At 65.6% G+C, this 57,671-nt stretch carries 61 protein-coding genes; 26 read left to right on the top strand and 35 right to left on the bottom strand.

Annotated features, from left to right (window positions below; translation table 11 throughout):
- Positions 1-674 precede the first annotated feature (674 nt).
- Positions 675-1,790, top strand: coding sequence for a hypothetical protein (locus tag IBX18_RS39335; RefSeq protein WP_228542505.1), 1,116 nt, complete (start codon positions 675-677; stop codon positions 1,788-1,790).
- 164 nt (positions 1,791-1,954) lie between these two features.
- Here the strand turns inward: IBX18_RS39335 and IBX18_RS39330 are convergent, their stop codons facing one another.
- The 6 genes from IBX18_RS39330 to IBX18_RS39305 form a co-directional block, all read right to left on the bottom strand.
- Positions 1,955-2,278, bottom strand: coding sequence for a hypothetical protein (locus tag IBX18_RS39330; RefSeq protein ID WP_194838492.1), 324 nt, complete (start codon positions 2,276-2,278; stop codon positions 1,955-1,957).
- A gap of 140 nt (positions 2,279-2,418) precedes the next feature.
- Positions 2,419-3,903, bottom strand: coding sequence for a hypothetical protein (locus IBX18_RS39325; protein ID WP_194838491.1), 1,485 nt, complete (start codon positions 3,901-3,903; stop codon positions 2,419-2,421).
- Between the two features lie 81 nt (positions 3,904-3,984).
- A complete protein-coding gene (locus tag IBX18_RS39320; protein WP_194838490.1) occupies positions 3,985-4,962 on the bottom strand; it encodes a hypothetical protein in 978 nt (325 codons plus the stop codon).
- A gap of 23 nt (positions 4,963-4,985) precedes the next feature.
- Complete coding sequence (locus IBX18_RS39315) at positions 4,986-6,737, bottom strand: zeta toxin family protein (RefSeq protein WP_194838489.1); 1,752 nt, start codon at positions 6,735-6,737, stop codon at positions 4,986-4,988.
- Positions 6,734-6,973, bottom strand: coding sequence for a hypothetical protein (locus IBX18_RS39310; RefSeq protein WP_194838488.1), 240 nt, complete (start codon positions 6,971-6,973; stop codon positions 6,734-6,736). Before IBX18_RS39310 ends, IBX18_RS39315 begins: the two co-directional genes overlap by 4 nt.
- Positions 6,974-7,390: 417 nt before the next feature.
- Positions 7,391-8,251: a helix-turn-helix domain-containing protein gene (locus IBX18_RS39305; RefSeq protein ID WP_228542504.1), complete on the bottom strand. Its 861-nt coding sequence runs from the start codon at positions 8,249-8,251 to the stop codon at positions 7,391-7,393.
- 1,269 nt (positions 8,252-9,520) lie between these two features.
- Between IBX18_RS39305 and IBX18_RS39300 the strand changes: the two genes are divergently transcribed.
- From IBX18_RS39300 to IBX18_RS39205, 19 genes are all read left to right on the top strand, one after another.
- Complete coding sequence (locus tag IBX18_RS39300) at positions 9,521-9,805, top strand: hypothetical protein (protein ID WP_194838486.1); 285 nt, start codon at positions 9,521-9,523, stop codon at positions 9,803-9,805.
- Positions 9,806-9,891: 86 nt separating this feature from the next.
- Positions 9,892-11,061, top strand: a complete 1,170-nt coding sequence (locus tag IBX18_RS39295; protein ID WP_194838485.1) for a hypothetical protein — start codon at positions 9,892-9,894, stop codon at positions 11,059-11,061.
- 188 nt (positions 11,062-11,249) lie between these two features.
- Positions 11,250-11,939, top strand: coding sequence for a hypothetical protein (locus tag IBX18_RS39290; RefSeq protein WP_194838484.1), 690 nt, complete (start codon positions 11,250-11,252; stop codon positions 11,937-11,939).
- On the top strand, positions 11,936-13,441 hold the full coding sequence (locus IBX18_RS39285) for a cutinase family protein (protein ID WP_194838483.1): 1,506 nt from the start codon (positions 11,936-11,938) through the stop codon (positions 13,439-13,441). Before IBX18_RS39290 ends, IBX18_RS39285 begins: the two co-directional genes overlap by 4 nt.
- Positions 13,442-13,478: 37 nt before the next feature.
- Positions 13,479-14,099, top strand: coding sequence for a DUF6668 family protein (locus tag IBX18_RS39280; protein WP_194838482.1), 621 nt, complete (start codon positions 13,479-13,481; stop codon positions 14,097-14,099).
- 124 nt (positions 14,100-14,223) lie between these two features.
- Positions 14,224-14,418: a hypothetical protein gene (locus tag IBX18_RS39275; protein ID WP_194838481.1), complete on the top strand. Its 195-nt coding sequence runs from the start codon at positions 14,224-14,226 to the stop codon at positions 14,416-14,418.
- 50 nt (positions 14,419-14,468) lie between these two features.
- Complete coding sequence (locus tag IBX18_RS39270) at positions 14,469-14,684, top strand: hypothetical protein (RefSeq protein WP_228542503.1); 216 nt, start codon at positions 14,469-14,471, stop codon at positions 14,682-14,684.
- 26 nt (positions 14,685-14,710) lie between these two features.
- Entirely contained in the window at positions 14,711-15,340 is a 630-nt protein-coding gene (locus tag IBX18_RS39265) for a hypothetical protein (RefSeq protein WP_194838479.1), read from the top strand.
- Positions 15,337-16,143: a hypothetical protein gene (locus tag IBX18_RS39260; protein WP_194838478.1), complete on the top strand. Its 807-nt coding sequence runs from the start codon at positions 15,337-15,339 to the stop codon at positions 16,141-16,143. The genes IBX18_RS39265 and IBX18_RS39260 overlap by 4 nt, the downstream gene beginning before the upstream one ends.
- Complete coding sequence (locus IBX18_RS39255; RefSeq protein WP_194838477.1) at positions 16,131-17,732, top strand: hypothetical protein; 1,602 nt, start codon at positions 16,131-16,133, stop codon at positions 17,730-17,732. The genes IBX18_RS39260 and IBX18_RS39255 overlap by 13 nt, the downstream gene beginning before the upstream one ends.
- Positions 17,729-19,213 carry an SCO6880 family protein gene (locus IBX18_RS39250; RefSeq protein ID WP_194838476.1) on the top strand — a complete coding sequence of 495 codons (1,485 nt, stop codon included), beginning with the start codon at positions 17,729-17,731 and terminating at the stop codon, positions 19,211-19,213. The genes IBX18_RS39255 and IBX18_RS39250 overlap by 4 nt, the downstream gene beginning before the upstream one ends.
- A 12-nt stretch (positions 19,214-19,225) precedes the next feature.
- Positions 19,226-20,905, top strand: coding sequence for an ATP/GTP-binding protein (locus tag IBX18_RS39245; RefSeq protein WP_228542502.1), 1,680 nt, complete (start codon positions 19,226-19,228; stop codon positions 20,903-20,905).
- Positions 20,902-21,381: a hypothetical protein gene (locus IBX18_RS39240; protein ID WP_194838475.1), complete on the top strand. Its 480-nt coding sequence runs from the start codon at positions 20,902-20,904 to the stop codon at positions 21,379-21,381. The genes IBX18_RS39245 and IBX18_RS39240 overlap by 4 nt, the downstream gene beginning before the upstream one ends.
- Before the next feature lie 217 nt (positions 21,382-21,598).
- Positions 21,599-22,480, top strand: a complete 882-nt coding sequence (locus IBX18_RS39235) for a hypothetical protein (RefSeq protein ID WP_194838474.1) — start codon at positions 21,599-21,601, stop codon at positions 22,478-22,480.
- Between the two features lie 68 nt (positions 22,481-22,548).
- Positions 22,549-24,231 carry a M23 family metallopeptidase gene (locus IBX18_RS43315; protein WP_306796601.1) on the top strand — a complete coding sequence of 561 codons (1,683 nt, stop codon included), beginning with the start codon at positions 22,549-22,551 and terminating at the stop codon, positions 24,229-24,231.
- Positions 24,228-24,788 carry a hypothetical protein gene (locus tag IBX18_RS39225; RefSeq protein ID WP_194838473.1) on the top strand — a complete coding sequence of 187 codons (561 nt, stop codon included), beginning with the start codon at positions 24,228-24,230 and terminating at the stop codon, positions 24,786-24,788. The genes IBX18_RS43315 and IBX18_RS39225 overlap by 4 nt, the downstream gene beginning before the upstream one ends.
- Positions 24,785-26,626, top strand: coding sequence for a type IV secretory system conjugative DNA transfer family protein (locus tag IBX18_RS39220; RefSeq protein WP_194838472.1), 1,842 nt, complete (start codon positions 24,785-24,787; stop codon positions 26,624-26,626). Before IBX18_RS39225 ends, IBX18_RS39220 begins: the two co-directional genes overlap by 4 nt.
- Positions 26,623-27,459: a DUF4913 domain-containing protein gene (locus IBX18_RS42630; protein WP_306796600.1), complete on the top strand. Its 837-nt coding sequence runs from the start codon at positions 26,623-26,625 to the stop codon at positions 27,457-27,459. The genes IBX18_RS39220 and IBX18_RS42630 overlap by 4 nt, the downstream gene beginning before the upstream one ends.
- A gap of 504 nt (positions 27,460-27,963) precedes the next feature.
- Positions 27,964-28,812: a helix-turn-helix domain-containing protein gene (locus tag IBX18_RS39205; RefSeq protein WP_373889270.1), complete on the top strand. Its 849-nt coding sequence runs from the start codon at positions 27,964-27,966 to the stop codon at positions 28,810-28,812.
- Between the two features lie 71 nt (positions 28,813-28,883).
- Here the strand turns inward: IBX18_RS39205 and IBX18_RS39200 are convergent, their stop codons facing one another.
- From IBX18_RS39200 to IBX18_RS39150, 12 genes are all read right to left on the bottom strand, one after another.
- Positions 28,884-29,441 (bottom strand): hypothetical protein, encoded by a 558-nt coding sequence (locus IBX18_RS39200; protein WP_194838470.1) that lies wholly within the window; start codon positions 29,439-29,441, stop codon positions 28,884-28,886.
- 130 nt (positions 29,442-29,571) lie between these two features.
- A complete protein-coding gene (locus tag IBX18_RS39195; protein WP_194838469.1) occupies positions 29,572-30,510 on the bottom strand; it encodes a hypothetical protein in 939 nt (312 codons plus the stop codon).
- A 229-nt stretch (positions 30,511-30,739) separates the two neighbouring features.
- Positions 30,740-31,405, bottom strand: a complete 666-nt coding sequence (locus tag IBX18_RS39190; RefSeq protein ID WP_194838468.1) for a hypothetical protein — start codon at positions 31,403-31,405, stop codon at positions 30,740-30,742.
- Positions 31,406-31,830: 425 nt separating this feature from the next.
- Complete coding sequence (locus tag IBX18_RS39185) at positions 31,831-32,658, bottom strand: hypothetical protein (protein WP_194838467.1); 828 nt, start codon at positions 32,656-32,658, stop codon at positions 31,831-31,833.
- A gap of 261 nt (positions 32,659-32,919) precedes the next feature.
- Positions 32,920-33,270 (bottom strand): hypothetical protein, encoded by a 351-nt coding sequence (locus IBX18_RS39180; RefSeq protein ID WP_194838466.1) that lies wholly within the window; start codon positions 33,268-33,270, stop codon positions 32,920-32,922.
- 225 nt (positions 33,271-33,495) lie between these two features.
- On the bottom strand, positions 33,496-33,756 hold the full coding sequence (locus tag IBX18_RS39175; protein WP_194838465.1) for a hypothetical protein: 261 nt from the start codon (positions 33,754-33,756) through the stop codon (positions 33,496-33,498).
- Positions 33,749-34,066, bottom strand: coding sequence for a hypothetical protein (locus tag IBX18_RS39170; RefSeq protein ID WP_194838464.1), 318 nt, complete (start codon positions 34,064-34,066; stop codon positions 33,749-33,751). The genes IBX18_RS39175 and IBX18_RS39170 overlap by 8 nt, the downstream gene beginning before the upstream one ends.
- 163 nt (positions 34,067-34,229) lie before the next feature.
- Positions 34,230-35,060 carry a hypothetical protein gene (locus IBX18_RS39165; RefSeq protein WP_194838463.1) on the bottom strand — a complete coding sequence of 277 codons (831 nt, stop codon included), beginning with the start codon at positions 35,058-35,060 and terminating at the stop codon, positions 34,230-34,232.
- Between the two features lie 120 nt (positions 35,061-35,180).
- Positions 35,181-35,993, bottom strand: a complete 813-nt coding sequence (locus tag IBX18_RS39160; protein WP_194838462.1) for a hypothetical protein — start codon at positions 35,991-35,993, stop codon at positions 35,181-35,183.
- Between the two features lie 211 nt (positions 35,994-36,204).
- Entirely contained in the window at positions 36,205-36,603 is a 399-nt protein-coding gene (locus IBX18_RS39155; protein ID WP_194838461.1) for a hypothetical protein, read from the bottom strand.
- Positions 36,604-36,649: 46 nt separating this feature from the next.
- Positions 36,650-36,781: a hypothetical protein gene (locus tag IBX18_RS42945; protein ID WP_255528290.1), complete on the bottom strand. Its 132-nt coding sequence runs from the start codon at positions 36,779-36,781 to the stop codon at positions 36,650-36,652.
- A gap of 310 nt (positions 36,782-37,091) precedes the next feature.
- Entirely contained in the window at positions 37,092-37,346 is a 255-nt protein-coding gene (locus IBX18_RS39150; RefSeq protein ID WP_194838460.1) for a hypothetical protein, read from the bottom strand.
- Between the two features lie 368 nt (positions 37,347-37,714).
- On the opposite strand from IBX18_RS39150, the gene IBX18_RS39145 reads away from it, so the two are divergent.
- From IBX18_RS39145 to IBX18_RS39120, 6 genes are all read left to right on the top strand, one after another.
- A complete protein-coding gene (locus IBX18_RS39145) occupies positions 37,715-38,398 on the top strand; it encodes a hypothetical protein (RefSeq protein ID WP_194838459.1) in 684 nt (227 codons plus the stop codon).
- Between the two features lie 29 nt (positions 38,399-38,427).
- Positions 38,428-39,327, top strand: coding sequence for a PD-(D/E)XK nuclease family protein (locus IBX18_RS39140; RefSeq protein ID WP_194838458.1), 900 nt, complete (start codon positions 38,428-38,430; stop codon positions 39,325-39,327).
- A 42-nt stretch (positions 39,328-39,369) separates the two neighbouring features.
- Positions 39,370-41,115: a hypothetical protein gene (locus tag IBX18_RS39135; RefSeq protein ID WP_194838457.1), complete on the top strand. Its 1,746-nt coding sequence runs from the start codon at positions 39,370-39,372 to the stop codon at positions 41,113-41,115.
- 57 nt (positions 41,116-41,172) lie between these two features.
- Entirely contained in the window at positions 41,173-42,636 is a 1,464-nt protein-coding gene (locus IBX18_RS39130; protein ID WP_194838456.1) for a hypothetical protein, read from the top strand.
- A gap of 65 nt (positions 42,637-42,701) precedes the next feature.
- The gene (gene dnaB, locus IBX18_RS39125; RefSeq protein ID WP_373889272.1) at positions 42,702-44,486 is read left to right on the top strand and encodes a replicative DNA helicase; all 1,785 of its coding nucleotides are present in this window, start codon (positions 42,702-42,704) and stop codon (positions 44,484-44,486) included.
- A gap of 156 nt (positions 44,487-44,642) precedes the next feature.
- Positions 44,643-45,368: a hypothetical protein gene (locus IBX18_RS39120; RefSeq protein ID WP_194838454.1), complete on the top strand. Its 726-nt coding sequence runs from the start codon at positions 44,643-44,645 to the stop codon at positions 45,366-45,368.
- A 247-nt stretch (positions 45,369-45,615) separates the two neighbouring features.
- Here IBX18_RS39120 and IBX18_RS39115 read toward each other — a convergent pair whose 3' ends face one another.
- From IBX18_RS39115 to IBX18_RS39035, 17 genes are all read right to left on the bottom strand, one after another.
- Positions 45,616-47,061, bottom strand: a complete 1,446-nt coding sequence (locus IBX18_RS39115; RefSeq protein ID WP_194838453.1) for a DUF6301 family protein — start codon at positions 47,059-47,061, stop codon at positions 45,616-45,618.
- A gap of 26 nt (positions 47,062-47,087) precedes the next feature.
- The gene (locus tag IBX18_RS39110) at positions 47,088-48,551 is read right to left on the bottom strand and encodes an MFS transporter (RefSeq protein ID WP_194838452.1); all 1,464 of its coding nucleotides are present in this window, start codon (positions 48,549-48,551) and stop codon (positions 47,088-47,090) included.
- Between the two features lie 254 nt (positions 48,552-48,805).
- Positions 48,806-49,096, bottom strand: a complete 291-nt coding sequence (locus IBX18_RS39105) for a hypothetical protein (protein ID WP_194838451.1) — start codon at positions 49,094-49,096, stop codon at positions 48,806-48,808.
- A 503-nt stretch (positions 49,097-49,599) separates the two neighbouring features.
- On the bottom strand, positions 49,600-50,100 hold the full coding sequence (locus IBX18_RS39100) for a hypothetical protein (RefSeq protein WP_194838450.1): 501 nt from the start codon (positions 50,098-50,100) through the stop codon (positions 49,600-49,602).
- A 46-nt stretch (positions 50,101-50,146) separates the two neighbouring features.
- Positions 50,147-50,929, bottom strand: coding sequence for a hypothetical protein (locus IBX18_RS39095; RefSeq protein ID WP_228542500.1), 783 nt, complete (start codon positions 50,927-50,929; stop codon positions 50,147-50,149).
- 385 nt (positions 50,930-51,314) lie between these two features.
- A complete protein-coding gene (locus tag IBX18_RS39090) occupies positions 51,315-51,695 on the bottom strand; it encodes a hypothetical protein (protein ID WP_194838448.1) in 381 nt (126 codons plus the stop codon).
- Positions 51,696-51,734: 39 nt separating this feature from the next.
- The gene (locus IBX18_RS39085) at positions 51,735-52,265 is read right to left on the bottom strand and encodes an N-acetyltransferase (RefSeq protein ID WP_194838447.1); all 531 of its coding nucleotides are present in this window, start codon (positions 52,263-52,265) and stop codon (positions 51,735-51,737) included.
- Between the two features lie 89 nt (positions 52,266-52,354).
- Complete coding sequence (locus tag IBX18_RS39080) at positions 52,355-52,876, bottom strand: hypothetical protein (protein ID WP_194838446.1); 522 nt, start codon at positions 52,874-52,876, stop codon at positions 52,355-52,357.
- An 87-nt stretch (positions 52,877-52,963) separates the two neighbouring features.
- A complete protein-coding gene (locus tag IBX18_RS39075; RefSeq protein ID WP_194838445.1) occupies positions 52,964-53,581 on the bottom strand; it encodes a hypothetical protein in 618 nt (205 codons plus the stop codon).
- 85 nt (positions 53,582-53,666) lie between these two features.
- Positions 53,667-54,020: a hypothetical protein gene (locus tag IBX18_RS39070; protein WP_194838444.1), complete on the bottom strand. Its 354-nt coding sequence runs from the start codon at positions 54,018-54,020 to the stop codon at positions 53,667-53,669.
- Between the two features lie 95 nt (positions 54,021-54,115).
- A complete protein-coding gene (locus IBX18_RS39065) occupies positions 54,116-54,574 on the bottom strand; it encodes a hypothetical protein (RefSeq protein WP_194838443.1) in 459 nt (152 codons plus the stop codon).
- Positions 54,575-54,637: 63 nt separating this feature from the next.
- On the bottom strand, positions 54,638-54,874 hold the full coding sequence (locus IBX18_RS39060; protein WP_194838442.1) for a hypothetical protein: 237 nt from the start codon (positions 54,872-54,874) through the stop codon (positions 54,638-54,640).
- Between the two features lie 4 nt (positions 54,875-54,878).
- Positions 54,879-55,328, bottom strand: coding sequence for a hypothetical protein (locus IBX18_RS39055; protein WP_194838441.1), 450 nt, complete (start codon positions 55,326-55,328; stop codon positions 54,879-54,881).
- A gap of 86 nt (positions 55,329-55,414) precedes the next feature.
- The gene (locus IBX18_RS39050) at positions 55,415-55,741 is read right to left on the bottom strand and encodes a hypothetical protein (RefSeq protein WP_194838440.1); all 327 of its coding nucleotides are present in this window, start codon (positions 55,739-55,741) and stop codon (positions 55,415-55,417) included.
- A gap of 53 nt (positions 55,742-55,794) precedes the next feature.
- On the bottom strand, positions 55,795-56,283 hold the full coding sequence (locus IBX18_RS39045) for a hypothetical protein (RefSeq protein ID WP_194838439.1): 489 nt from the start codon (positions 56,281-56,283) through the stop codon (positions 55,795-55,797).
- A gap of 61 nt (positions 56,284-56,344) precedes the next feature.
- Positions 56,345-56,713: a hypothetical protein gene (locus IBX18_RS39040; protein ID WP_194838622.1), complete on the bottom strand. Its 369-nt coding sequence runs from the start codon at positions 56,711-56,713 to the stop codon at positions 56,345-56,347.
- Between the two features lie 152 nt (positions 56,714-56,865).
- Positions 56,866-57,387 carry a hypothetical protein gene (locus IBX18_RS39035; protein WP_194838438.1) on the bottom strand — a complete coding sequence of 174 codons (522 nt, stop codon included), beginning with the start codon at positions 57,385-57,387 and terminating at the stop codon, positions 56,866-56,868.
- Positions 57,388-57,671 lie beyond the last annotated feature (284 nt).

Here is a 57,671-nt window from a genome sequence, read left to right as displayed (position 1 = left end):
GTCGGGGTTTGGAGACTTATTCGACGAAGTGTAGAAAAAAATGGCCGGACGGAATGTGGCTTGGAGGAGATCGCCACCACGAAGGAGATTTTCGAAATCGGCTGCTGGAGAACAGCTTCGGTTGTGGACCTGGAGACATAGACCACCGTCGGCATCCCGACAGGGGGGCGGTGTTCGGCGTGTCCGCGGCGCCCTGATAAATGCATGGATAGCAGCCGGACGCATATTTTCTCAGAGGCGGAATTATGTTGTTGCGGCGTTTCTGTAGCGGTGCTAACGTCGGTGACGCGCCGCGATCATCTCGTACTTGCTGAAATTCTGATAGTTGCGACGCGAGAAATGTAACGGGCCTCATATCGCATCTCCGACCAAAGAGTTCTGCGATATGAGACCCTGACCCGAAAAGTGAGGATTACATGGAATCCGGTACGGGTCGCGCTGAGCCTAGCGCGCCATCCACCTCGATCGCACGCCGTGCGGCGATCAAAACACGTCAACCCGCCGGGTCGTGCTGCCCGCTGCTGCTGTTCAACGCAGACCCCGGCGACGCCTGGCTCGAGATGATCGACTCGATACAGGGATTCTCCGCCGAGCCGAGTGTCGGCCAGATGTACTGGCTCGACGTAGGAGAGGAACGCGACGGCGAAGACCTACCCCCTGCCAGCGACCGGTGCTTGCTGCTCGATCACGACGGAAGCTGGGACGACATCACCGACCGGGTCCGCCAGCTACGCGACTACGCGATCGCCGAGGTGGCCGCCGGGAGCTCCCCGCCGGTGCTGGTGATCAACTCGATCTCCCAGCTGTCCGACATCACCCGAGCAGGCGCGGCGGCGCACATGCTGTGCAGCGACGCAGCAGCAGAGATCCATGCCGCCGATCCCCATGCCGGTGTCAAACCTGAAGGTGGTCACTGGAACCAAGCCAACGCCCGCTGGAAGTACCTGATGGGGCTGCTGATGGAGTTTCCGGGAATCGTGCTGGCCACCTCCCGCGCGGACACCTTCTCCGGTGTGGAAGAGGAGACCACGGCCTTCCGTGCGCTGTATCGGCGACCAGATCTGCCCAATCAGTTGCTGTTCCAGGTCAGCGCCTGCGTGCACCTGCGAAGCGGAGAGAACCCTCTGCTGGTCGTTGCCAAGAACCAGCGCCTGCGCGGTGAGTTGCCGCGTGAGCTTCCAGGGATGACAATCGCCAGCTTGATCTACGAGCATCTCGAGATCGACCCCGCTGCCGTGGCGACCCGCGTCTTGCGTGTTCCGGTAGAGGCAATGCAGGTTCAGCTGTTCACCGCAGCGAACCTGGAACAACTACGGGTCATGTTCGAGGAGTTCGTGGCTCGCCTCGGTCGTGAAGACCCCACGCTGCTAACGGCCTACACGCGACGCCGCCAGCATCTGCGCATCGAGCTGGCAGCCCATCAGCTACGCGACGCTGCAACCATCCCGATCCTCGAAGGCCGATACATCGAAGTCGCCGACGAGGTCGGCAAGGACAAGCCAATAGTCAACCGCGCCTACGACCAACGGCGGCATATCCTGCTCAAGCGGTTGGCTCGGCGGCTGGACACGGCGGCAAACCTGGAGGAACTCAAGAGCCTGTACAACGAAATCGTGGCTGAGGTCGGCGAAAAGCTGCCAGAAATAAACCGCGCCGCCAACGCACGACGGATGAAACTGGAGTCATCGAACTCGGCCAGCCATCCCAGCGCCAGTGCCGATCCCGAGAACGTAGAACCACCAGCCGCCGTGGCAGACACCGGCAAGGTCGCCGTCACCCACGCCGCCTAGCAGTGCCCGCCCGCTCGGCGCACGGGCACACGCCCGGCGTCGAGCGGGCCCGCACACGGACAGGCCATCGGCACGGTCATCAACGCGAGGCCCTCGAGCGAGTTCGTCACAGTGACGGATCGCACGAGGGTCCTTGGCCGCTGAAATGTCAACGCGTCCAGTCGTTATCCGAACTTGTTGCCCGGTAATCGGGCCGCGCGAGCCTCCGCGGCACCTGATGCGGCCAGCGGATCCAGCGTCGCGCTGGACACCGTGCCGGGACGGGCTGGCTGCCGATCGTCGACCAATATGATGCTGCCAAATCCCATCAGGGCGGCGCGCTCTCTTACGATCTCGACCTCGTCGTCGTTGCGGCCGGTAACGGTCATGTGCACCCGCGCATCAGCAAGGCTATGGCCCTTTTGTAAGAGATCGGAGGCAGTCTGTGCCAGGACTGCATCGGTAGCGTCGGCGAAGCTCTGACCAGGTGCAAAATTCTGGTAGCCCACGGCAGCGCACCCTATCCCAGGGAGTACCGGTGCTCGGTAGAGCCTTGCCTGTGCTGCTCATGTGGCGCGATTCGTGTGAGGTGATGTTGTGCCGATTCTTCGCAAGCTGCCAGACCGTCAGCCGCGATCGGCGCTGTGCTTCACACGCCAGCGCCGACGGCGGCGTCCGGCGCGGGAGCGGGATCGCTTGCATCAGATCGTATTTCGTTATCGGCTCGCCGGGCCGTGTCGGCGACGGATGTGGTGAGGGGTGGGCGGGACATCAGGACCGGATCGAGATCGTTCGCGGTGGGTGAGCTGGTAGTGGATTCGGCGGTGGCTAGCGTCTGCTCGTCTTCCCACTGTCGGTAGCTGCCGTCGTCGAGCATGAGCTGGCGTGGATCGCGATCGAATCGAGTTCTCTGGCAGGCATCCTTGAGGATCGCATTGGTGATGATCATGGCGCGATCGGCCAGCTGCCAGTCGACGCCACTGATCCGTTCGCTCAGTGCGGCGGTGATGTTGCTGGTGGTCGACAGATCCGTGAACGGACGCTCGCGTAGTTCTGTGACCCATTCGACCAACGAGGCGCTGCGCTGCTCGGTGCTGAGTTGTGTTGCCGGGGTGTCTATTTCGGGGCTCAGAGGTTTCGTGTGCGGCGAGACCTCGGTGGTTTGCTGTTGGCGGTTTCCGTCGCCGATCACCGAAGCGGACACGTTCTCGATCTTGGTGGTGAGTTGAGCGGTCGCGTCAGCGACGGTGGTGCGCATTCTCGACATTCCATTGCTCATGCTCTGGCGTAGCTGATCGACGCGGTACCGCACGACGTCCATGGCCAATTTGCGATCCGGTAAGAAAACCGGGCGGCTCCGGTCGTAGGGGATATGCAACACCATCCGTGCCCGTGCTTGATCCTGCGCGGTCAATCCGGCCATGGACGAGATCTCCTGGGCGATCTCTTCGCGTTCTTCAACCAGGAAACCGGGAAGCTCGATGTCCTGCGCTGCCGGCACGAACGGGACGGCCACCTCGGCTGCGGGTTGCACGTCAGGAGCGGACGAGGCCTCGGTGGTGCCCGGCGCGGCACTACCGCCTTCGCCGGAGGGACTGAACTCGTTGTGCTCGGTCGGCCCGGCGTCCGGGTCGTAATTGTTGCTGGACATGTTCTGGTAGAGCCGGTCACGCTCGGAGATCTGATATGCGGCGACCTTGTCATGAAAGCGCCGGATGCGTCCTTGAACACGAGAACGGGCCTCGAACCGTTGAAAAGCTCCGGCATGTTGGTTGAGGTCCTTGCGGCGGTCGTGCTCGCGCAGAAGGCGATTGATCGTCCTGCGTACGCTGCGCGGCACGACGGTGTGCGGGGGCAGGTCAGCGTCGGGATTCTGGGCCAGCCATGCGTCCAACCAGCCATTCGGGTCGGCGTCGGGATGCTTGGCCAGCCACTGTGTGCGCCACTCCAGGTCCTGGTCGGCGTTCTCGGCGAACCATGTCCGGCGCCACTGATCGAGGATCTGATGGATGCGGTCGGCGACGGCGGTCCCGTCGGGATTGTTGGCCCGCCATTGGTCCAGAATCCTGCTTCGCGGACTCGGTTCCACGTCCTGGGATGGTTCAACGCCGTTAGGTGCGGTGGTGTCGGGCATGGTGGTTGGTCCTCGCGTTCTTCTCCGGATATCCGGAGATCTGTGGTCGGTCACGGTGCGGCAGTGCGGGTGTGGTGGGTGTTAGACGCTGGCGTCGACCACGACTTCGGCGGCGGCGGCTGATTCGGGACCAGGCGGAAGGGGAGGATCACTGGCCGAACCTGTCGTCGGTGCCGCGGTCAGCGTTCGCGGCCGCGCGAGCAAGATCGCCGGATCCAATCGGTGCTCCTCCGATGGAGCGGTTTTGCGGCCGACAGGGCCGCCGTCGGACTCTGAGGCATCACGCAGGTACGGGCGCGCCTCATGCCACATTTCGAACCTGTGGGCGAAGATGATCAGCGCGCGAGGGTTGGCGTCGAATCGGACGCCGCGCCAGGCGTCAGTGACCACCGCAGCCGCAACAGCGCGCGCACGCTCGGTTTCAGCTGGGTCCAGGACACCGCTGCTGAGGTGTTCCTGGAGTCGGTCAACGGCGCCGGTCTGGGTGAACACCGCGCCGGGTAGGTCGTCGCACAACCGCAATAGCGCTTCCCGCGAAATATTCTGTCCGAGTGCGGATTTAGGGTCGGCCGGACGTGCTGGTCGCTCGCCGCTCGGAACGATCTGGGCTAACTGCCGTGACGGCGCGGTATCCGACGGGGACCGTGGCTGGTTGTGCGGGGCCTGAGTGCGGTCGCGCCTAGCGGCGATGGTGTCTTTGAGGTTCTGCCACACCGAGGGCTTGAAGACGGGCCGATCGGGGCCGGTGAGGTTTCGAGCGCGAGTCAACGCCTCCAGCGCCTGGGCGCGGTCACGATCGGACAGTTTGACGATGCGGATATCTCGCCCGATGTCGGCGTGCAGGCGGTCGAGCCATTCCTGGGCTGCGACGCTGTCCTGGTCGGAAGTCGCTGCGGCGGCTCGGACCTGGTCGCGGTAATTGGTGATGAGGTTGCTGACATATGCGCGGGTGGCATTGGGCCCGGTCGCTGCGGTGCGTCGCCCGCGCAGGACGGCGTCGGCGGGGTCCGCCTGAGTGAACTGGAACTCTGGTGCTGGATTGGCGTCGGTATCGGCCATGATCTCGTTCCTTCGACGGTGGACTATGGGCTGGCGGCGGGCCCGGCCTCGTCGACGACCGCGCCCGGCGGCGCCGGGTGGGTGTCGGCGGCGGGAGACCCGGAGCGGATGGTGTTGCGCTGGCGGATGTGGCCGCGTGAGGCGGCATGGATGTCCCCGTTGCCGGCTTGCGGTGCTGGTGCAGGGCCGAACAGTCGCTGTAGCTGCAGGGGACCGAGCACCTGCGCGACACCTGGTGCGAGCTGGTCGATCCAGGCGGGGTCGCCACGGTGGTAGGCGCGCGCCAGCTCGTCGATGCGAGGGCGGCGCTGTGGTGTGGTGGCGTCGTGGATTCTGCGACCCAGGACTGTCTGGTAGTTCTCGTTGCGCCGTCGGTCAGCCAGATCGGTGGGGTCGGTGATTCGGCAGGACACGGTTCGGCTGCTCGGATAGTTCTCGGTGAAGCCAGGATCGATTTCCGGGCGTGCGATCACTCTGACGGTGATGTTGGATGCGTCGAGCCCGCTGGCGCGCAGGGCCGCCTGCCACATCCGACGACGTTCGTCGCTGGTGAGCCGTGGCGTGGCCGCGTCGTGCTGGCATTGGCCGTAGAACTCGATCAGATCATCGGGCGGCCGTACTTTGGTGCCGGCGGGGCACAGCGATCCATCGATCACTGCGATCTCGACGTGCGCGAACTCCAGCGACAGGCGTTTGACCGCTGCGACATCGGCGGTGGTGACCACCGGAAACTGGTCGAAGACAACGGCTTCCGGACGCGCGAGTGATGCCGCCAGCGGCGAGTACACCGGGGTCGGCAGCCGCACACCGGGCAGCATCGATCGTGCGTCGTCAGCGGCCCACTGCAATGCCTGTTTCCACTCCGGGCGCATTCTCGACGCCAGATCGGTGTACAGGTGCAGGTAGGCTTCGCGGTCGGTGTCGCTGCACGGCAGCGACCGCGCGAGTTCGACGACCTGGCGGGTCGCCACCCACCGGTTCCGGCCCTCGGGATCACAGTCATCTGGACCCCATTCGCCGGTGACGAGACGGTGCCGTCGTGCGATGACGCCAGGAAAGTGCCGGAACTGGCGCAGGCTGCCCGGGGCCGGTGTGGACCAGGGCTTCTCGACGGGAACGGCTTTGCGGCGGTACACACCGAGAACGCCGATCCGCGGGTCGGCATCGAGCCAGTCGACCACCGAGCCGAGATGCTGGTAACTGGATTCGTGGATGGCGCGGTCGGGCGCGGGCTCCCAGTCGTTGCCGAACTGCTCGTAGCTGTACTGAAAGCTCGCCAACCAACCCAGCCAACTCTCGGCCGAAGGCACCGCCATCACCGCCGCTTCCACGCGATATGCGGTGTCGGCCAAGGGGACCAGGATGGTGTCGAGTTCGGAGCGGCTAGCGAACTCGTGGACGACGACGAGGTTCGCGCGCCGTCGAGCGGCTTCGGTCACGGTCATCGCCAGCCAGCGCGCGACATCCACAGCCACCATCTGCTCGGCCATCAGTGGGCCGTAGTCCTCGGTGAGGCTGTAGTGGTTGGGATGGAAACGGGTGAACTGGTCGGAGTCGATGACCACGGGCCGGGCACCGTCGGGCGGTTCTTCATCGGAAATCGTGGCGGCGACCGCGGCTTGTCCGGCGCCGCGTTGCCCGACGACCAGGGTCGTGATCGGCTCGGATTGCGGGAGGCTTCGCTGGAACAAGCGGCCGGCGATCTGGGTGCGGAAGATCAGATCGGCGCTGCGGGGCGAGAGCACGTGGTCGCGGTAGCCACCGGAGCTGGTCATCGTCGGCCCAGTGCCTTCAGCACGGCGGCGTCGGCGGCTAGCACATAGGCCACCGCGTGGTCGTCGCGCGGGTTCAGTGTCGTCAGCCGTTGCGTCCACTCATCGAGCAGGGCGGCCCAATGCGTATCGGCGACAGCGCGTGAGCTTGCGTAGCCGATCAGCGTTGCCAGGATGCGGCAGGCCGAGTCGAACTTCGCCGATGCCTGCAGGCTGATGGTGTGAGGGTGGGGATCCATCGTCCTCCGGGTCCTGCTGTAGCGGATGCGGGATAGGGGAGGGGCACCGGCAACGAAACGGCTCCACCGGAGCCAGGTTCGTTTGCAGTGGCCCCTCACGCGCGGTCCGCACCACGCATTGCTTGGGCCCGATATCACCGAATCCCTATGCAGCAGCGGACATGTGCGAGGTGCGGGCTGCCGAATCGGGTCGTGACCAGATCCAGGGCGCGGGGGTCACGGCTGGTGAAATGATCGAGTTATCGCCGATACCAGCATTCGCGACTTCTGTGCGCCCGGGCAATGGGTCCATGCCACACCTCGCGTGCGGGTAGTGGTGAGCTCACCTGGTCGGCGTGACGGGCCAGCACGGTCCGATCATTACGACCATGGTGAAAGGCGTTGTGGCACAGACCTATCCGCCCGACATTCACGAAGTCACGCGGCGGCTGCGGGCATCACATGAGTGGGGCTCAGAATCAACAGCTCCCATGTTCCCCGCGGTGCGGGGCGGTAGGTGGTGGTGATGTGGGACATCCACCGAGTGCGGGTGGGATCGAGGAAAGTGAACTCGGTGTTGTTGACGTCCTCAACGGTGGCGTCGGTCATCCACATCGCGTGGAACTCCGAGGCACGGCTACACGAGGCGACCAGGGCGTCGAGATGGTCGGGGGGCACCACTCCCGGCGAGAGCACCTGCAGCTGATTGACCATGACGTGGGTGACTCGGTACCAGTCTCGTATGACCTTGCGGGCCACCGGAGATATCAGCATCCACTCGATGAGATTGGCCGGGCGTGCAGCCGTCGGTGGCGCCGGAACCAAACCGGGCAACGCGCGGCGGAAAGCGGCGTTGGCGGCGATGATGTCATGGGTGGGCAGGCGCCGGTAGCAGGCCGGGGCCGGAAGCAGTTCGAGCTGGCGAAGCTCAGCGGTCGACGGGGCGATCCGGCGCATCCCGGATGCCAGCTCCAGCTGCAGCTCGAACAGCGCTGGCTGCGATAGCGACAGGATCTTTTCCCGGTAGAAGTCGTTGGCGGGCAGCGCGTCGAACCAGTGCTTGAGCTTGTCCAGCGTGGGCAGCCGCTCCCCGGACTCCCATTTTTCCAATGTCGAGGCAGTGAGGAAGGATTTAGGTGCGAGCTTGTCGCGGGAAATATTCGCACGTTCGCGGCATTGGCGCATCGTTTTTCCCAGCATCGCCATTCTCTGCGGCGTGACAACTAATGCACTATGGTCCCCCGGCACAGACTTCTCCTTTTCCTCAGCTGATACTGATCCGCTTCCGATACCATTCAAACCCGCCTCTTCGTCTAGCCGTAGTTCATCTGACAACGCTGCGTCGCGGACCTATTACCAACAGGCGAGATGGTCAACTCGGAAAGATCGTTGCCGGTACGTTAAACCGCCCGGATCGAATAAGGACATCAACAAGTTGTTGAATGCCCTGGTCTGTCAATAAATGGAGGCTGTAGACAGCTCAGAAACACGATCGGTGTCAACTCGGGTGCGCCGGACAGATCCTGTTGCACACGATGTGCACGAGTTAGGTCTTCCTGACCAGCGGATGAGCCGGTAGGATTGCCTACGTCGGCAACTCGACCCCGGAGTTGACCGCTCGGCAGCCCGCCCCGTTCCACTGCCCAAGACGGCGGCGGGCCGCCATTTTCCCCTCCACGATGGCCGCGCCGACGAATTCTTCGGCGCGGCCATCGTCATGTCAGCACATTCATTCCCCGTGAATCCCTGCGCCACGCTGATCGCTGTGTCATGCCATATAAGACGGTGCAACGTCAAGATGGCCCACAGGCAGTGTGGAATGCGGTTGACCATGCCCGCATTGGCCGTGAGACTCCTACTCGATATCGCCGGAAACCGACGGAACAGGCCCCAACCATCCATATCGGGGCGCCGGTAGATATCTGGAGTAATCGCTGGAACAACGTCCAGCGGATCACAACGAGGGGGAGTTTTGCATTTCCGCCATGACGGTCAGCGTGTGCAGGTACGCCCGCACACGCGCGAACCCGTTGTGCCGGGATGCGATCCCACCTCGCCGCGTTCTACAGCGATTGCGCCGCCGGAGCGGGGTGGCCGCACACTCCCCGCCCCGGCGGCAGCTCCGACACCACTGCACCCCATGACAACGGCGCATACGCCGTGCTGGTCAGGGGTGGCCACAGACCGGTGTGCGACCGACGCACACCACATTGGAAAGGATTCCGACCCTCATGGGCAACATTCTGAGCTTCCTCAACACCGGATCGGCGATTGCCGCCAACCTCTTCTCGGCGATCAACAGCATCGTCTACTCGGTTCTGCCGTTCCTGCCGCACTGAGCACGTGGCGTCGGTTCGGGTGCGGCGCGGCACCCGAACCGACCCGCACGGGCGGCCCCACCGCAACGACTGATCCCGGCCCCGAGCACGCCGACGGCGAGATCGCTGTTCGTCATCCATCGCGCTGGCCCCTCACCTGCGGCCGGATCTCGACACCGCGCAGCGGCCGCACTGGTGACCTCGTCGCCACCGTCACCACGCGTCAACCTCAACTCGACGGAGGCTCGACATGAGCACACGGACTGATACGCCGCCCCGCCCAGCGCTGGCGCCGCAACTGACACAAGTCATCAGCGAGGCACTGCGTGCCCAAGCCGACGCCGGTGGGTCAGGCGCACCCTTCGTCGGACCGGCACACCCCCAGCACATCCAGCTCGCGGGCCGGTTCGACCTCGAAGCCCTCGCCGCCGACATCATCGCCGCCGGTTGGCCAGCACGACCAGACCTGATCAATCCACGAGACACGTTGTGCGGCACACAGACCCACAGCTACGCCAGCGCAGATCGCTCATGACCGACACCCGCGCCACCCGCTGTGCGGATCGGCCTACTCACCCCGGGCCGGCGACCCGGAGTCCATAACGCCGACTAGGAGAAACCGTGTCGATCAACAACTCCCGCCGCCAACGGCTGCGCCTGCTCACGGTCGCGGTGGCGATGGCCGTACCGGTCGCCATCGCTGGCACCGCGACAGCCGCTGAACCGCCACAACCGGGCGTCAGCCCGCAGGCAGCACCCGGCCAGCCAGGGGTGAGCCCCGGAGGGGGCACCCAGCCAGGGGTGACACCTGCCCCGGCCCCGCTACCTCCCGACGCGGGGACCCCGCTCGCCGCGGCGTTGGGTGATCCGCCGCCGCCTCGCCCCGACCGGCCGATGCCCGACTTCTGGCCCGACAAACGGCCGCCCGCTACCGCCCAGCCCGCGGTCTACGCCAACACCGAACCCGAAGACAGCGTGGAAGAAGCGCCGGTGGAGGAAGCGCCTGCCGAGCCCGCACCGCCACCGCCACCGCGAGAGGTTGTGCTGCACCTGGGTGCCGAAAGCCACCCCCGCCCTGACTGGGCGCCACCGAGCCTGGTCGAGGAATGGAACCAGTGGAACGACTGGGGCGTCTACCAAATCGCTCTCGCCGCTGACGCCGCTGGTATGCCCCGCGACAAAGCCGACCGCCAAGCCCAAATCACCGCTGCCGGTGCCGTCGCCGGTGGCATCGCCGGTGCCGACATCGGAACGTTCGTCGCCGGACTACCCGGCTGCTTCGGGGGCATGGTCGTCGGCGGACTCGCTGGCGCGGCACTCGCAGCCCCCGCCCCCATCTTCCTCCCGCTCAGCGCCACGGTCGGCGCAACCGTCGGCTGCATGGCCGGTGGCGTTCTGCTCGGTACGCCCGCCGCGATCGCTGGCGCGGCCGCAGGCGCCACGGTCGGCGGCGCGCTGGCTTGGGCAGCAGGGTCCGGGGACAGCGACCGCCCGGCACCACCGCCGCAGGCCCTGCAACCGCCTCCCGAGCCTGCCCCGATCGAGGACACGGTCCCGGACGCCGCGGCACCCGCTCCTGCGGAGGATTCCGCTACCGCTGAGGACTCCGAATGCCAGGGCCCCCAGCAGGTCGCCGCACCGGTCGAGCAGGTCGCCGCACCGATGCCGGATCCGCAGGCCGTCCAGCCCTCGCCCATCGAGGCGCTGGTGTCGAACGTGGTCACCACCGCACACGCGATGTGGGCGCAACTGACCGCACCAGCAGTGCCCCAGAACATCGTTGAGGGCTAGGTCATGGGTCGGGACAGGCAGGCGGCCAGCATCATCACCGCGCTGAGCGCCGCCCACGCGCGATACGACTCGGCTCACGGCACGCACCCGTCTGACCGGCCTGAAACCTGCCCTCACGACCCGCTTTCCGTGCTGGCCGCAGTCGGGGGAGCCGACACCGCCAGAGCCCCAGACGAGGTGGCCACCGCATGAGCGATGACTGGTTCGACGATCCCACCGACCCGCCAGCGCCGTCGCTGTCGGTGGTGTCGAGCGGGGATGACGAGGACTGGTTCACCGCCAGCCCCGTCGACCCAGCGCCGCAGACGGGCGCACCCCCGCCCGCCCGCCTGCGGCGCCGGCCCCGTCTGCGCGCACCATCGATCGCATTCGCCGCCGCGGTCACAACGGTGGCTGGCGCGGCTATCGCGCTCGCACTCGTCCTGGTCCCCACCGACACCCCACCGGCCGCTTCGCTGTCTCCCGCCGTGGCCGCCCCACCGCCGGTATCGACCTCCACCACACCGTGGTGTGCCGATCTCGCTGGCGGGGAACCGATTTCGGTGACCTCCCCTGATCGCGGCATGGCCGCGATCGCCGCGTTCGAGCAGGCATATTACGGCCGCCGCAATGCCGCCGCAGCCCGCGCGCACGTCGCACCAGATGCGCGCGTCGGCACAGTCGAGGAACTCGCCGCCGGGATCGCCACCGTGCCAGCAGGAACCACCCATTGCGTTCTGGCGCAACAGATCCAGCCAGGCATCTACGCAGTGGACCTGTTCGCCCGTCTGGGCGGAGCCCGCCTGGACCGCTACCCGCAAACCATCACCACCATCGACGCCGCAGACGCCCCCAGTGGCGCCCTGATCACCTCGATTCTGCCCAGGGAGGCCAAGTGAACTCGACCCTCACCGCCCGGATCGCTGGCGCGGCAACAACAGCGGCACTGGCCTGCACCCTGATGACCGCCACCGCAAACGGCCAACAACCAGCACCCGACTGCGCCCCGCTGCATCTGCTGCTCGCCAACAGCACCACCGAATCCACACCCGAGGCAGCCACCGACCGCGATACCGGTTTCGGTGCCCAAATCGCGACTCCGGCACAGCTGGCGGTCAACCGTGAGGGACGAACGCTGCTCTCACGCAGCTACGTGCCGTACTCGGCATCCGAGACCAGACCAAGCGATCCCGCAGCCAACCCCCACAGCCAGGCAGTGAGTTCCGGGATCGGCAACGCCACCAAACTCCTCACCGACCAGGCCCAGAAATGCCCCAACCAGAAGATGTTCCTGGTCGGATACAGCCAAGGCGCACAAATCATGACCAGCCTCGCCTCCGACATCGCCGCCGGCAAGGGCCCGATACCCGCCGACCGAGTGGCCGGGGTGGCGGTGTTCTCCAGCCCCATCAGAGCGGCGGGTTCGCCGGTCTTCCCCGGTGGTCAAAGCTCCCCGGCGAAAGTTCCCGGCGCAGCCGGATCCTCGGTGGCCCACATACGAATCGGCACAGCAGCCCCGCCCCGCGGCGGCGGAATCGCCCCCACCAAATCCGCTGTCAGCCTCGGAGGGTTGGCAGCGCGCACCGCGTCGTTCTGCTCCCACGGCGATCTGGCGTGTGACACACCCGCCGACGCCGCCCTCGCACGCGTGGTGGGCGGGATCGCCAGCCAATCCACCACCGATAGCACCGACCCGATCGGCATCCTGACCAGCGTCGGCAGCGCGGTGGGCCAGTCGATCCTCTACACCGGGGCGAAGTTCATCACCGACAGCGTCTCGTTCAACTCCTCCACCGGACGCGTCGAGGTCCGTGCCGCGGGACCGACGGTGATGGACCGCCTCGTCGAAGCCAGCAACCCCAATGTGCCCAAAGACGGTGTCGGGGAAGCGATCAAAGCCTTGACCAAGATCGCCGGAATGGGCATCAGCGCTGTCATCAGCGTCGCCAAGGACGTCTTGTCCCCGTCCTCGATCGGCCAAATCGCCGCCGCCGGGCTGGCCGGTCCCGAAGCGGCACTGGCGATGTTGGGCACCAAAGTCGCTGGCGCGGCAGTGAAGCTCGTTTCCCCGGTCACGGTCGAGAACACCGTGAAGCTGGCCTTCCGCGAGCTCGAGAAGGGCGTGGTCGACAACGCCGGGCTGGTGTCCATCGCGCTGGACACCAACTACTGGAACACCACCCAGCAGCACACCTCCTACTTCAACACTCCCATCGGCGCCAACGGGCAAACCCCGGTGCAGCTGACCGCCGAATGGATCGCCGCCGCCGCCGAAGACCTCACAGGAGCCCCGGCCAAGCCCACCACCACCCCCGCCGTCAAACCCAGCACCGGACCACTGCTGGCCTCACCCGATCAGCAGGTGATCCCCGCAGCCCAAATCCTGGCCGGACGCCCCTGAGCCCCACCGGGATACGAGCACAGAAAGGACGCCGTCGATGGCCGCAGCGCCTATCGCCCGTGAAGGCGGCACATCACATGATGTGCCCGCCGGGCTGAAGCTGCCCTCGGCCACCGAGCAGGCACCCATCTGGTCCAAGCCACTCACCGAAGGCTCTCCCGCCCCCGCGTTCTGGCTATTGGGTGCACACGGCGGCGCCGGAGTCAGCACCCTGGCCCGCACCTGGGCACCCGCGGCAGATGCCCAACGCGGCTGGCCCGCCGCCGACCGATACCCGCATGTCGTCATCGTCGCGCGCACCCACCGCGCGGGCCTCGGCGCGGCCCACGTGCTGCTGCGCCAAGCCGCAGGCGGATTGACCGGCGCCGCAACCCTTCTCGGGCTGGTGACCATCGCTGACGCCGACGGGATATTGCCCGCCACGCTGCGCCGTCAACGCGATCTGGTCGAAGAGCTCGCACCGCAGGCGTGGCGCATCCCCTACCTGGAGATCTACCGCCGCCTCTCGGTCGACCAGATGCCCCGATGGTCACCCCGCGACCAGCCCCCGGACCGCAAACGGTTCTCCCGCACGGACCCCGACACCGTCCACCCCGACCTCGCCGAAGTCGGAGCAGCGATCTTCCACGCCGCCCGCACCGCGACCACCAACCGATAAGAGGCACACCATGCTGCATGCGTTATCGACCACCTACTACGCGACCTCGGTCGCTGTTCTAGGACAGGGCGTCGGAACCCCCGCTCCGGCAGAACCCCCAGGCGGGGGAAAAGTAAACCTGATCTTGTCGTGGCTGATCTGGGGTGCCGTGATCGCCACGATCGCCGGATTCATCGTTGCCGCGGCAATGCTGGCCTGGCAGCGCAGCCAAGGCGGCGGCGGCGACGCTCAGGGCAAACTGGTCGGAGCCATGATCGCGGCCGCCTTGATCGCCATGGCGGGAACGATCATCAACACCGTGTTCCTGGCACCGGCATAGTGCTACTCACGCAAGGTCCGCCGACCGACAAACAGCAGCTACCCAGCCAGGTGTGGGAGCCACTGCTGCAGGTCTTTTCGTGGTTCCTGTGGTTCGGCATCGTCTTCTCGACCGGAGCGTTCGTCGCCACGATCGCCTCGCTGGTACATCAGCGCCGCTCCGCATCCTCCACTCACCTGCTCGAGGAATCCACTCTGCTGCGCATCCTCGTCGGCGTCGCCGTGCTCGGCTCCTCGATGGGCATCGCCAAAGCCCTGATGTCGTGAACCCGAACCGAAAGGGGGACAGCACTATGCGCACAGTTCGCTGGCACGCCGTGGTCGTCGCGGTGCTCACGCTTGCTCTGGCCGCCGGGTGCGGACGCCCCAGCACTGAGCCCGAGCCACCGCGCACACCGCCACCGGTCGACCTCACCTCCGTGCCGGCGGCGCTGACATGGGAAACCTACCGCGGCGTGCGCCTGCCTCGCTCACCGGTCGACGGCCCCAAAAACGTTGCGGCCGTGACCAACGGCTACTCCCACACACCGCAGGGCGCGGTGCTGGCCGCTATCCGCGGGCAGGCGTATCTGATCCTGGCCAGCGACAACGAATGGGGTCGAGTCGTGGCCACCCTCACCGCACCAGGTCCGGGCCGCGACGAGTTCGCCGCCCACCGCGCCGCACTCTCGGTCACCGGGCCGGTGCCGCCGGGACAAGGACCGTCGTTCACCGGGTTCAAAGTCACCCACTATCGCACCGACCCACCCACCGCCGCCGTTCACATCAGCATGCAAATCGGCACTCCAGTACGCACATTCGCCTATCCGGTCGCTCTGCAATGGATCGGTGACTGGCGCATCGTGCTGCCCACCGCGGCCGACGCCGTCGACGCGATCGAACTGCACAGCCTCGACGGCTACACCCGCCTGGAGGACAAATGAACCGGGTATGGAAGGTGAGCCTGGCCGTGGCGATCATCCTCGCCGCGGGCATCGCAACGACGCTCATCCTCGGCGGCGGGCAGCGCCCACACCCGGCTCCCTCGACGACACCGAGCAGCGCACCAGCCCCCGCGACCCCGCCCACCGGTGCGGGATTCGCCGACCCGACCACCGACCGGCTCGGCCGCAAGATCACGATCCCGAACAACCCCGCCGGGCAGATCCTGGCCCAACGCGAACCCGGGCCCCGCACCGAATGCGGTCCAGGACAAGCGGTTTCCTCACCGGAGTCGGTCATGATCCAACGCAGCTACGGCATGCCGATCCTGATGTCGGCCACCGATGGACCCACCCGCCTCGACAACACCACCCTGCTCGGTTACCGGCGCAGCCCCCAAGGCGCGGCACTGGCGGGATGGAACGCCATCGCCCGCACCTTCGCCGCAGAGCCCGCTGTCGTGATCGAAGCACTGGGCAAGCTGGCGATCCTCGCCCCCGAAAAACAAGCCGCGCTTACCGGTCAGCCCACGCACCCCACGCCCGAGGCGGACCGCTATCGGCGACTTTTCGCCGCGCCAGACGCCTTCCGGATCCTGAGCTGCGACGACACCTTCGCCGCTGTGGAGCTGGCCGTACAGATTCCGCCCGAACCCGCCAGCAAGCCCGCGCGCCAGTGGGCCGGTATACGAGTCAACCTCGTGTGGCGCGGCGACTGGTTGGTCCAGACCAGCCAAGACCCCCGCAGTCTCGGCTCGGGCCAGAAGTATCCGAACCTCGAAGGGTGGACGCCATGGGCGTTCTGAAACGACTGCTGCTCGTCCTCACCCTCGCCACCACGCTCCTCGCTGCCGCCACCGCAGTAGCGGCAGCGCAACCGCGACCCGACGTCACCCCACCCAATCCTGGTGCCTCGCTGAACCTTCCCGCGCCCAGCACCGATGGCAACAACGGCTTCCAAACCGACCGAAACCAATGCCAGGACACGATCAAGACCGGCAACGACATCGTCGACGGCATCATCGACGTCGTCACCGGCGGCGCCGGGATCGCCATATGCACCGGCGCGGCGGCGGTGCTCAACCCCGGCGATGCCGTCACCACCGGCGCGTCCGCGGTGGGGTCGCTGTTCTGGGGAGATCCGGTCGGCAAATTCACTCGCGCGGTGATGGAAGGCTCCACCACAGCCTTCTCCACGCTGATGACGTTCTGGATGCGCGCCCCTATCCCATCGCTGACCGGTACTGCGGACCTGAGCGGAGGACAGGTCACCAGCGAGCTGTCGGCCTCGGCGACAGGCATGAAAAACATCACCTGGGAACTGCAGCTGTTCGCCTTGGCTCTCGGCGTCGGTGTCGGCGGCATCCGCATCGCCGTCGCACGCCGCCACGCGGTCGCCGATGGCGCCGACGAGACCGCAAAAATGTTGCTACGCACCGTGTTCGCGATCTGGACCCTGCCGGTGCTGGTGATCGTCCTCCATCAAGTCGGTGACAGCTTCTCGATGTGGGTGATCCAACAATCCGCCGGAGAAGACCTCAACGCGAAGATCAACGCCATCACCTGGATCAACGAACAGACCGGAATGGGCCCGGTGGTGTCGTTGGCGCTGGCCGGTATCGCGCTGATCGGCTCGCTCGCCCAGCTGGTGGCACTGCTGATCCGCGAGGCCGTACTCGCCCTCGCGGTGGGCCTCTCACCGATCGCCGCCGCCTCCTCGGTGACCGGCACCGGACGCCAAACCTGGTCCACGATGATCAGCTACACGGTCGCGGCGTTGCTGTTCAAACCCGCCGCCTCCCTGGTGTATGCCTTCGCGTTCTGGTCCGCGACGTCCAACACCGCCGCCGACGCGGTCGTAGGCGCGGTACTGCTGGCCGTCGCCGGACTGTCGTTACCGACGCTGCTGCGCGTTATCGCGCCGACGGTGTCGACGATCTCCGCAGGCGGCGGCCAAGCCGCCGCCTTCGCAGCCGGAGGCGGCGCGGCGGCCGGGGGCGCGGCAATGGTCAGCAAAGCCGCCGGCGGCGGAATAAGTTCACTGGCGAACAAAGCCAGTAGCGGTAGCGCCTCGCCGAGCACCCCGGCGGCCTCGGGCGCAGCGCCACCCACCTCAGCAGGGCGCTCCTCCGGTGGTCGATCCGGCGGCGGGGGAACCGCCGGTGCGGCAACCGGTGGCGGGGCAGCCAGGACAGGCGCGTCCAGTGCAGGCGCGTCGGGCGGGCGTCTGGCATCAGCCGGGCGTGCGACCGCAGGCTCGGCAGGTGCGGCGTTGTCCGGCGTGGGTGTGGCGCTGGCGGGCACCGCAGCCGTCGCCCGCGCCGCCGGGCGCGGGTTCTCTGGAGTCTCATCATTCGCCGAGGGCGCGATCAACAACGGCCAGGTGCCCCGATGACCGAAACCCTCATGGATCGACCGCTCTACGCCTCAGGTGTCCACCCCCAGCGCACCGGATTCTTCGGTCTGTCACTACGCGCCAGCATGTACGGCGGCGCGGCGATGGTCGCGAGCCTGTTCACGCTGATGACCGCTGGACTGCTGCCCGCCCTCGCGCTGGCGTCGCTGTCGTTTCTGATCCTGGCGCCGATGGTGATCACCTTCGGGCGCCGCTCTCTCTATGAGGTGATGCAGTTGAGAATTCAGTGGTGGTCCCGGCGCGCCCGCGGTTCAACGGTGTACCGGTCCGGGCCACACTCACGCGTACCCGGTGGCCGCTATCGGCTGCCCGGAATCCTGGCCTCGACCACGCTGCACCACGGCATCGACCGACTGGGCAACGACTTCGGGCTGATCCATCGACGCCGAGGTGACGAATACACCGTCATCCTCGAATGCTGGCCGGGAGGCGATGAGGCCCACACCGCCCGCGAGCGCGACCTGATGACCGCGGACTGGGGTGGCTACCTCGCCGGTCTGGGCCTCCCCGGGGACATCGCCGCCGCAGCGGTGGTGGTGGAGAACATCCCCGCGACCGGGTTGCGCCTGGCGCACGAGGTGACACGGATGATCGAGACGTCACGGTCACCGATCGCCTCACAGGTGATGATGGAATCGGCACAGACTTTCCCCGCAGGCAAAGTCCAGCAGCTCGCACGCCTGTCCGTCACGTTCAAAGCCACCACCCGCGCGCACCGTACCGATCCCGAGGAGATGGCCGCCGAGCTGGCCCGCCGGCTGCCCGCCCTCTACGAGGATCTTATCGGCTCCGGAGTGGAAGCCACCCCGATGGCGCCCGAGCAGATCGTCGAGTTCGTCCACCGCAGCTACAACCCCTCAGCCGAAATTGACCTCGAAGAACTCGACGTCCTCGACCAAGACCACGGCCTGGACTGGGAAGACGCCGGACCCGCCGCAGCGGTGCCCCGATGGGATCACTACCGCCACGACGGGGTCACCTCAGTGGTCTGGGAAATGGCCGCACCACCCGAAAGCGTATTCACGGACGAAGTCCTCAAACCGCTTCTCGCGCCCCATGATGCGCTCGAACGCAAAAGGGTGACCCTGTTCTACCGCCCCTTCAGCGCAGGTGACGGAGCCAAAACGGTCGACCGCGAGTACAAGGACAGCCTCGTGGCCCTGCAACAGGGCAAAGGCGTCAAAAGCGCCAAAGCCGAACTACGGCTACAGGCCACCGAGCAGGCACGCAACGAACAAGTCCGCGGCGCAGGGCTTCTCCGATACTCGCTGCTGGTGACGGTCACCTGCCGCGACAGCGTCCCCACCGCGGCAGCGATCACCCAATCCCTTTCCGCGCGTGCACGTCTCAAGCTGCGCCGTGCCTACGGCGAACAGGACGCGGCCTTCGCCGCATCACTCGGTGTCGGGGTGCTGCTCCCGGATCACTCGACCATGCCCTCGATCATGGCGAACGCCTAGCAGGTGCCCATCATGACGACGACGTTCAACGACGAGGTGCTGGCCCAGTTGGCCGCCGACATCGACGCCGGCCTCGCGACCGAACCCACTCAGTTCTCCGGGCGCGGCCGCGCACTGGCGAAATGGCGCCGCAACCACCAGCTTCGGACACAAGACACCACCGATACCGTCGAACCCCAATGGGGTGTGCGCCCCTACACGCTGAGCCCACGGGGATACCGCGGTCCCGGCGGCGGAGCGATGGACACAGTGCTGCCACCGCTGGAGTGGCAGGCCACCACCATGCACGCCTGCGGCCTCTCACCGTGGGTGGTCGGTGCGGCCGCCCCACTGGTCGGAACACCGGTCGGTGCCCACCAAGCGACGGGCGAACCCGCCTGCGTGGATGTGCTGGCCTGGTTCGCCGCCGGGCTCATCGCCAACCCCTCGGCGTTCGTGCTCAGCTTGCCGGGGCTCGGGAAATCGACGCTGATCCGCAAAATGGTCCTCGGGGCAGTCGCCCAGGGGCAAGTCCCGATCATCGCCGGTGATATGAAACCGGAGTACGTCGCCATCACCGAAGCCGTTGGCGGGCAGGTCATCACACTCGGCCACGGGCGCGGCACCATCAACCCCCTCGCTGCTGGCTCGTTGGGTGCGACGATCCCCGTGCTGGAAGCTCACCGTGACCAGCTCGAAGCAAACGGTCAGCTGAGCCTGATCGCCGAGACCCAGGAATTGGTGCACTCGCGCCAAGTCACGATGTGCGCGGCACTGATCGAACTCATCCGCCAGGCCACCGTCGCCGACTTCGAATACGCGCTGATCTCAGCAGGCCTGCGGGAGCTGCGTGACGGCGGCAAATTCTCCTTCGCGAACCCACCGTTGGTCCGACACCTGGCAGACCAGATCACCGCTGGATCACCCCGGCTCAAACGCGTCGCCGCAGCCGACGACGACAACGAATACGCAGAAACAGTCCGGCCGCTACGCCGCTCACTGGAAGCCCTGCTCGACGGACCGCTCGGCGCCATCTTCGCCGACCACACCAGCACCACACTGGATTTGGACGCGACCGCGATCTGCATCGACGTCAGTGGCCTAACCCGCGGCGACAAAAAACTGAAGGCAGCGGTGATGCTGGCCTGCTGGAGCGACGCCTACGGCAGCATGGAAGCCGCACACTTACTCGCCGCCGCCGGGCTGGCCAAACAACGATACTTCCTGGCCGTTCTCGACGAACTCTGGCAAGTCCTCGGTGCCGGCGCGGGCATGGTCAACCGGATCGACGAGCTCACCAGGCTCAACCGCACCGACGGCACCGGCCTGCTGATGATCACCCACACCGGCCGCGATCTGGAATCACTACCCAGCGCGATCGACGTGCAAATCGCCAAAGGCTTTATCGAACGCTCCGGAATGGTCATCACCGGCGGCCTACCGGCAGGGGAGCTGAAACGCCTCGAAGACGTGCTGCAATTCTCCAGCGCCGAGCAAGAACTCATCACCAGCTGGTCGCGTGGAGCACCACTACGCCGCCAACGCCGCCGCGCCCGCCAAAAACCCATGGGCATCGGCAAATTCATGATCAAAATCAGCAAAGACGGTGCGCCCGGAATCCCGATCCAAACCCTACTCACCGACACCGAGCAGGCACTGGCATTGCACGACACCAACTCACGCTTCGCCGACTTGATAGCGCAGGCCACATGAGTCCGACAATCAACAGCAGCCTCGGGCGAGGACGAAAGAAGAGAGCGACGACAATGTATCACCGCCGCCTGACCTATCTGGTGTTGACACGGTATCCCAAAATCTGCGGTCTCACAATCGCGGTCGCGGCAGTGCCGCTGGTGGCAAGCCTCGATCTTGCCCGTCCCCCAGTGATTCGATCCGCACTGCTGTTCTTGATCAGTGGTCTGATTTTTTACTCGATCCCGCGCCCGATCCGTCGCGAGATATTGCGCCGCGCCGCCGACGATTTCGCTGCCGCCATTCGGCGTAAGAGCACCGCCTATCTGCGCAGCGCAATCCGGCGAGGACCGCTTCCGGTAACTGACTGTAACGATCTGCCACGTCTGCGCTGGACGACGGTGCTGGTAGCGGTCACCGCGGGAGCCGGATTCACCTGTTGGTTGTCGGGTGTGCTCTATCTGGCGGCTGCGGCCGGTCAGACATTCAACCATTGACATCGAGTGCAGGAAGGATCACACCTCCATGGAATTGGCGCACCTACCACCAAAAGTGCACGACCCATTAGACCCTGATTCTGATTCGTCGATGAGAAATCCCAGGAACAGCGGCAGCAATCCAACCACAGAACGACCCCAGCGCCACGCGATGAAGAACCCTTTGCCGACCGCCATCGCCGAACGTGGACCGGCACAGGACCGTGAGGGGTAAGCCGTGAGACTGTTCGAACGGATCAACCGCCGCGGTGTCACCTTGCGCCCGATGGCAAAGCCACACGATCGGCCGCTGACCTTTCACGACGTGCGCCAGGCAGTACGCCGCAGCGTGCGTGTCATCGCCGACGACTGCGCAGCGTGGTGCGCCGAAGCACCCGAGCAATGGCGATCGACACCGAGCCACAACCCCCTCGACAAGGTCGGACCGTTGAGGCTGCCCTTCGATTCGATGTGGATCGAGTGGGTCTACCCGAAATCACCACACAGCGATGGCACGAATTTCGCTGCCTGGGTCACCGCCGACGACCCGCAGCCATACGAGCACGCACCCCCCGGAACGGTTCAGATCGTCAACTCCGTGCTCTTCACCGGACAAAAGTCTGCTGTGCGCTATTCGCCGGTAGAAGTCACCATGGCGGTCGACGCCCACGGCACCTGCATCGGCCTGGATTCATTCGGCGCATACGACAGCGCCTACACCGACTACACATTCGGTGCCTTGATACCGCAAATCGCCGCGATCGGCTTCATGAATTGCCGCAATGTCGAGGTCGCCGACTCCGGTGAATCCGAGCGAGTCCGGCAACCCGGAAAGCGCACCAAACACTCCGCCCAGCGACTCGAGCCGCTGCGACATCACACCATCGTCCTACCGACACGAGGACACCTTCGGACGATAGCTTCAGCGCAGGCCGTCAGCGGCGGACCGGCCGCCCTGCACAAGGTCAGAGGGCATTTCAAGACCTACCGTCCCGACGCACCACTGTTGGGCCGTCACATCGGCACCTACTGGTGGCACGACGCGGTGCGCGGTCTGCGCGAGCAGGGTGTCATCGAAGCCAGCTACCGGGTAGGTCCCAGCGAGCGGGCCGCCCGATGACCTATTCACCGATCGCAGATGAGAAGCGCAGTGCGATAACCGAACTGCCGGTTAGTGAAGCCGCGTAGATGTCCAGCCGCATAGGTGCAGTCGCGACCGCTGTGACGGTGGTGTTGGTGACGGTGTTCCTGGTCGTGCTCGCCGACGACAATCCCGATCCGGGGCGATCGTGCGTTCCCGACTCCAAGTCCGCCGCCAGTGTCGCGCAGGGAGTTCCAGCCGGAAGGCTCTCGCGGCCGATGCGCAGCGCAGACGCTGCGTTGACGTCGGGGTTTCAAACTCCCGATCGGCCCGGCCATCAAGGCGTCGACCTCGCCGGTGCTGTCGGTGCGCCGATCTTCGCGATGGCCGACGGCGTCGTCACCGCCGCCGGGCCCGCGTCGGGGTTCGGCGACTGGATCGTCATCGACCACAATCTCGATGGCCAGCCGTACTCGACGGTGTACGGGCACATGTTCGAGACCGGCATTCACGTCGCGGTCGGCCAGCAGATCAAAGCCGGGGACTACATCGCCGACGAGGGCTACAACGGTGAAGTCGACCCGCCGGGCCCGCAGGGTGCCCATCTGCACTTCGAGGTCTGGCAGGGGCAACGGCTTGCCGGAGGCACCCCCATCGACCCAGCACCGTGGATCGACCGTGCCGCAGAACCAGGCACGAGCAGTCCTGAATCCGCCGCCGCCACTGGCGCTTCCGCCGTTCCTGGACCGGCCTCCGCTCACGCCGAGGTACTTCCGGTGGCCAGCGCCGACCCTGAACTGGCACCGCTGCCGGGGTCGGTCGGCTCAGAGGAGCATCTGCAAATCGACGCGATCCGCGTCGCCCGGGCAGTTGCACACCGCTTCCCGGAGGTCACGACCATTGGCGGCTGGCGACCCAGTGACCCCATCAGCCAGGACCACCCAAGCGGGGTCGCGGTCGATGTCATGATCCCTGACTACTCCAGCGCCGCCGGCCGACAACTCGGCGACAGTATCCGCGACTACCTCTGGGCCAACCGCGAACAACTCAACCTGGTCTACCTGATCTGGCGTCAGCAATACATACCTGTCGACGGGCAGCCCGAACCGATGGAGGACCGCGGCGACACCACGGCGAATCACTTCGACCATGTCCACATCACCACCGAAGGCCACGGCCACCCCGCACCGGGCCAAACCTACGGCGGCGCACCACAATCGGGCCCCGAGGCCCCGTCCGCGCCGAGCCGCGACTGCACCACCGAAGCCCCCGGGCGAGGTGAAGACCTTCACAGCGACATGGTCACCACCGCACCGCCAGAGTTCCGCAAATGGCTGGTGCTCTCGGCGCGGCAATGCCGCGAGCTGAGCCCAACGTTGCTGGACGCGCAGCTGCAGCAGGAAGAAGCCGGATACCGTCCGGGCCAAACCAGTCCCATGGGCGCCCGGGGATACGCGCAGTTCATGCCCGCCACCTGGGATGAGTTCGGATACTCCGTCGATGACAACGGCCAACGCGTCGGCCCCGCAGGAGCGGGAGACCCCAACAACATCGGCGACGCGGTCATGGCCCAAGGCGCCTACAACTGCTGGCTCGCTGACAAACTGCGACCGCAAATCGCCGCCGGAGAGGTTGTCGGCGACCCCATCGATCTGATGCTCGCCGCTTACAACGCTGGCCCCGACGAGGTCACGAAGTACCGGGGGATCCCGCCGTTTTCCGAGACCCAGCTCTACGTCAGCGAGATCAAGGCTCGCGTACAGAAGATGGAGGCACAGACCAACCGATGAGTACTTCGACAAAGAGACGGCCGGTGATCATCACCGTCGCCGTGGCTGCCGCGATGATCAGCTGCGTCCTCCTTATCCAATGCGAGACCAACCCGACCAGCACGAGTAGCAGCACCGACAGCCACGCCCACATCGATCCACTCGACCCGGTCGGGGCCAGCCCAGAGGCGGTGGCGATCAACGCAATCACCATCATCCACAGCTGGCGCCCAAGCCACGACAATGCCCCATGGCAGGCACTGCACCGAGCAACCGCACTCCTCACCCACCCAATCGTGCAGGCCGCCTCAACCCCACCGAACCCCCCGCCACGCCCGATACCCGAGTGGGACGGCTGGGCCCGCAGCCGCGATCAACTCAGCGCCGCAGTCACCATCCTCGAACCCGCCACACTCACCGGCGCCACAGCCACCGTGCCAGTGCGCCTGGCACAGATCGTGCTCCACCCCGACGGCTTGACGACGCCATGGCGTACAACAACTCTGCGCGTCGAACTAGCCAGAGACGGTGACATCTGGCGCGTCGGGAGCTACACCACCGTCGCGGTGTCGCGATGACCGCCCGCACCAACCGGCCCACACCGGTGCGCGCGGAACTGTTCGCCGCCGGTGGCTTGATCGTGTGCGCCCTGATGGGCACGATGATCCTGGCCGCCTACCGCCTCGGCGGCGGTAGAGATCCGTCCTGGAACCCCGCCGTACTCGCCGAACTCGCTGCCGGACACCGGCACTGGCCCGCGACCGCGACCGCGATCATCGTCGTCGAGCTCATTCTGCTCACCGCCGCCGCATGCTCAGCGGCCCATCTGCTGGCCCGGCGCGGAAAATCCCACGGCACGACCCGACGCCCGATCGACGCCGCCGCCAAGACCATGACCGATCCCGCCACCCTCGATCTCTTCGACGAGAAATGGTCATTGGCCGAAACCCGACGACTCGCACCAGGAATCCCCGCCGACCACCCCGCCGCCCGCGGAGTGCTGATGGGACGAACCATACGCGGGGACCGCCCGGCGCACCTTCCCTGGGAATGGGTCACCGTCGCCATCGCGGGCACCAGAATGGGCAAAACCGCCGCTCTGGCCATTCCTGCGGTGATCACCGCGCCCGGGCCGTGCGTGGCGACCAGCAACAAACCCGACCTGTACACCCACACATGGCTGCCGCGCAAAGAAGTGGGCAGCCTGTGGCTGTTCGACCTGCAAGGCGTCACCACCGGCGAGCGCGGGGAAGCGTCGTTCTGGTGGAATCCCCTCGCCCCGGTCGCGGATCTACCTGCGGCCAAGAAAGCCGCTTCCTACTTCGTCGGCGCGGAGAAAGAGGACGGCGCCAAGGTCGACGCCTACTTCGACGGGTCCGCCCAAGATCTGCTGGCGGCCTACATGTTCGCCGCAGCGCTGGCCGGCGGCGATCTGATTCATGCCGTCGAGTGGATGGCCAACGAACAGTCCGCGGTCCCCGCCGCAGTGCTCCGCGCACGCGGTGAGCACGCGGTGGCCAGGATGCTGACCAGCAAACAGAACGTCACCGAGAGGCAACGGGACGGCTTCTACGACATGGCGCGACGATTCTTGGAATCCCTTGACGCGCAACGGTATGCCAAAGCGATCTTGCCCAACCGGCGCATCACCATCGGCGTCGCCGCCGACGGCACGATCACCACCGGGCCCGGTGACTGGGTCCATTCCCTGCCGGAATTCGACCCCGCTGCCTTTGCCGTCTCCACCGACACCCTGTATGCCCTGTCCCGAGAAGGACCGGACTCGGCGGCGGCGTTGACCACCGCCCTGGTCGGGCAGGTCCTCGACCAAGCCGAAGCCGCCGGAGCCCGCACCGGCACCGGACGCTTGGACATCCCGATGATCGCTGTCCTGGACGAAGCCGCCAACGTATGTAAATTGCAGTCTCTGCCAGATCAATACTCCCACTTCGGTTCCCGCGGCATCATCCCCATCACGATCCTGCAATCACCGTCGCAAGGGCGAAATGTTTGGGGCCAAACACGATTCCAGGTCATGCTCGATGCCGCGTCCTGCGTCTGGTACGGCGGCAACATCGATGACAAGGAATTCCTCACCAGCCTCAGCGAGCTGATCGATGACCACTGGGTGCGCAACGACCAAACATCGAGCCCCACAGGCCTTCTCGCCACCGGCCAAAGCAGTCGAAGCACCTCCTGGCAGCCCGAACGAATCCTCAAGCTCTCCGCCCTGGCCGCCCTCACCAGCGACCGCGCCATCCTGCGCCTGCCCGGATCCAAACCACTGCTACTGCGCAAAACCTATTGGCAGGACGGCGAATTCGCCGACATCATCCGTCGCTCCGCCCGGACCAAACCGTCCCACACCACCACCGGCGGACCGGCACTCCTCGACAAGCAAGGACCACGCCCGTGACCGATCCTGATCACCTCCCGTTCAACGGCCTCGCCGGCGCCGTCGACGAACCGGCCCAACAGCCACCCGGACCGCGCTACGCCACGGTGTGGGAATGGGTTGAGGACTGGTTCGTCCTTCGCATTCGCCGCCGCATGAATCCCGCCGTAGGCAAAGGGCTGTCCTGGGATCCGGCGTGGTGGCGCTACCCCGAGGTCGTGGCACGCTTACTCGCCTTGCATGCGGCGTGGGAAGAGGCCTCGGCCGCGGACGCCGCGGCCTCTGCCTCGGCGATGTCGACCTGGTGGCTCAGCCACCTCGAACCGCACCTGCGGGTCATCTTCGACAGCGACTCCGGCCCGATGTCGCTGGCCGCACCAGATGATCCCTTACATGATCGCTTCGCCGGTCATCCGCCACTGTCCACTGTGCCGGTTCCCGACGAGGTCAAACAGGACTATGACCAGCATCCCAACCGGGCCTTGGAAGCGTTGGAGCCGATGTTCCCCACCGTGTGGGATTGGGTGGAGGGCTGGTTCGTCAAAGTCATCCGCCGGCGCATCCAGACCGGCAAGGGGCTGTCCTGGGATCCGGCGTGGTGGCGCTACCCCGAAGTCGTCGCCCGCTTTCAGGCATTGCACGCTGCGTGGGAGTTCGCCTGCGCCAGCGAATCTCCGTCGGCATGGTCGGTGTGGTGGGTCAGCCACCTCGACTCGCACCTGCGGGTCATCTTCGACGGCGAAACCGGCCCGATGTCGCTGGCTGGCTCGGATTCCACCTTCACCGGGCACACGCCACTGGGATCAGTCGCGTTACCCGACGCCGTCAAACAACAACTCGCTCCCAAAGGTTGAAACCCCTCGCGTCCGATCCGTCGCAGTGATCCGCGCCGCGTCGCCGGGTCAGAAAGAGACGCACAACGGGACGTCGCAAAGAAGGTATCCGCAACCGATACTTAATGCAGCGGGTCATTCGAATTTACGGCTCGGCATTCGCCGGAAATGCCCGACCGGGCGGAGTCGGAAATTAAATCATTGCCGCAGCGTCATGCGGCATTGCGTCATGCGGCGGGTCGGGTAGCGGTGACCCAGTGTGAAGGGTGCGGCCGTTCCTCGGTGCGCGGAAGATCCACTGGCACAACCAGTAAAACCTATGACCGAAGCGTGATCCTAGTTGCACCCTGTGTGCTATGCCGTAGGAAAACCGGCAGGCGGTAACCATGAATTGCACCAATTGTGTCAGCATCAGTAATTGACACTTATTCAAACCCGGCGAAGAGTGATACTCACAGAAGGCAACACCGCCAGCTCGGCTCGAAGTTGTCAAGAGGTGAGAGCACACGAACGGGGGTGTGAAACGTGCAGACATTATCGCGCAAGGGTGCAGTGTCACCGATATCAGGACCCGATCCTGATTCCAGCGCCCAGATCGACCTTTCCACGCTGGCAGTGAGACCCTCGGTCGGCGCAACGCTACGACAACGTCGTCTGAAGATGGCCCGCAGACAGACTGACATCGCCGCCGAACTACACGTCACCCCCCAAGCCCTGCACCTCTACGAGACCGCCCAGCGCCCCACCCCGCCGCAGATGGTGCCGCGTTGGTGCGCAGTCGTCGAAGTGCCGATCTGGCAGCGCCCCACGCTGATCGCCATGGCCAAAGACGAGATCTGCCACGTCAACAACGTCACCGTCGAAACCTGGCCACCTCCGCTGACCGAACTCGAGCGCACCCGCATCGACGTCCTGAACGTGCCGGCCTGGTACCTGGCCGCTCCCGCCTTCGACATCCTGCACGCGAATCCGGTGGCCGAAGCGACATTCCCCTGGGCGATGGCACCGGTGGGCCGATGCCGTCCGACGAACCTGCTCGAGCAGATGTTGCTCGATCAGCGGGCTCGCGAGTCGATCGCCAACTGGGAGACGATCAGCCACGCCATGGTGTCCACCTTCCGCCTCTTCAGTCCAGGCGTGGTCCCCGTGGAGCGGATCACTCAAATCGTGCAGTCCTGCAGTGCCCACCCGAAGTTCGCTCGTATGTGGAACACCGACGTTGATGACAGGCGTGAGCGGCTGGTCGCTCGTCACCCGCACGACCCCGATACCTATTGGACCTCGAGCGCCTACCACGAGGCCGCTGCCTCAGCAGGGCTCGATCAGGGAACACATGAGTTGCTGATGCTGACTCCCTCGATCACACGGATCTGAAGATCGAGCGCAGAGAAGAGGGTCGGTCGATCGGCGAGGCGGCTTGCTGCCCGGGCACGCGCGCATTGAGCTCAGTCGGTGTCGGTTTTGCCGGTGGCTGCGGCCAATTCAGCGGCTGCTTCCTCGGCTGCTTCCCTGGCCGCATCGGCCGCAATCGCGGCGTCGGCGGCTGCTTGTGCGGCGGCCTGCGCGGCGCTGATCAAGTGCGCCTGGTTCGCGACCGCGATGGCCTGTTCCTGAGACTGTTTTTTCGCCGTCTCGAGGGCCGCGCGACGGAGGTGACGTGCGTAGATCTTCACCATCTCCTGAATTGCAGCCTCTTGCTGAGGACCTGGCCCGGTTGCGAGATCGTCGACCTTGGCAAGCAGCTCTGGCACCGCGGAATAGGGCATGCCGTTCTTGAGGAGCAGGGAGGTGAGGTTCTCATACACCTCCTGTTTGACTGCACTGTTGGCGATGCCGTGGGTTTTGCTGATCGTGTGGAGGGTATCGAGCAGTGCATCGCGACCAGGTTTGCCGGGCTCGTTGTATTTCCACAGCCTGAAGTTGATCTGGGAGTTTTTCGGGTTCTTGTCGGTGTCCTCGTCCATTGCGCCGTTGCCCGATTCGCTTGCCTTGTCGTCGTTCACACTGATCATCCTCGCACTCTCGCATGTTCGCATGCGAACATGGTGCGCAAACGCCGGTGTTGTGTATCTCCATCGCGCTTGCGTTGCCCACATTCATGAGCGTCTGACTGCACGTGCGCCGCACGCGCGGTCACCGAGTGTTCCTCGGGCCGCAGTCGGCTTGGAACGGGTAGCACGCAGGTGGCGGTGTGTAGGCGCTGGGAGATGGTCTCACCGACGGTGATGAGGGACCAGGCGGAACCGACGGTGCGTCACGATTTTCGCCTGGTCCGACAGGGGGCGACGGATCGGAGGCATCCCTGCCAGCAGCCGCGACCCACAGAGCTCCAGCGAACAGGCCGACGATGATCGCGCCAACGACGATCCGGCCCCGTCCCAGCTCCGCCGGTGGGGTCGGTGTCGGCTGGCTGATCACCGGCGAGAACGAGGCGAGAGCGACGTGTGCCTGCGGACTGATGACCGCGGGGAGTTCCAAGCCAGCAGACGGCGCGGGATCTGCGGATATGACGGCACGGTCAACGGCGAATTCGTCGAGCGGCTCGTCGGACTCCTCGATGCGCTGCCGTTCATCATCGTTGACGAGCACATCTGTAGAGGATTCCCCCCGTCTCGACTGCTCGGGTGGTGCCGAGCTATCGCCGGGTATCGGCGCCGGTCGCGCCATCGAGGGTGCGACGGAGCCGGTCGGCTGTTCGTCGGCGGGGTCGATGGTCGTCGTGCTCACGGGATCGGCCTGGAACATGGCGTGGTCAGTGACGATAAATGGCTTCAACGTCGCCAAGAACGCTTCGAACGACGGAAGAGGTATCAGCGCGATGCTCATACCCGCTGCGCGGGCAGGATCGTGGCAGATCAGATACGACGTGGCCGCGACCACGGTGTGCCGGTCATCGGGCAGGACTTCTGCCCGTACCAACGCATCGAGGGCATCTTTACCCCACGGCGCCAAGCCGTCGTTGTCGCGAACGCGCTTGTCGCGGACCCACCGGATGATGAACGCTGCGACAGGCTCGGTGATCGCGGGCAGCCGTGCCTGCTGCTCGGACAGCCCGCGCGTCACCGTATCCACGACCTGCTTCGTGGCTTTGTGGCTCGCTCGCCAGTGAGACCGGCGCTCCTCGTTCATGGTCATGACCGGACCAACCCCGGGCAGGTCAAGTACCCACAGCTCACTTGAAATAGGAGCCGTGCTCGCCCGTGTGGTCGTTTTGGTCATCGCCTCGTGGTCTTCTCGCGGGATAGTCGAATGCCACCCCGGAACTCGGAAGCACGAAGGGTGATGTTAGCATGTTAGCACGCTAACATCCGTTGGTTCGTTGTGGAGCCGCCGACGCGGTATCGGCAGCCGCGGTGGGGAATCGATCGAGGGCCTCGGTGAGTGCGGGGTGGGCGCCGTGGTGCCGGCGTGCGGCCCGCGTGAGCAGAGCGCGGATCTGCTCATCGCCTGCGCCGGTGATCGCTAAACGGGCGAGATCGACGAAGTCCTGGGCCAGGGGATCGAGGGGTTTGGTTTCGGCCCAGAAGACCTCGAGCCACAGAGCTTCACACTGGCCGCGCTGGACCGGATGAATGATCGGGAGAGGTTTGGCGAAGTATTCAGCGTCGTCGTCGGCGACCATGCCGTACCCGACGTGAGCAGCGATGCGACGTTTGGTCTTCGGATTGATCCCGGCGCTGCGCCCGACAATGAATGCGTCATAGATGGGTTTGGCGGTGGCGGCAAGATTGTCTTGATCGCGGACCCGCCGGGTCGCGGGCCGATAGTGCAGCTGCACGGTCAGGTGCCCGACGCCCAGCGGAAGCTTCGCGCGTTTGAGTAGCCAAAACACCGTTTCACGAATGTGTTTGGTCTTGTGCGCTTTGGCTTGGACTGCGCCGATGCTGGCGCCGCGATGGTTCAGGCTGAGCAGGTCGGATGCGGTGAAGGGCAGCTGCAGGGTGGCGTGCCCGCGGTCGGGATTCACCGTGCGCCTCGATCGCCAGTTTGAAGGCAACGGGCGTGTGGTCGCTGTGGGTCGCAGTGGGTGTTGTTGAACACAGGGCCTCGTTCCTGGGTGTGACAGGCCGTGAAGGATTGGTGGGCTATGGACGGTCGCGCTCAGCGTCGGCAAGTAGTTGGGCTAGCAGATCGAGGTCGGCGACGGTGGCGTAGCGCTGAGGACTGGTGACCTGGGCGACGCAGTCGGGGTAGTCCACCGCGTCGACTCGCCGGGTGTGCAGAGGACGGTGGGGGAGGTGAGCGCGACGAGGCGAAGGTGCCCGCCGGAGGGAATGACACTGAGGATCGCGGCGGTGCTCAGGATGAAGATGGCCACGGCGATCCCGGACGCCATGGGACTTCGTCCGGAGAGGTGGCCGGCAGGGGTGCTGGAACGTGAGATGAGCGTGGTCATGGCGTCGGTGTGTTCCTGCTCGTGTGGTGGGGAGGTTGTTGGGTAGAACGGTGTGTCGCGTGGAGTCGGTCATGCGGCATCCCCACCCCGCGACCGTGCTCAGGGATCGCCGCGAGGCCGGTGAGCGCCCCACACCGGGACAGCACGGTTCGGTCGTGCACATCAACCACGACGTCTGCCATTTCATCGAGCACGTACACCCGTGCTCGACCAGTGGGCAGGGTCGGCCGGGGCCGGTCCACCGGCGCTGGGCGCGGCACATCCTCTGAACTGGTTGAGGCAGGCGCAGTTTCGGCGCCCCGCTTGGTATGGCGAGTGTCGTGCAGGTGCTGGGCCTGGCACAGCGAGCGGCGCTCGACATCGGTGAGGTCGGCGTCGCCGGTCGCGGCGGTGGTGAACTCACCCATGAGCGCGGGCGCCAAACGCCAGGCGGCGGTCAGGTCGACGAGGTAGTGCCACTCCGTGGCGTGAGAACTGCTCTGCCAGCGGGCGCGAATGGCGTTGGCGCGATGGATCAGCTGTTCGCGTTCGTAGTCGTTGTCCGCGTACGCGAAATGATCCTGAGCCCAGGCCCAAAAGGCGAAGTCGGCCCGCATCTGCTCTTCTCGCGAGCTCATAGCCGCACTCACGCCCGCCACAGGGCGCGCGATGAAACCTGGCTCGTGCCGGTGCCCGGTCGTTGTCATCAGGACCGCCTCGGCGTTGCAGTCGGCGTCTTCGTGGCCGGAGTCTTGCTCGGCGGTGGAGGTGTGGCCCTGGCCGGTGTGGCCCTGGCCGGGCTCGACTTCGGGACCTTCTTGCTGTCGTTGGTTTCGGGCTCCCATTCGTAATCGTCCTCACCGTTTTCGCAGTGGCTTTTGTCCGCTCGCCGTTCGGGTGTCGCCGGGTCGTCGACGTCGTACTCGCAATAGGGCGCGGGTGGAGCGGGTGTGTTGCACGAGCTGAGGCCGAGCGGAGCCGTGGCCAAGACCGCTGCGGTCAACAACACGACTACACGGCTGCGTCGGCGGGAAAAATGTTGTGGCATAAGAGCGTTCCTTTACATATAGGCAGGTATCTCGGTTGGTTCGTGGATGCGTCGGCGGTTATTCGGGGGTCAGGTCGGGCCGCGGTATCCAGGCGGAGATGAAGCGGGACATGACCACGGCATCGGGAGTAAGTCCGCGCAGTTTCTGGGTGCGCAACAGGTGAGCGGCGTTGTCGCGTGCTTGGCGCAGGGTGTTGGTCTCACGTTGGCGGGGGGACTGATGGGGTGCGCTGAACTGGTAGCCGTAGCCGATGGTGACGGCGGGGTTCCCGCCGAGCAGTGCCCTGGCGGGTGGCGTCGAGTTCGGCTTGCAGACAGGCGATCCGGCTGCCGAGCACGCATACCTGGCAGCTTCCGCACTGGCTGTCGCATGCGGGTGTGCGCATATCTTCCAGGCCGCCCGGATCAAGACCAGGTGTGAGCTGCGTGGGCCTTGGCTGGGTTTCGTGTTCCCGGAGGAACGAGATGAGGTCTTTGATGCGGACCCAGGAGCCGACGGCGGTGGTGAGGGGGAACGGTGCTTGTGGTGAGCCGTCTACAGGGCTAGTGAGCCATTCACGGATGGCTTGTGCCAGCGGGGTTGTCAGTGGCTGGTTCCACCAGGCGATGTCAGGGTTGTGCGCGTCACTGTCGGTCACGGTGTCCGCCACCGCTCTTCGGCGACGCAGCCTGCGATCTCGCGCACGTCGCCGGGATGTGCTGATGTAGTGAGGCTCGCGAGGGGGCGGTGACGCGCGGGGTGGTGGGTGGCGTCAACTTCGTCAGGCTGGTTCTGCTCGACGACGATCCGTGGTGCTTGGCTGGTGTGGTCGCCGACTGCGACGGCGCGCAGCGTCCGGGAATCCTCGTGCGGTGCAGGACAGAACAGGCCCTCGGGGACGGTGGGCTCAGGCATCGTCGTGTCCTCGTGGGGTGCTGTCGGGCGCTTGTCCGTCGCGTTGTCGACGTGGGTTGTGGCGGCCTCGTTTGCGGGTGGGGGGACGCCGCCGCGGGCTGGCGGCGGGGCTGTGATGGCCTTCGGTGGTGCCGAGGTGGGCGGCGCGGAGCAGGCCGGCGGTGTGGGCGTGGAATGCAGCGGCGGTGGTGCCGCATGCGGTCGCATCGGCGGTCTTCAGGGCGTCGCGCAGGGCGGTGGCGATGGCGATGTATGCGGTGAGCTCGGTGATGAGTTCGGTGCGCAGATCTCGCGGGTCGGTTGTGGTCATGCCGGGGTCACCAACGCGGCCGGGTCAGGTATTCGATCGAGACCAGGAAGGCCGGTGCGATCACACATTCGGAGCTGGTGGTGGGGTTCGACGGTGGCGGCGGAGGTGAGCGAATACATGTGCTGGTTCTTTCGGAGATGGTGCGGTGGTGGCGGGGTCGGCTTCAGTGAGCAGCGGCGGCGGGTTCGGTCGGGTCGGAGCCGGTGACCGGGGTGGTGGTGTAGATCCGGATGCGGTGGCGGTAGCCGGATTTGCCCGTCTTGTCCCAGGCCGGAGCGGCGGGGTCATCTGCGCTGACGCGCTGGACGTGATCGAATTTGGGCAGATCGTCGGGGTGGACGTGGATGGTGATCTGCCGGTCCTGACCGAGGATTCCGAATCCGTCGTTGTCGGCGGGCAGGTCGAAATACAGGACCGGATACGGATCGGGATCGGTGGGGCGGGGGTCGACCAGGATCGCGGGTGTGGCGGCACCGGCGGCGGCCAGCACGGCTTGCTGCTTGGTGATGATCGCGGCCAGGTCGGCGCGTTCGCGGTAGCCCTCCTCGAGGCGGGCGGGGGTAAAGCTGTTCAAAAACCCCAGCGTCAGTGCGCGCAAGTCGGGCTCATCGAGGGCGCTAAGAATGCGATACATTCCGGCCAGCGCGCCTTCGAAGCTGGTGCAAGCCTCGCGCCAACTCGCGGCACCGGGGAGGGGATGCGGCAGGTGCGAGCACAGGTCGGCACAGGCGCTGCTGAGCTGGCCGAGGAGGGTGTCGAGCTTTGCCACAGCGACGGTGCGGACGATCTGCTCGGCGGTCTCGGTGCCGTGAGCGGTCTGCATGTACTGCAATTGCGCGCCGAGCCCGTCGTTGTTGACCTCGGAGGCGTGGTCACTGGCGAGGTCATGCACGACTTCGTAGAAGTCGGCGTTATCCAGGTCGCATTCTTCGGCCAAGGTCAGCAGCTGTGCGAGCTGACCGGTATCGGTGTCGGTGGTTGTGTCAGTGGTCACGGGCTGGGTCCTCGTTTCAGTGAAGCGTGTTATGCGGCAACGGAATTCAGAAGCGGATATCGGTGGCGTCGACTAGCAGCGTGCGACCTTCTCGATCGAACGTTGTTGTACGCCTGAGAGTTAGAACGGCGGCTCGTCGAACTCGCCAGTCCACCCACGCTCTTGGCTGGGTGCGGTGAGGTCGCGGTAGGCGGTGGGGTCGCGCAAGGCGGCGAGGTCACCGGTATCGGCGCGGGCGTTGGCGAGCAGCCACGTGCGGACGCGGTGCAGAGTCCGGAACAGGTGTTCGGGGTAGGGGTTGTCGTGGTAGTCGTCTGCTTCGGTGTTCAGTCCCCACCGCACGATTCCGGCGAGGTCTTCGGCGATGTTTTCGGGCAGGTGTGCCAGGTGCAGGGGTAGAGACAGCAACGGCGGCAGCAGTGTGGCCGCCGCGCTGCCGTAGCAGGTCACGGCGTGGGCGAGGCGCGCCCGATCCAGCGGGTGAAGTCCGCTGGTGTGCTCGTGGTCCTGGTAGCGGCGCTCGACTTCGGCTGTGAGGGCCGCGACCTGGTCATTCCAGGTGGCTGCGTCGGTGTAGTCGCGCTGCTCGGCGGGCACGGTCAGGGCGTGATCGCGGTTGATTCGGGCGTGAACGAGGGCGGCGAGGAGACCGGCGACGTCGAAGTCTTCGAGCCGCCGGGGCGCGTCAGGCAACAGTGCGGGAGAGTACTTGGCGCGCGCCAGCGCGCGGCGGCTGGCGGCCTCGCGCGTAGCGTGGGTGCCAGCGGCAGCGATCTCCGCGAGCAGAATGTCGTATTCGGCACGCTCACAGGCGTTTAGAGCCGCACGCTGGCGACGCGCGGGCAGGCTGGTGCGGCGGTACAGGGCCTGCGCGCCAGCGACGGCGGTGGCCGCGCCCTTGGACGCGAGAGCACAAAGGTGGATCGAGATCATCAGGGCAGGGCTCTTTCGGTGAATGGGAGCTCGAAGCGGGGACGCCGGTAGTTCACCGGTATCAATGTTGGACGCGATTGCGGCCGGTCCGGGTACCGCTGGCGTGGGTGGCGGCCGATTACAAAGCGGGGTGCCTGTGCCGTGGCGTACCGGGCCTCCGGGAAGGAAACGTCACCGTGACGATCGTCGTGGCCATGGGCAAAGTTCGGGGTCAACGGTTGACGAAGGTGACGGTGATCTTGACGCTGTGCCTCGAGGAGAGCCCGAACCAGGTCTGGGTGGTGCCGCGGGCGCTGACGGTGTAGGCGCGCGAGCGGCCCAGGATGACAACGCGGATGTGAGGTTCGGCGCTGACGCGTTCGGTGTCGGCGGTTTCTCTGCGGATGGCTCCTTCAGCGTCGGTGGAGTCGACGGTGAAGAAGTCCCACGGCCCCGACGGCTGTGCTCTGGCGGTGCCCTTCTCGGACCACACGTGAAGGCATACTTGCTCTTTGGCGTTGCCGGTGCAGTGCGTGAGGTCATCGCTGGAGGGCTGGGCGGCGGCGTGGCCGGGAAGCACCAGTGCGGCAGTGACGAGAGTGGCGATCATGGTCGCGGATCGGGCACACATCACGGGTCTCCAGGAAGTGGGGGTGGGGTGTTGCTAGGTGGTGTTTTCAGCGCCGACGCGCTCGCGGATCAATGCCGATCCGGGCGCGGGCGGGGCGGCGGTCGGTGGTGTAGGCAGTGGCGATGACGCCGACGGTGAGGGTCGCGGCGACGGCGCTGGCGGCGATGAAAGCGATCATGCAGTGCTCCTTGAGATAGCGATATCGGTTGTGTGCCAGGCCAAATGGCTGCGGTGGGCATTGCGGCGCGAGAGAGCGGGGGACTGATCCCTCGCGCCGCCGCCCCTCACGACGACATGGCGGGGGGAGGTGCCGTCGCGGGTCTTGGCGCGCATCGCGGTCTCGCGTGCTGTAACTGGCGTATTGCGTTGCGCGACAACGGGAGCGGATCGCGGTCGTGAAGTGGTGGTGTGCGGTGACGTGGAAGGTTGTGCGCGTCCCACGTCACCGCAGTCTGGTTGCCGCCGGGGGGCGGCCGGTGGCGAGCGGCTCAGGCGCGCAGCATGTTCCGGACGAGCTCGCAGGTCGTTTCGGAGGGCTCTTTGATGTCGGCTTTGATCGCAGTGGCGACAATGCGCCGGTCGTGGGCTCGGCTGGGGGTGTAGATGCCCGCGTCATGCAGGGCAATGACAATGCGCGCCGCTTTGCGCCTGCGTGCGACCTTGCGATACCAGCGCTTGGATTTCCCGCGAGGCAGCCGCACTCGTTCAGTGGGTGCAGCGGGGGCGGGGTTGGTGACGGTCACGGCAGATCTCCGATCTCGGCGTGCGGGTGGTGAAGCCGGGTGAGGGGGTGCGGGCGTCTTTGCCCGCTCCGGGGGTGCGGGCGTCTTTGCCCTGCTCCGAGGCGTCGTTGCCTTCCCGCTCGGGTGTTCGGTGGTGAGGTTTCGAGCCGCCTCAACCGACTGCGATCATGCTAGCATCATAACATGCGAACATTCAACAGGGTTGGCGGCGGCCCGGAACACAGCCACACGCAGACCGCGACCGGAGGTAGACGGTGATGCGCATCGAGACCGGACCGCGATGCCCCTGCGGAGCAACGGAACTGGTCCAAGTCGAGACCGATACCGGCACAGAACTTTCCTGCGACTCCTGCGACCACCGAGAACCGTTGAACGACAACGACTTCTGCGCTATCGGCGACCGTGCGCGAGGCGGCGAACTCATCGACCACGTCGTGACGGTGGAGCACATCAGCGACACCCAACGTCGGGGAATGGAACGAGCGGTCGGACTCCCACGGGACCGGTTGGACAGCGGGCCCGACGGCACGATCCTGTTGACCGCTCGACCCGACAGTTGCGCCAGCGCAGCAGGTTTGGCGACAGCGATCGCTTACCTCGACGCTCAGAAGCTGACCTACACCCAATTGGCGCGATGGCGGTTCACTCACACCACCAGCAGGCCGCAGGAACTGTTGTCGGTGGAGGCCGGATTGGCACGGGTCCGGGCCACAGTGACCACGGTCCTCGACCGCCTCGATACACGTCAGCGCCTGGAGTTCGAATTGCTGTTGCCGGTCCAGCAGATTCTGGGATGGACCGACACCGACACCCTCTCGCTGCGCCGCACCCCGCCCTGCGTCTCACTGGGCGAAGACGCGGTGCACAGGGCGTTGGCACAAGTCCAAGCAGCGGTGGCCGAAGTCCACTCCCACGTCACCGACTCCGAGCAATTGCGCAGGCGGATGCTCCATGAGGGACTGCTGCCCGTGGACTCGGCCTCGCCGCAGGAAAGGACCGACCGCCTGTGTGAACAGCGGACCGAATCGCTGATGTGCGGGGATACGGTTTGAGCGGCTGGGGCGAGCTGAGGAGTCCCGCCATGCCCACAATCACCGCCACAATCCCCACCCCTGTGCGGGCGGTCGCGGCAGCCGATTTCGTAAACAAGACACCCAGAAGCACCCGGCCACCGATGCTGCGGTTGTCCCCGTCGCGAGCCGCTGATTTCGCAGCGTGTGAGCTGAAGTACCGGTTCATCGCGCTCGACAAAATTCGTGCACCGCGCTCGGTGGCGGCCTTGCGCGGAATCGTGGTGCACAAGGTGCTCGAAGAGTTGTTCGCGGTCGCGCCGGCCCAGCGCACCCGCGCAACGGCCGCCGCGCTCGTCACACCGGTGTGGGAGCACATCACCGCGGACCCCGACCTCGGCGTTGCCGAGGACGAAATCCGCGCCGATCCGAGCGTGGTCGATGACCTACTGATCGGTGTCCACGCTCTGGTGGATGCGTACTTCGAGTTGGAGGACCCGGCGCTGGTGACGGTGGCGGGACGGGAGAAGCGTCTCTACGCCCGCCTCGGGCAAGAGTTGGCCTTGACCGGGATCGCCGATCGTATCGACAACCTCGGCGGTGACACCGTCGGAGTCATCGACTACAAGACCGGCACCGCGCCCCAGACCCCGGATGAACAGTCGGCGGCGGTGTGGCAGTTGAAGTTCTACGCACTGATCTGGTGGCGCTCCCGGGGAGTAGCGCCGTCGTGGGTGCGGCTGCTGTATCCGGGTTCGGGCCGCACCATCACCTACACCCCCGACGAAGGTGAACTGGCCGACTTCCAAGCCACCGTGTCCGCGTTGGCCGCACAGATCACCCGAGCGATCGCGACTGGGGTATTCACCGCGAACCCATCGGCGGCATGCGGGATGTGCGACTTCCAGCGGTCGTGCCCTGCCTCCATCCCAGCACCACCACCCGCCGCCAGCGCCTCCGAGGCGGTCTGACCGTGAGCGGGAGCTCATCGACTCATGTGGGGAGAAAACTCTATGTCCGACACCACAATCGCCACCACTGGCACGACCGCGACATTGTCTATCCGGGCGCAGGTGATCGAGGCGGCCTACGAGTACGCCGACCGGGTGGGCCTGGCTCGGCGGACCAGCCGCGACGCCACCGTCGTTCCAGCCGACACCGCGCCGCTGGCCTGGTACATCTTGGGCGCGGCCCATTCCGGCGTGCTATCCGACGCCGCGGAAGCCAGGCGCATCATCGAGGTGATGACCTCGATCCTGGAAGGGGGTGACACAGAGCTCGCCGCCGAACGGATCACCAACGCCGAGCTCTGCAAAGCCTGGACCGACATCACCTCATCGCCCTCGCCGGACCGGCACCCGGACGAGTGGCGGCACACCCCGCCGCGCACCTTCGCCGACGAGCCGACATTGCGGCGGGTGCGCGTCGAGACCAGCGCGGCGCGCGCACTGCCGACTCGTGCTGCACTGGAAGCGGCATTCACCGCATTGGCCGTGCACACCGGCCGCACCGATCCCGCCGAGTACGGGCCTCAGGCGTGGCGCGCGCATTTCGAAGTGCTGTGTTCGCAGATCGCGGCCACCCTGCGCTATCGCAGCTCTACGAACCCGCTGCTCGCTGTCGGTGAAATCGCCCGCGCCGAACGGATTTTCGCGGCTCTGGTGCACATGCAGTACATCTGTGCCGACGACAGCGAAGCGTGGAAGGCGGTCATCGATCCAGACTTCTACGCCGTCTGGCACGCAGAGCGCACCGCCGCATTCGGGAACCTGCCCACGCAACGCTATGCCGCGATGGTCGCCGAGCTAGCACGGGTATGCGCCATGCCGTTCGAGGAACGCGCCCTGGTGCACAACTACATGTTCACCGATGCGCCGGGCCTCACACCGCTCCGTTACCTCAACGACGACGCCACCTACCCGCTGATAGGCACTCCGCAGCGGATGCAGGCAGCGGTGACCGAGCTTGTGGTCCGTGCAGGGAAGGGGCCACGGCCGCACGAGACGTGGGATGGCTTCCGGTACGCGGTGCAGGAGATGGCCGAACCGATCCTGTTCACCGCCCGCGATCGCGGGCGGGGCGGGCTGAGCCTGACCGATGTGTTGCGCCTGGAGCGGCTCGTCGCCTCAGCCGTCGCCCTCGAACCGGCCACCCTGCCCCGCCATCCGGGGATCGTGTGGACCGCGATCACTGATCAACGCGCATATGACCTGTGGCTCGAGGATCGCAACACCGCCGAGCTGATCCGCCAGCGTGAGGCTGCCGGGCTCAACGGCCCGGTCTTCCATCGCTGGCACGACCCATTCGACCACCACTCCCCGGCTGCACCCCGCGCGGAGTACCACGACGCCATCGACGAGAACGACCTCGATGAGCAGCACCCAACTCCGGCGGAGGAAGCCGAGTTGTGGCGCCAGGACGACTCCTCCGCCGCGGCGTGGGACGACTACGCCGATGGGCTGGTCGAGGCGTTGATCAGGGACCCATCTCGACAGCGGGTGCGCGCCACCCTCGAGCAGACGTGCCCGACGGCCAATGCCGAGCTCACCACCGTCCTCGCCAAACTCGCACAGCGGGCCAACCACTTGCAAAGCGCAGCCGAAAACACCGGTACGGCAACAGGGTTCGCCGCCGGAATCGCGGCTGTCGTTGCCGTCAAACCCGCCCGAGACACACCGCGACAGCTGAACACCCCACCGTCGACAGGACCACAGCCGAGTCCGCCGAGCGCCCCACCTGATCTATCCCCGCTGATGTAGTCGCCAGCCCGGGGCAGGCCCGCCACACCGCCTGCTCCGTCATTGATGAGGAATCTCATGCCTGACAACACAATCGACACTGTCAACACCACAGCGCACAACGAAATCCTTTCCACGCGAGCACAACTCATCGAAGCCCTGTACGAGCTCGGTGCGCGGGCGAGCATCGCCCGGCAGCACGCCGAGGACACCACCGCCGTGCCTGAGGATGCGCGCGTGCTCGCCACCAACATCCTCACCGCGCTCGATGCCAGGGTGCTGGCTGACCCGGGCGAGCGCGGGCGTGCGCGACAGATCGTGGGAGACGTGCTCAACGGCGGGGACGCGGCGCTGGTCGCCGAACGTGTCCTGTTCGGCGAGCTGTTCGACACCTGGGCTGCTCGCACCGATGATGTCGGCTGGCACCAATCCCCGGAGGGGTCGTTCCCTGATGATCCGACCCTATGGCGCCCGCGCATCGATGCCGACCCGGAGCTGGCCCTGAACCATCGCAACGCCGTGGCGTCAGCGTTCATCGCGTTGGACAGCCACATCGCGGCCGGGCCGGATGCGATGCTCACCGAAGGGCTGTGGGAGCGGCGATTTTTGGTACTGGTAAAACGGCTCGCGGCCACGCTGCGCTACCCCCGGCCCTCGGTCGGCTTGAGTGCTGGTGAACACGCGCGCGCTCACTGGGTTTTCGCTGTCTTGGCGACCGGGGACTTGGTCGGAACCAAACGTGAGCATCCTTGGCGCGCGGTCACCGACCCCGAGTTCTTCGCCATCTGCCACGACCAGCGCACCGCCCGAGCCCAGGATCCGCGCCATCACCGCTATCTCGCCCAGATGACCGCCCTCGATAAGGCGCGACGCACCCCGATTGTGTTGCGGCCCATGATCGCCGAGCACGGCAGGGAGTTCACCGACTGCCCGGGTGTGGAAGCGGTGCGGGTCGACAGAATCGACCCCGGCGAGCCGCTCCTGGACCGCGCGGGGCTCGAGGCGGCGGTAGGTGAATTACTCGTCGACGCCCACACACAGGAGAGCGTCTATGGTGGCGCTGATCACGGCTGGCGTGCGGATGTGCACGAATCGGCCACACCGATCCTGCGGTCGGCACGTTCACCTGAACGTGGCGGGTTGTCAATGGCCGAGTGGCTGCGACTGGAACGGGTAGTGGCGTTGATCGCCGAGGCAGACTCGGTCGCCCTCATGCACGACCAGAAGCAGGCGTGGCAAGCCATCATCGACGATTCCGCCTACGACCAGCTCCTCGATTCCCGCAACATCGTAGAGTTGGCACTGCAACGTATTGACGCCAACGGTGAAGCAGCCGCGGGTGACCCCTCCGGTCAAATCCGTGGCGCGAAAACCGAATCCACAGCAACCGCTCACAGGCCCGGCGCAAGTCCGGTCGACGGCGGCCTGGCCGCAGCAACCACGTGCGGTATTACGCCACCCGCAACAGCTAGCGGCCTAGCGGCACCCGCCCCCACGGCGGTCGAGTCCCCGGCCGATGAGGCGACGGGGATGGGGATGTAGTGATGGTGGTGTCTGGTCCGGTACGCACGCAACGTGATCGACAATCCACCAGCGAATCCGATGGTCTGGGTGAGGATTTCGGGCGGCAGCCGCCACACGACCTGGCCGCCGAGCAATCAGTGCTCGGGGCGATGCTGCTGAGCAAGGACGCGATCGCCGACGTCATCGAGGCGTTGGAGGGGGGTGAGGACTTCTACCGCCCCGCACATCAAAGAGTCTACGACGCCATCCTGGGCCTGTACGCGCGTGGTGAACCCGCCGACCCGGTCACTGTGGCCGCCGCCCTGGGCAGCATCAACGAACTCACCCGAATCGGCGGAGCTCCCTACCTGGTCACCCTCACCCAAACAGTCCCCACCGCAGCCAACGCAGGGTTCTACGCCGACATCGTGGCCGAAAAGGCCATCCTTCGGCGTCTGGTCGCCGCGGGCACGCGCATCGTGCAATACGGCTACGCCGGCGCCGACGGCGCGGATATCGCCGAGGTCGTCGACCGCGCTCAAGCCGAGGTCTACGCCGTGACCGACCGCCGTGGTGGCACAGAGGACTTCCTGCCGCTTTCGCAGCTGCTGCAACCCACACTCGACGAGATCGACGCCATCGCCAGCAACCACGGTGTTGGACAAGGTGTACCGACCGGGTTCATCGAACTCGACGAGCTCACCAACGGCCTGCATCCCGGCCAAATGATCATCGTCGCGGCCCGCCCTGGAGTCGGCAAGGCACTCGCCCTGGACACCAAATTACCTACGCCCCAAGGCAGTTGGATAACGATGGGGGAGGTTCAGGTAGGCGATCACCTGATCGGTTCAGACGACAAACCGACCCGCGTCGTCGACGTCACCAACGTCATGACCGGCCACACCTGCTACGAGGTGATCTTCGATAACGGCGCGGTCATCATCGCCGACGCCGGGCATCAATGGCTGACCATCGACACCCTGCACGGTCAGCATCTGGCGGTGCGCACCACCGACCAGCTCGCCCACTCGGTCCTCGTAGGCCCCGACGGGGGCCTCGTTCACCGGATACCCGACTGCCACCGCCCTGCCGCGCACCGGATCGCCGCGATCCGCGCGGTACCCAGCGTGCCGGTGCGCTGCGTACAAGTCGCCGCCTCCGACCACCTGTATCGGGCAAGTGAGTCCGAGGTCCTGACCCACAACTCGACATTGGGCATGGACTTCCTGCGCAACGCCTCGATCAAACACGGCCTGCCCAGTGTCATCTTCTCCCTCGAGATGAGCCGCACCGAAATAGTGATGCGCCTGCTCTCAGCAGAAGCCAAGATCAAGCTCAAAGACATACGCACCGGCCGGATGAGCGACGACGACTGGACCAAGATGGCGCGTCGAATGTCCGAGATCAACGAGGCGCCACTGTTCGTCGATGATTCACCCAACCTCACGATGATGGAGATCCGCGCCAAATCCCGACGACTCCAACAACAACACGGCATAAAACTCATCGTCGTGGACTACTTGCAGTTGATGACCTCGGGTAAAAAGGTCGAATCCCGGCAGCAAGAGGTCTCGGACTTCTCCCGGAACCTCAAACTGCTAGCCAAAGAACTGGAGGTTCCCGTCGTCGCTATTTCTCAACTCAACCGCGGACCCGAACAGCGAACCGACAAGAAGCCGATGGTCTCTGACTTGCGCGAAAGCGGCAGTTTGGAACAAGATGCGGATATGGTGATCCTCCTGCATCGCCCCGACTCATCCGATAAGGACGACCCTCGCGGAGGCGAAGCAGATCTCATAGTGGGCAAACATCGCAACGGCGAAACTGCCACAATTACCTTGGCGCACAATCTGACGATGAGTAAATTCATGAATATGTCACGAGGATAGATTCGCTTGGCGAGTCTCAACTAGCGTTGCACTTGTCTCACCGAGGATTGCACCCAGATTGCACTTGTGCAGAGTTCTCAAGAAGTAGCAGGTCAAGGTGATTGCCGGAAACCTCAAGTGCACGCCTCCAAACCATACTAGCGGAAAGGTGATGCCGTGAATCGCTCGCCTGGACAAGAAGCAGAGATTCTTCTTGAGGACGTGCGGCTGTTTCATGGTTCGGCGACGCGGGGGATCACGGAACTGGAGCGGGCAGAAGAGGATACGGTCGGTTCCGGTGTCTACCTCGCCACCGAGGTCGTCGCGCGTGAATACGCCTATCACCGGGCCAGCCACTCCGGCTCCCCAGTGCTGTATGAGGTGCGCGTCGAGCGCGCTCGCCTGGTCGATCTGACTGATCAACCAACGGTAGAAATCGTGATGGGCGAATTCCGCACCGTGCTGCACGACCTCTTGCAGCGCGAAAAGGGCGAGGATGGCCCGTGGTATTGGATGAGGATGCAGCAGATGATCGAGGAGATCGACAGCGGACGCGGTGTACGGGTCGGATACCTCAGAGCAGTCACTCACCGATCGGGCACAGAATTTTCCAACTACCTGCAGGGCAAGGGATTCGATGGCCTCCTAGCGGTCGAAGGCGGGGAAGGATCGATGAGTGCGCATCACTCGTGTGTCGTGTTCGATCCGTCGAAGGTCCAGATCATCTCCGAGCTGCCGCTCGACGACCACTCCGCCGGGCCGGGCCCGGCGGAGTGGTTAGCGCCGGTCGCGGATGCCGTACTACGGCGACGACCTGCACGGCAGAACGTCCCGGAAGACAACTCGAGCCCGACAATCACCGGCATGGCGCAGCTCGCATCGGGTGAGGGGCTTGACCTGTAGTCCCCGCGTTCTTTCATGACCGCCGCAGCGAGGTCGCGAGCTGCCCTGCGGGCGGCCACTGCCTCGGGACCAAGACGGTTGGCGCTGAGAATGACGCAAGGCCGACGTTGCTGTCCGTCACCCCCAGCACGTTGGCCGTGAGTCGTCGACGAGTAGGCGCACACACAGGTGAAGCGGCCTTGCAGGCTGGCCGCGGTCACCTCGCCCGACTCCCACCGAACGAGTTAGTGCCCAGACACGTGGCGAACTACCGCTCGTCGGGACTCTCGGCAATGCCGAGCCGGAAGTCCCAAAGCTGCGCCGGCGCGAAGGCGTAATACCGCAACGCCTGGGGCGAGTCGGCCGCAGCGTGCAGCGCCGCCTGGGTGAGCTCGGCGACCTGCTCGGCACTGTCGCGTCCTGGCGGATAGGCACGACACACGACTCCGATGTCTTCGACGATCTCGAGGCAGATCTGTGTCGGGGAGAACCAACCCTGGGCGACGTACCCGTCGACCCCCGCGGCCATGATCACCCACGTGATCGAGGGAACGTACTCGCCAAGCACTGGCAGATCCACGCCCAGGGAAATGAACAGCGTGTACAGATTCTTGTCGAAGGTCTCCCAGTCGGTTGCCGCACGTGTACCGGGAAACCACATGCCCTCCAGATCGCTGGAGGAGTTCGGGTTGGGCCGAATCCGCCAGTACTCGGCGGGAATCCACTCCTGGTCCCACTCGCTGTAATAGGCGTCCTCGTTCTCCGATGCGGCTGTCGGTTTGAGCTCGACCACCATTGAGCCTCGCCCGTGGCTGACCTCACGGGACAGCGTCAGCGTCGTGTCGCGCCGCCGCCAGGTGGCCACCGCTTCGGGCCCGCCAACGAACGACGGAGTATCAAGAAGCCGCACACAGGCACCGAGCGCCGCGCCATAGGCGATGTCGATCACCTCCATAGGCAGACGGCTGCACAACCGCAGGCTGTCGTAGTCGCCGTAGCCGAAGCGACGCTGATGGTCAGAAGTGCGACTGGCGCGCAACGATAGAGGGTCCGCCTGAGCGGTCCACGTGCCGCGCACCTCGTCTTCGCGAGCTGACCACCCGAGTTGCGTGAAAACACTGCCCAGGTCAGTTTTCGACCAAGCACCCGGAACTGCCTGTACCAGAACGGGAATGGCGGCCTCGTAGCTGACCCATGCCGCCGAGGCGGTGAACTCATCGACCCGACTGCGCGCGGTGGCAGCCAAACGCTCGTGTTCGGCGGGAGCGACCAACCACAGGTCCACGGTGCGCTCACCAACAGCCAATCCGACGACGACGTTGGGAAACGACCAACTGACACCAACTTTCGTCGACACCGCGATGCCTGTGGGCTCGCGCCACAGAGCCCACAGGCCGATGCTCAGCTGATCGAACGCCGCGGCCAGGGCAGGCCTACTATCGCGATCCGAGCCACCATCGTGACCCGCCGCGATACCAGCGACCGCCACGGCGACACTGTCGATACGTCCGTCAATACCGAAAACCCGAGCCACCGGCTGCTCGACATCGAGGCCAGTGCGCAATTCGAGCCATCCTTGCCCGGATGCCGGCGGCGCTGGTTCCCTCCCGCCCAACATTGCGATGAGCGCGTCGAGGTCAGACAGTGTCCAGGTCCAGTCGAATTCTGTTGCTGCCGTGCCGATCCCGAGCGCTCCCGCGCGATCTACCCGCATCAGGAGTCCTATCTCCCCTACGTCGCTCACGGTGCGTCCTTTCGCGTGATCGCTGACGGGCCATACGGCGAGCGTGGGCTCATCCAGGTGGCCGCCACTACCGCGGCCAGCAGCGTAGCAGCGGTCATGATCGCGAACAGTTGATGAAAGCCTGGCAAGAAGTCGCTGCTGGCGCACAGTCCGGTCAAGACAGAAACACCTATCGCGCCACCGAGCTGCCGCGAGCCGATGTTCAGCGCGACCGCGGAGGAGAACCGTTCAGGCCCCGCCGCGTTCGCGGTGACCACCGACAACGCGGTGATGCCGATCCGCATCCCCGCGCCGAGGAACACCGCCACCAGCGCCCACGCCAACCACGAGCGCGAAGAACCAAACAGTGGACTGGACAGCACCGCATGGCCCATCGCCATGGACACCATGGCGCCCGCGCACACCCAGCGGGCATTACCCGGGCAGGTGAAGCGGCCAGTGATCGCGGCGGCGACGGCGCCCACCAGCCCGGCGGCACCGACACAGCCAGCAGCGCTCAACAGCGACAGCCCCCACACCCCGGTCAACAGCAAAGGCGACCAGAGCAAAAAATTGAACATCCCCGCACCCAGCACGAACGACACGATCGTGGCGGCGGCGAACTCGGGCTGGCGCCATAGCCGCACTTCCAACGCCGGGCGCGGGTGGCCCGCACTTCGCCACAGCACCACCGCCACTGCGATCAGCCCGAACCCGGCAACTGTCCACGCGGCCAGCGGGTTCCATGCGCGCCCCTCGGTCGCGACCGCGACAATAGCGCCGACACCAGCGGTCAGCGCGACCGCGCCCACCACATCGGGCAGCCCGTGGCGGGCCGCACCGGTGCGCGGCAGCGTGGCCGTGGCGATCACCAGCGCCGCGCAGACCGGGATGTTCATCACGAAGATCGCCCGCCAGCCCCACGCGTCGACGACCAGCGCCCCCACCGCGGGACCGATCGCGGTCGCCAACGCACCCGACGCCGACCACGCACCCACTGATGCGGCACGCCGCGCCGGCGGGGTTGCGGCGAGCAAGGCACCCAATGCCGCGGGCAACAGCAATGCCCCTGCCAGGCCCTGACATGCCCGCGCCGCGATAAGTACCCCAATGGTCGGTGCGACCGCGCACACGCCGGAAGTGACAGCGAACCCGAGCACTCCCGCGAGCAGCACCGGCTTGTGCCCGAGCGCGTCGGCCAGGCGTCCAGCCGATGCCAGCCACGCCGCGAAAGTGATCGCATACCCCGACACCACCCACGTCACGGTGGGTCCGGAGCCCGGGAATTGAGTCGAGATCGCCGACATCGCCAGATTGACTACAGCGATGTCGAGAAACCCCAAAAACGTTGCCCCGCAAGCCAAGGCAAGCACCAGCCGGTGGCCCGAATGGTGGTCGACCCCGGGCTCCGTCGTGGATGCCGGTGCGGGCGCTGCGGCGTCGAGGGGAGCCGGAACTGAGCGGGAGCGGGTGTAGTTCACGAACGATCTCCAATTCCGTGGGCCGTGAGGTGCGGTGACCGAATCGGAGGTGCACCTGCCCGATCGCGAGGTCACTTGTCGCGCCGATCAGCGAACACTGCGGCCCGCAACGGTTTCGGCGCTGTAGGCGCCGGTGCCGACGCTCGTCGAGTCGGACGGTCAGCGAGAACTGCTGCGCCGCAGATAGTTGCGCGCAGACCGCCAGGCGCGGCGGCGCCGATGCCATCTGCCGCGCAGTTGATGAACCTCATGGCTTAATCACCCGGGGGCAGATCATCAGCTATCGGAATCAGGATTGCCCGGCCTTCCCAGCAGTCTGTCGGCGGGCCGCTGAGCACACACGCCGACCGCCCCAGTATTCGCTCATGGATCACCCCGACCCGATGGTCGCAGCGCGGTTCGACGATCCCCTCAGGGGGAGACGACAACGCGACGAATCCGATTGCCAGCACCGCGATCAGCACCGCCAAACTCGACATCAGGCCGACAACGCCACGTGAATGCAAGCGTTCAGCCACATACAAGGGGTCTCGGCCGGTGGTCATGGCCGCTGATGCTACGAATGCTCAAGCCGAAGCGTGACCGGGTTCCGCACCCGGGGTGTGGATCTCAACGGCAACACAACGCCTGGCGCCGGTGCGACGGTTTCACGGCACAGACTCGCTGCATGCCTGTCTGCCCGTCTCCCGGGTAGAACCATTCTTCCACACCTGCTGTAGGCATTACCGTTCATGGCCTTGGCAGCGCGCGGGGGTCGAACCTACGCTCGACACCGCAGAGACCTCAATCCTGCATGGATGGAAAACGGGGACTCCAAGGGCGAGGGCTCCAATCCCTATGACACCCACCGGAGTCTGTTTTCGTTCAGGCTGTCCCCTCGTTGACGCGGGGGGCAGCCACGAAATCCCCTATTGCTCCGTCAAACCGGCAGCCGGGCCGACCGCCATGGCACTGATCGGCTCTCCGGCTGACAGCGGGCTTCCTCTGTAGCGCCGTGTCGCGCGATGAGGTGGCTGTCGCAAGGTCGGTCGAGTTGTGCCTGGGGCCCTTACGGTTTCCCGGTGCGGTCCGTGGACAGCGGCTTCCATACAGCGAATTCGGCGCGCCAGGTTGGCGGCAGGCCCTTGGCGACTGCTTCGGCATTCTTGCGTTCTACCGACTCGAGAATGTCGGCTTCGACACCGGCTCCTCCTCCGGTGTATACACGGCGGCCGTTCTCGCCGATTCCCCAGAGGCGATAGATCACCGCAGGCATCTCGTTGGGGGCTTTCGGGTGGTCAGCGCCCACGAGCTGCTTGTAGTGCGGGAAATCCTGTCTGACCTCGAAGATGACCACACCCTCACCACAGTTCACCCGGCTCTTGATTGGAAAGCGGTCGCCGTTGTCCAGGACGATAAGTGTCTTGGTGACGTGACTGATCGTCGTCTCCTCGGGGCCGCCGCCCCGCAGGGCGGCTTTGCCGTGAGTGCCGTGCAGAACCCAGACGGTGTAGCCCTTGATCGCCCACGGCGCGGGCGGCGGGATGGACGGGGGTGCAGTGGCGGGCATGGGTGATCTTCTCTCGTGTACTGCCATCGGAAGTGGTTGTCGGTCGTCAGAACGGTGGTTCCGCGTCGGCGGTAGCATCGCAGGATGCCTCGGACAATTCCAGAGGTGCGGGGACGTCGTTGGTTCTGAGTACGGTGCTGGTTGGTGCTGCGAGTGTTACGGCGGCGAGGCTGTAGGGGTCGGAGGTGGTGATGTAGTGGCCTTGCCAGTGGGGGTGAGTGGCAAGGTGTTCTCGGTGTTCGGCGAGGTAGGCGTCGAGCTTTGCCTCACGGCGGTCGATCGCGGCGGTCAGGTCAGGGTCGGTGACATCGAGATCGTCGTGATATCGCGGGCCGTCTTCGGTGTTGTAGCCAATGGGAAGGTTCTCGGCGTCGAGAAGGTCGAACATTTTGCGCTCCAACAGCAGCGCTCCGAGGTGCGCGCGGTTCGTGGGGTCCAGTGGCCAGCTGTGGTGTCCGCTGAGGTAGCTGGCGTGGAGGCGGTTTCGTCCCGCCACCGTGCTGGCGTCGGTGCCGGGTTCCCGCAGTTGTGTCCCCGGATCGAGTGCAGCACTTACCAGATCATCGAGGTCCCGCCACATCAGCGCGTATTTGTCGCCGCGGCCGAGCCAGCCGGCGGCCTTGTCGGCGGCAAGGTGGCGGGTTCCTAATTCGCCGGGGATGGATTCCGGATGCCGGGATGCGTGGGTGGCGGTGTAGTCAGCGCGCAGGTATTCCTCGAAGCCGTCGCTGGCACCGCGGAACACGTAGAAATAGGTGGTGGTTGGGTCGTTGACTGTGCGCATCGCAGCGTCAGCGTCCATGTCGATCAAGTGAGTGAACGAGGTCATAGGTACGGCGACTTTCGAATTGGCCGGAGAAGTTCACGTGCCTGCTTTGTACTGGTACCGGTCGCGGGCGAGGAGCCGTGGTCAGTCGTCGCACTGTGCGAGCCGACAAAACCGAGCTGGGTTGCTCATGGTTGCGCTTTCAGAGTCGGGATCGTGATATAGCCCCCGCATCCGAGACTGCTGGGCGAGTTGAAGTGTGGCATCGGGCTGCTGCCTGTCGCGCCGTGCGGCACACCGCCGGTGTGCCGCACGCGCATTGTGTATCCGTTCCGGTTGTGGTTCTGCGCTACCGCGCATGGGCTAGAGCCGGGACTTCTCCACACCAAACTTCGAAAGTGTGTTCTGCCACTACAGTTTCCGGCGCTCGTCGTAGCGGGGCCGTCTGTTACGGGCGGTTCCAGCTGGTGCTGATGGTGTGGCTACAGACCTTGGTAAGCATGCCGCCACAAGCACGGGCGTTGAGGGTGTAATGGTTGCTGTTGCCGTCGATGTGGAAGGTCCTTTCGGTTCCGTATATGGCGAAGGTGTCGTCGCCTACCAAGGTTCCCGTGGCGTCTCGCATGGTGTAGTAGACGCTCCAGCGGTTGATGCCGCCGCCGGTGAATGTGGCACGCGGCCGCCCTTCTCTGCCGCCAGTGATCTCGATGCAGAAGTTGTCCTTGCCGCCGGTGCAGGTGGGCGCGGCGGTCGCGGTCGCGGGGGTGAGGACAACGAAAGCGGTGGCGGTCGCGGCGAGGACTGCGGCGGTCGCTGGGCGGGTGGTCATGATAGGGGTCCTTCCAGGGTTGGGACTGGTGCGTGGCGCCTACTGGCGGCCAGTGTCTGTGGTTGAGAAGGGATGCAACTCAATGCGAAGTGCGGCCGGTCTGGGCTGGCGATATTTACGCGGCGGGACGTGGGTGTCGTAGTAGTTGTGCTGTTGTGCTGGCTGGGTCGGGTACCGGACCATGCAGTTGTATTCGGGGCGGTGACGTGCGCGGCGGAATCCGTGGCGGTGATACCAGTCGGCCAGGGCGCTGGGGTTCATGCCTTGGTATGTCCCGTCCGCTGGTGGCCAGCGCGATGGTTGAAAAGGCGTGCAGCTCAGGCCGACAGCGCGGTCGCTATGGCGGGACAGGACCGTTTGCAGCAGGGTGGTGGCCATGCCACTGCCGCGGTACGCGGGGTGAACACTGAGCTCGAAGATCCAAATCTCGTCGACCATGTCTGCGGTGATGGCATATCCGCAGCATCGGTCCTCGACCTGTATCAGGTAATGCTGTTCGTTGTCGTCCGGGTAGTGCTGGTGGTCGAGGGTCCACGGGGGTATTCCGGGAGCTTTGGTGGGTAGCCGCATGAGAGTTCTTCCAGGGCTGACGCTTTCGGCGTTGCGGGAAGGTTGGCCGGGGAGCGTGTGTGAGTTGTTCTGTGCTGGTGGATTGGGGGCTAGTACATGAGATGGGGGATGGGGCCGCTGGTGTGGTCCCCGGCGGGTGAGATCGGCAGCATGGCGGGGGCAGTGGCGAGTTGGGTAATGGCGATGGAGTGGTCGTGCTGGACGCACAGGGGCAAGGTTTCGTGGTGAGGCCCGAGGTGGATGAGGGTGGATTCGTGCCAGCAGCTGGCGGTGCGGCGGGTACTCAGGTCGATGTCGGCGGGGTGCCCGGCGCGCAGCCAGGTGTCGACGATATCGGTGACTTCGTTGACGAAATCGAGCCAGTCGCGGCCGGTTTCGCGGCTGTATCGCTCGACGCTGCGAGCGGCGTAGTCATTGGCGTCGACGTAGGCGTGCAACTCGGTGAAGCTGGCCACGGTCTCGGGCAACCTGCCGACGGTGAAATCGGTGCGGATCTGAATCATCATCACCCTGGCGATGCCGTCGATCGTGGCCGGCGTGGGTTCCATCGTTGCGGTGGTCGGGGCGTGGGCGGGTACGTGCGCGGCAAGGTTCATGGCCGGTAAGTCCATTCCTGTAGCGGTCGTGAAGTGTTGTGCAGCAAGGTCGTTCGGCGGCCGCATGTTGCCGCCTCTGGGGCGGCAACATGCGCACAGCGGCTATGGGGTGGGGGCGTGGGGTTGTTGGACGGCGGGATGGGTGCGCAGCAGGTGAGCCAGGAGTGGTGCTCCGGCGGTGGTGAGTTCGTGGCAGATAGTGCTGAGGGTGGTGGTGTCGTGGTTGGTGAGAGCGGTGTGGAGCCGCTGGTTGAGCAGGGCAGGGCTGGTGGGGGGTTGCAGCATTTCCGCGCCGGGCTCGGCGTCGCCTTGGCTGACGATGACTCCGTAGCAGCCGGTTTGGGCGAGCAGGCCGAATACTTCGGGTTGGCTCCACAACGGCTCGGTGGTGATATGCAGATCGAACCCGCCGTCGCCCTGTGCAGTAAGCCAGGCGCCAACGGGGTGGGGGTCGACGAAGTAGTCGTCCTCGTCCTCGCCGTCTAGGCCAGAGAACTCGTCGTCGCCGTCGTTCTCTCCGTCGTCATGTTCGCTGTCGGATATCGCTTTAGCCAGAGCTGTTTCAATCGCTGTGACCAATGCAAGCTCGTCGCTGTCGAGGTCGGAGCGGTCAAGCAGGTTGTTGTCGGCCAGCAACTGCGCTGCGTGGCGTAGCGGGTTGTAATCGCCTGTGGCAGGCGGGAAATGGAGCTGGGCATCATAGGTGTAGGCGCAACTCATTACGGGCGCTTCTTTCGTGATCGGCGGGTGTTGTCCGCGAGGACGAGAGGGGTCGTGGGCGCAGTCGTCCTTGGGTGGTAGGGGCTCAGCGTCGGCGACGCTGAGCGCGGCGCTGTTTGGCGGCGGCGAAATCGGCGGCGAAGTACGGGAACTCGTCGATGCCTGGGTGGGTGTCTGCGGCGTGCTGGTCGGCCTGGGCAGGTGTAACTCGGTTGCGGTGCGATGGCACGACCAGCGCGGCTGTAGTGAGGAGGGCGGCAGTGGGTGCGGCGGTCATTGCCACGAGCGCGGCGCGGATGGGCTCGCCGGTGACCACCCAGACCAGGACGACCAGAAGGAGGGCGGCGGCGGTAGCGCCGACGAGGGCGGCGAGCAGGTAGACCCGCCTCGGTCGTGTCTGGGCGCGTGGGCAGCTGTGCGGTTGGGTGGTGTCGTTCATCGCGTGTCCTTGTGCGGCATTTGGTACTTCGGGCGTTCGGTCGCGGTGCTGTTGGGCCGGTGGGCCGGTCAGTGTGGGACCGGCCCACCGGCGGGTCAGTCGTTGTCGGGGGTGGTGACGCCGTCTGCGAGCTCTGCGTGGGCGGAGCGTCTGCGGCTGTCGAGGATGGCCTGCTGGTATTGGCGGGCGCGTTCGGCCAGGATCGCGGCGGTGGTGTGGGCGATGGTGGCCAGCACCTTCAGTTCATCGACGCGTCGGGCGATCTCGGTGCTGGTGAAGGGCAGGTCGAGCTCTTCGGCGGGGAAGCGCTCGCCGGGGAACCAGCTACCGGCGGCGTTGTCGAAGGTGTAGCCCAGACGCGGCAGTCGCGGGACCGTCAATCGGCGCAGACGCAGGTCGTTGATGGTCTGATACAGCGTCCGGAACCGGTCGGCGGCTTCGGTGGCCATCGCGTGTCCGTTCTGCAACGCCGCGAGTTGGGCGGCGCTGAACGCGTCGGCGTATGCGGCTTCGTCGGCCTCGTATTCGGCCTCGGAATCGATGATGTCGGTCATAGCAATCCTTCTGGTGGAGTGGATATTTGCTGCCGTCGTGTACGGGGGGTGGTGGTGAGTTGTTCACGGTTCGCCGTAGGCAGCGATCGCGTCGGAGAGGCTGTCCCAATAGCGGGGGAAGATCTCGCGTTGGCCCTCGTAGAGGGTGCGGACGGCGTGGCCGTGGCCAGGCAGCACTTCGTCGACTTCGGCGGGGCTGCGTTGGTCGATCAAGGTGGCGATAAGTTGCATTTCGATGCGAGTGAGCACGGGGGTGGCGGGCTTCCCGTTGTCGTCAAGGGTGATCGCGAGGATCTTCACCGGATCACGCCTTCCGGCCGGTCGGCATCCCGGCGGCGGACTCGGGGAGGCTGAGTGGGCGATCGGGCCCAACGCTGTCGGTGGTACCGGGGTGGGGGACGGTGAGCTGGTCGTCGGAGCCGACGGTGCCGGTGGTGCCGGGATAGTGGACGCTGGCGGTGACGGTGTGGGGGATGCCGCGCTCGCGTGCCCAGGTCTGGGCGGCGTCGAGGTCGCAGGTGGTGTCCAGATGCTTGGGACCGAGCGCGTTCCATTCCTTGAAGCGTCCGAGGTGATACCGGGGCAGGCCGAGTGCGGATTCCAGCTCGCGCCATAGCTCCTCGGTGTGAATCCACAGGGTGAGGTCGCGCTCGATGAGGACGGCAGTCAGCCACGGCTCCGATGTCGAGGTGATCCGGTCGGGCTCGTCGGCTCGAGTTGGAGCGGGGGTAATGAGTTGTGCGGTGTCGGTCACGCCGATTCTCCTGAAGGAGTTGGTAATTGGTGTGTGGCCGCTGGGCTTCATGGGGCTGGCGGGGGTGCCGACGAGATCCGGTGAACTCAGGTGGTGGTGGGCCAGTGCACGCAGGGGAAGAAGTTGAATTCGCTGACGTAGTCGGTCCATTCGGTGTCGGGGTCGTAGCCGAGCACGGCGGGGTCGTAGGTGGTGAGGATGACCTCGCGGGCGGTGGCGACCTGGTATGGGCGTTTGGTGTCGCGGTGGTGGTGGCGGTAGAGGTGGGCGCTCAGTTCGGGGCAGCCGGTGGCATGGACGTGGAATTTGTGGTCCTCGCCGCGCAGGTTGGGGCCGATGATGACCACGCTGACCTGGGCTGAGGCGTCGGGTGTGCTGGTTGTGGTGGTGGGTGTGCAGGTGGTGGGGGACATGGTGAGTCCTTGACGTTGTTGGTGGCGCCGGTGTCGCCGCTGGGGGTCGGGGGTTAGGGGTGGAAGGCGCAATTGAGGTACCAGCGAGGTCCGGCGGCGGGATGGGGCAGCTCGAGCAGTTCGATGAATGTGGTGAGGTGTTGTGCCCATGCCGGGTCGATGGTGAGGGGTTCGAGCGCGAGGGTTTCGTAGGCGTCGTTGACGCTGCGCACGGATTTTGTTGCGCGTACAGCCCAGGCGGGTTCGCTCTCGGTGAACCCGTAGTCGGCCAGTTCGACCGGCAGCGACTCCAGCGGCGCGGCGCGGCGGGCGAGGTTGGCCTGATAGCGCTGGTAGGCGGGGGAGTCGGTGTATTGGCTTTGGGATTGGCCAGATCGCCGGTCTGGTCGTTCCCGCCATGTCCAGCCGAGGCGGGTTGCCAGCTCGAACTCCCAGTCGCCGTCGCGGTCGCTCTCACCGTCGAACCACCAGCCGGGCAGGTCGTCGTCGTGGAGGAGGCCGAGGTCGTAGCCGAAGTAGACGCTGGCGGCGGGTGATCCCATGGTGAGTCCTTCTGGGGCGGAACGGGTTTCAATTTCCTCGGTGGGGGTTGTATCGGCGGGATCAGGTGTTGTCGAAGCCGTCGACGATCGTTGCGATGGCTTCGGGGATGCTGGAGTGCGGGATCGCGGTGTCGAGTCGGTCCATGTCTTCGTTGGTCAGTGGTCTGCGCGCCCAGCTTTCGGCTTGTGCTCTTGTGATGAGTTGCAATGGTGTGGCTGATTCGGGGGCTGCCGTGGTCAACGGTGCCGGTGGTGCTGTGGTGCGTTCGGCGAGGGCGACCTGGGCGGCAAGATCGGCGATGCGGATCAGATAGTCGGCAGGCTCGGAGTCGGCGATCGCGGTGGCCAGAGTGCGCAGCAGCGTGCGGGCACAGTCGAGAGCGTCGAAGTCGGCGGCGGTGAAGACGTTGGCATCGTGAATGGTGGTCATGTGATGTGTCCGTTCAGCTTTCGTCAGTACGGATTTGGATGTGGGCGAGGTCGGGCAGCGGCAATTTGGAGACGGTGGCGGTCATCGATTGGTGAGTCCTTTTGGGGTGGTGCGGTTTTCGTGTCGTCGTCGGAGGGGTGGGAGGCGGGGGGTCAGGTGTTGGGAAGGTTGTTGATGGTGGTTGTGATTGCGGTGTCGATTTGGTCGATTTCGTGGTCGGTCAGTGGTCTGCCCGCTCGGTGTTCGGCTTGTGCTCTGGTGATGAGTTGGCGCGGTGTGGATGGCTTGGGATCGGCTGTGGGGGTAAGGATTTGGCTGAGTTTCGAGACTTCGATGGTGGTGTGGTTGTCGGGGTTGTCTGGGTCGGTGAGTGTCAGGGCGGGGTTGTTGTCGTCGGTGGTGGTGAAGAGGCGGTGCACGCGCCAGATGTAGCCGTGGACGCTGATGGTCTGGCCGACGCTGTAGGTGGTGGGGGGATCGGGCGCGGGGTTGGGGGTGGGGTTGTAGCGCAGTGCGAGGACGCGGTCGACGTGGGTGCGGAAGGCGGTGTCGAGGGGGTTGTCGTAGTAGCCGATCGGTGGTTCTCCGGCGCATTCGCAGCTGGGTTGGAGTAGGTCGGCGTAGGGGTTTCCGCAGCGTTGGCACCAGCCGTGCTGCTGATAGGTGGTGGGCATGTGTATGTCCTTGTGTGGGTGGGTGTTTGGGGGCTACGGGGCTGGGTGGGTGTCAGTGCCCGTCGCCAGCAAATGTTAGCATGTTATGATGCTAACATGCGATCGGCGGGTGCGGGGTGGCAATTGGAGGCGGAAATGTTGGGTGGCGTGGTCGCCGCCGTGTGCTGGGTGGGGTCGTCCCGGATTGGCTTGTGCCGCAGTGGGTTACGTGCGGCCGTTCGTTGTTGCCGTGGGTTGGAGACGTGTGTTGCTGTGGGTGGCCGGCGGGGGGTTCGTGGGTGCTG

Source organism: Nocardia sp. XZ_19_369, assembly GCF_015355715.1.
In the GTDB taxonomy this organism is placed as follows: Bacteria; Actinomycetota; Actinomycetes; order Mycobacteriales; family Mycobacteriaceae; genus Nocardia.
This window is presented reverse-complemented; position numbering and strand designations above follow the sequence as displayed.

Excerpts from the sequence above, each read along its gene's own strand:
- IBX18_RS39325 (WP_194838491.1), bottom strand. The coding sequence starts at position 3,903 with ATGCCCGACACCACCGCACCTAACGGCGTTGAACCATCCCAGGACGTG.
- IBX18_RS39320 (WP_194838490.1), bottom strand. The coding sequence starts at position 4,962 with ATGGCCGATACCGACGCCAATCCAGCACCAGAGTTCCAGTTCACTCAG.
- IBX18_RS39315 (WP_194838489.1), bottom strand. The coding sequence starts at position 6,737 with ATGACCAGCTCCGGTGGCTACCGCGACCACGTGCTCTCGCCCCGCAGC.
- IBX18_RS39310 (WP_194838488.1), bottom strand. The coding sequence starts at position 6,973 with ATGGATCCCCACCCTCACACCATCAGCCTGCAGGCATCGGCGAAGTTC.
- IBX18_RS39300 (WP_194838486.1), top strand. The coding sequence starts at position 9,521 with ATGAGCACACGGACTGATACGCCGCCCCGCCCAGCGCTGGCGCCGCAA.
- IBX18_RS39290 (WP_194838484.1), top strand. The coding sequence starts at position 11,250 with ATGAGCGATGACTGGTTCGACGATCCCACCGACCCGCCAGCGCCGTCG.
- IBX18_RS39280 (WP_194838482.1), top strand. The coding sequence starts at position 13,479 with ATGGCCGCAGCGCCTATCGCCCGTGAAGGCGGCACATCACATGATGTG.
- IBX18_RS39265 (WP_194838479.1), top strand. The coding sequence starts at position 14,711 with ATGCGCACAGTTCGCTGGCACGCCGTGGTCGTCGCGGTGCTCACGCTT.
- IBX18_RS39260 (WP_194838478.1), top strand. The coding sequence starts at position 15,337 with ATGAACCGGGTATGGAAGGTGAGCCTGGCCGTGGCGATCATCCTCGCC.
- IBX18_RS39255 (WP_194838477.1), top strand. The coding sequence starts at position 16,131 with ATGGGCGTTCTGAAACGACTGCTGCTCGTCCTCACCCTCGCCACCACG.
- IBX18_RS39250 (WP_194838476.1), top strand. The coding sequence starts at position 17,729 with ATGACCGAAACCCTCATGGATCGACCGCTCTACGCCTCAGGTGTCCAC.
- IBX18_RS39245 (WP_228542502.1), top strand. The coding sequence starts at position 19,226 with ATGACGACGACGTTCAACGACGAGGTGCTGGCCCAGTTGGCCGCCGAC.
- IBX18_RS39240 (WP_194838475.1), top strand. The coding sequence starts at position 20,902 with ATGAGTCCGACAATCAACAGCAGCCTCGGGCGAGGACGAAAGAAGAGA.
- IBX18_RS43315 (WP_306796601.1), top strand. The coding sequence starts at position 22,549 with ATGTCCAGCCGCATAGGTGCAGTCGCGACCGCTGTGACGGTGGTGTTG.
- IBX18_RS39225 (WP_194838473.1), top strand. The coding sequence starts at position 24,228 with ATGAGTACTTCGACAAAGAGACGGCCGGTGATCATCACCGTCGCCGTG.
- IBX18_RS39220 (WP_194838472.1), top strand. The coding sequence starts at position 24,785 with ATGACCGCCCGCACCAACCGGCCCACACCGGTGCGCGCGGAACTGTTC.
- IBX18_RS39185 (WP_194838467.1), bottom strand. The coding sequence starts at position 32,658 with ATGGGAGCCCGAAACCAACGACAGCAAGAAGGTCCCGAAGTCGAGCCC.
- IBX18_RS39175 (WP_194838465.1), bottom strand. The coding sequence starts at position 33,756 with ATGCCTGAGCCCACCGTCCCCGAGGGCCTGTTCTGTCCTGCACCGCAC.
- IBX18_RS39170 (WP_194838464.1), bottom strand. The coding sequence starts at position 34,066 with ATGACCACAACCGACCCGCGAGATCTGCGCACCGAACTCATCACCGAG.
- IBX18_RS39160 (WP_194838462.1), bottom strand. The coding sequence starts at position 35,993 with ATGATCTCGATCCACCTTTGTGCTCTCGCGTCCAAGGGCGCGGCCACC.
- IBX18_RS39155 (WP_194838461.1), bottom strand. The coding sequence starts at position 36,603 with ATGTGTGCCCGATCCGCGACCATGATCGCCACTCTCGTCACTGCCGCA.
- IBX18_RS42945 (WP_255528290.1), bottom strand. The coding sequence starts at position 36,781 with ATGATCGCTTTCATCGCCGCCAGCGCCGTCGCCGCGACCCTCACCGTC.
- IBX18_RS39140 (WP_194838458.1), top strand. The coding sequence starts at position 38,428 with ATGCCCACAATCACCGCCACAATCCCCACCCCTGTGCGGGCGGTCGCG.
- IBX18_RS39135 (WP_194838457.1), top strand. The coding sequence starts at position 39,370 with ATGTCCGACACCACAATCGCCACCACTGGCACGACCGCGACATTGTCT.
- IBX18_RS39130 (WP_194838456.1), top strand. The coding sequence starts at position 41,173 with ATGCCTGACAACACAATCGACACTGTCAACACCACAGCGCACAACGAA.
- IBX18_RS39115 (WP_194838453.1), bottom strand. The coding sequence starts at position 47,061 with ATGCGGGTAGATCGCGCGGGAGCGCTCGGGATCGGCACGGCAGCAACA.
- IBX18_RS39105 (WP_194838451.1), bottom strand. The coding sequence starts at position 49,096 with ATGACCACCGGCCGAGACCCCTTGTATGTGGCTGAACGCTTGCATTCA.
- IBX18_RS39100 (WP_194838450.1), bottom strand. The coding sequence starts at position 50,100 with ATGCCCGCCACTGCACCCCCGTCCATCCCGCCGCCCGCGCCGTGGGCG.
- IBX18_RS39095 (WP_228542500.1), bottom strand. The coding sequence starts at position 50,929 with ATGACCTCGTTCACTCACTTGATCGACATGGACGCTGACGCTGCGATG.
- IBX18_RS39090 (WP_194838448.1), bottom strand. The coding sequence starts at position 51,695 with ATGACCACCCGCCCAGCGACCGCCGCAGTCCTCGCCGCGACCGCCACC.
- IBX18_RS39085 (WP_194838447.1), bottom strand. The coding sequence starts at position 52,265 with ATGCGGCTACCCACCAAAGCTCCCGGAATACCCCCGTGGACCCTCGAC.
- IBX18_RS39080 (WP_194838446.1), bottom strand. The coding sequence starts at position 52,876 with ATGGACTTACCGGCCATGAACCTTGCCGCGCACGTACCCGCCCACGCC.
- IBX18_RS39075 (WP_194838445.1), bottom strand. The coding sequence starts at position 53,581 with ATGAGTTGCGCCTACACCTATGATGCCCAGCTCCATTTCCCGCCTGCC.
- IBX18_RS39070 (WP_194838444.1), bottom strand. The coding sequence starts at position 54,020 with ATGAACGACACCACCCAACCGCACAGCTGCCCACGCGCCCAGACACGA.
- IBX18_RS39065 (WP_194838443.1), bottom strand. The coding sequence starts at position 54,574 with ATGACCGACATCATCGATTCCGAGGCCGAATACGAGGCCGACGAAGCC.
- IBX18_RS39050 (WP_194838440.1), bottom strand. The coding sequence starts at position 55,741 with ATGTCCCCCACCACCTGCACACCCACCACCACAACCAGCACACCCGAC.
- IBX18_RS39045 (WP_194838439.1), bottom strand. The coding sequence starts at position 56,283 with ATGGGATCACCCGCCGCCAGCGTCTACTTCGGCTACGACCTCGGCCTC.
- IBX18_RS39040 (WP_194838622.1), bottom strand. The coding sequence starts at position 56,713 with ATGACCACCATTCACGATGCCAACGTCTTCACCGCCGCCGACTTCGAC.
- IBX18_RS39035 (WP_194838438.1), bottom strand. The coding sequence starts at position 57,387 with ATGCCCACCACCTATCAGCAGCACGGCTGGTGCCAACGCTGCGGAAAC.